This window comes from Streptomyces roseicoloratus, assembly GCF_004117935.1.
Classification (GTDB): Bacteria; Actinomycetota; Actinomycetes; order Streptomycetales; family Streptomycetaceae; genus Streptomyces; species Streptomyces roseicoloratus.
The window spans coordinates 1-49,957 of sequence record NZ_SDOY01000174.1 but is presented as its reverse complement, the minus strand read 5'-3'; the positions used below and the strand labels follow the sequence as shown (position 1 = coordinate 49,957).

Here is a 49,957-nt window from a genome sequence, read left to right as displayed (position 1 = left end):
ACGGCGGCCACATGCCAGCCATACCCAGAGCCCCTGGGCCATCGATCTTACGAATGACCGATCAACCCAAGAAGAAGGTAGGACGCCGCATGCCGCGCGGACGCCGGTTCTCAAGGTGGGTGAACACCCGGCGGACGCTACGGAGGTAACGCAAACTTCCACAACATGCGTTACCGTCGCCGGATGTCCCCCCTCGCGGACGACCGGTCCGCCCGCCACTCCGTGCTCGCCAACGCCCTGCGGGCGGCCGACCTCGTCAACGTGCTCGGCCGCCCGGGGCCGGACTCCGCGGTGCTCGCCGAGACCGCGCGGGTGCTGCGCGCCTACGGCGAGAGCGAGCCGCTCGGGCTGTCCGCCACCGACCTGCCGGGGCTGCGCGAGGCCGCCGCGGAGCTGCGCCCGGTCTTCGCCGCGGCCGGCACCGACGCGGCGGCGCACGCGCTCAACGCGCTGCTCGCCGCGCGGACCGGTCCGCTGCGGCTGACCTCGCACGGCGGCACGAGCCCCTGGCACCCGCACGTGGACGGCGACGACGACGCGCCGTGGGCTGAGTGGTTCCTCGCCTCGTCGTGTCTGGCCCTCGCCGTGCTCCTGTGGGACCGGGGCCGCGCACCGGGTGGCGTGTGCGCGTCGACGGCCTGTAAGGACGTGTTCGTGCCGCAGGGCGCGAAGGAACGCCGCTACTGCTCGCGCCGGTGCGCCACCCGCGAGCGCGTCGCGGCGCACCGGCGCGGTGGGGCGGATGCGGTGGCGCCTGTCAGCCGGCGAGGGTCGCGGCCGGGCCCATGACGACGACGGGTTCCCGGGCGGGGTCGAGGGCGCGGAGGAGTTCGGTCATGTTCTCCCGGGGCAGCGAGACGCAGGCCTGGGTGGGGCCGCCGTGGTCGACGTGGATCCAGACCCCGCCGCCGTGTTCCGGGCCCAGAGGGCGCCGCTTGTCGAGCGGGGTGGTGCCGGGGACGCGGTTGTAGTCGATGGCGACGACGTAGTCGAAGGAGCCTTCGAGCGGCTCGCCGAGGAAGCCGGTGCCGGAGACGGCGAACTCCTGGTCCTGGTCGTACGGGACCTTCGCCCCGGGGTCCGGGAGCCGCCCCCCGGCATCGCCGATCCGGTAGACGCCGGTCGGCGAGCGCAGGTCGCCGGCCTTGTGGTCGCCGGTCCAGCCCCGCAGGGCGTTGTGTCCGCTCCAGGGCCCGGCGGAGCGGTGCCAGCGGCCGGTCGTGTCCCGCTCGTGGAGCACGGCGGTGACGGTGTTGCCGTCGACACCGTCACCGCTCACCACGAGGACCTGGCTGGTGCCGTCGGGGATGCGGGCGTGCGTCCGGGAGCCGATGCCGGGGATGCGCGAGGGGGCCCGGTTGGCTCCGTCGCGCGCCTCCTGACGCGGTGTCCGGTCCGGCCCGGAGTGCGGCAGCGGGGATGACGAGGCGGCGGACGCCGGTGCCGGTGCGGTGGCGGACGGCGGCTGGGTGGTGCAGCCGGTCAGTGCTCCGGCCAGCGCGAGGGCCGAGGACAGGGCGCAGGTCAGCACCGCGGTGGTGCCCTTGCGGACGGGCATGGGAGGAATCCTCCGTGGCTCGGGGCAATGCCCGGATGCGTACCCGGTCGGCGCCCGGCCCTGTCGCGGCGTGCGCGCCCTCACCCGTCCGGCCGACGGTCCTTCGTCGAGACCGAGCGATGCGTCCTGCCGGGCGACACCGTGGCGTTCGTGACGCCGCGCTGGAGGAGGGCGGGACGGCGGGGCCGTGAACCCGCTGGATCCGCCGCCCGCGACGCTCCGCCGGCCGGACGAGCGGATCGGCAGGCCCGAGCTGCGCCCGCTGGTGGGCGCCCTCCTCGCGGGCTCGGCGCCCGGCGTCCGGCGTCCGGCGTCCGGGTGCTTCTGGCCGGCCGGTCGTGGGGCATGCGCGCGGTCGCTCCCGAGCCTGCCCGGCGCATCGTCGAGGCCGTCGGCCTGGACCGGCTGCTGCGCGCCGACCCGGTCGACCCGCGGCTGCTCGCACAGGCGGGGCGGCTTCTCGTACGGGGAACTGACTGGCCGTCAGATACATGCGTCACGCCTCTGGGAACCTCGCGCCCCCGGCGCTACCCTCCGCGCATGATTCCGACCGTGGTATGGGGAACCGGAAATGTCGGGCGCGCGGCCATCCGTGCCGTCGACGCCCATCCGGCGCTCGCGCTCTCGGCCGTCCTCGTCGCGAATCCCGCCAAGGTCGGCCGCGACGCGGGCGAGCTCGCCGGGCTCGGGCGCGCGCTGGGCGTGGCCGCACGGGACGACGTGGCGGCCGTCCTGGACGAAGGGCCCGGCGCCGTGGTGTACGCGGCGTCCGGGGACCTGCGCCCGGACGAGGCGCTGTCCGACGTCGTCCGGGCCGTCCGGGCGGGTGCCGTGGTGGTGACGCCGTCGCTGTACCCGCTCTACGACCACCGGGGCGCACCGCCCGAGTTCCGTGATCCGGTCCTCGCGGCGGTGAAGGAGGGCGGCGGCTCGCTGTTCGCCTCGGGCGTGGACCCGGGCTGGGGCAACGACGTGCTGCCGTTGCTCGTGAGCGGTCTGGGCAGCAGGGTGGAAGCCATCCGCTGTCAGGAGATCTTCGACTACTCGACGTACGAGCAGGAGGAGTCGGTCCGTCTGCTCGTCGGCATGGGGCAGCCCATGGAGTACGAGCCGCCGATGCTGCTGCCGTCGGTGCCGACGATGGTCTGGGGCGGGCAGCTGCGGCTGATGGCCCGGGCGCTCGGGGTCGAGCTCGACGAGATCCGCGAGACCCTGGACCGGCGCCCGCTGGAGGCGACGGTCCGGACCCGGACGATGGGCGAGTTCGCCGCGGGCACGCAGGGCGCGGTGCGCTTCGAGGTGCAGGGGATCGTCGGTGGCGAGCCCGTCCTGGTGATCGAGCACGTGACCCGGATCCACCCGGACTGCGCGCCGGACTGGCCGGTACCGCCGGACGGATCGGGCGCGCACCGGGTGATCGTGGAGGGCAGGCCGCGGATCGAGGTGACGGTGGAGGCCTCGGACGAGGGCGAGAACCGGTCGGCGGGCGGCAACGCGACCGCCGTGGGCCGGCTGGTCGGGGCGATCGACTGGCTCGTGGAGGCGGAGCCGGGGCTCTACGACGCGCTGGACGTGCCGTTGCGCCCGGCGGTGGGGAAGCTGGGAAGGAGAACGCGGTGATCATCGACATTCCGGAGGGGCAGGAGCCCATCGGGTACGTGTGGGGCGACATGGTGCCCGGCATCGGCATGGCGGCGGCGAACTTCTCGCTGTCCGTGTACTCCCACACGACGCTGGGACTGCGCGAGTTCGAGGCGGCGCGGCTGCGGATCGCGCAGATCAACGGGTGCCGGTTCTGTCTGGACTGGCGGACGGACCGGGACGGCGAGAAGGTCGAGGAGTCCTTCGCCGACGCGGTCCTCGCGTGGCGCACGACGGACGCCTTCGACGGGCGGACCCGGCTCGCGGCGGAGTACGCCGAGCGGTACGCGCTCGACCACCACAACCTGGACGAGGAGTTCTGGTCGCGGATGACGGCCGCCTACAGCCAGGTGGAGATCGTGGAGCTGACGATGAGCCTGGGGTCGTGGCTGGCGTTCGGGCGGCTCAACCGGGTGCTCGGTCTCGACACGGTGTGCGTGCTGCCGGCGCACTGAGCGGAGGCCGGGCACGCGCGACAGGGCCGGCCGGGTTCGTCCCGGCCGGCCCTGTCGCGTGGGTGAGCGCCCCGCGGCTCCCTCACAGGTCGGTCGCGATGATCTTCTCGATGTTGCGTTCGGCGAGTGCGGTGATGGTCACGAACGGGTTGACGCTGGTGCTGCCGGGGATGAGGGCGCCGTCGATGACGTACAGGCCGTCGTAGCCGTGCAGGCGACCGTGGTTGTCGGTGGCCTCGCCGAGGACGGCGCCGCCGAGCGGGTGGTACGTCAGGTGGTCGCCCCAGATCTTGTAGGCGCCGAACAGGTCCGTGCGGTAGATCGTGCCTTCCTTGGCGTTGATCTTGTCGAAGATGGTCCTGGCGGCGTCGATGGAGGTCTGCTTCCAGGCCCGGTCCCAGCTGAGGTCCACGCGCCCCGCCGCGGCGTTCCAGCGGAACTCGGCGCGGTGCGGGGTCCTGGTGATGGAGAGGTAGAAGGACGCGTAGGTCTCGATGCCGGTGGGCAGCGGCGCGACCTCGGCGAAGGCGCCGCCCGCGTCCCAGTTGTCGATTCCGGCGGTGGGCATGGCGGACTGGAGCTTCCCGGTGGGGTCCCACATGTGGTTGGCCCGGCCGCACATGACGTTGCCGTTGTCTCCCCAGTTCTTCCCGACGCGGTCGTTGAGCGCGGGCAGCGCGCCGGTGGCCTTGAGCCGGGTGAGCAGCTTGCCGGTGCCGACGCTGCCTGCGGCGAAGAAGACCCGGTCGGCGGTGACCGTCTTGGTCTCGACGGTGGCGCCGGTGGTGTCGATCCGCTCGATGACGACGGTGTATCCGCCGCCGGACGCGGGGGTGACGGTGGTGACCTTGTGGAGCGGGGAGACGGCCACCCGGCCGGTCGCGGCGGCCCGTGCGAGGTAGGTCTTCTGGAGGCTCTTCTTGCCGTGGTTGTTGCCGTAGATGACCTCGCCCTCGAGGGCGGACCTGGGTACGGCGCCCGCGGCCTCCTGCTTCATGTAGTCCCAGTCGTAGACGTTGGGCACGAAGACGAAGGGGAAGCCGGAGCGTTCGGCGTGCTTGCGGCCGACGCGGGCGTACCGGTAGCAGTCGGCGCTCTCCCACCAGGCCCGGTCCACGTCGGTGACGCCGAGTCCGGCGTTGGCGCGCGGGTAGTAGGTCGCGTACATCTCGGCGGGGTCGACCGTCGGCAGGAGCGACGGGAAGACGTCGCGGCGCGGCGTGACGGCCATGCCGCCGTTGACGAGGGAGCCGCCGCCGACGCCGCGGCCCTGGTAGACGGTGATCCCGGCGAAGTCCTCGGCGTCCAGGATGCCGGTGTAGCGGGGCACGTCCTTGTCGAGGGGGAAGCCGAGGAACTGGCTCAGCGGCTGCTTGGTGCGGGTGCGCAGCCAGAAGGAGCGGTAGTCCGGTCTGGTCGTGTTGGCGAAGATCTTCCCGTCGGAGCCGGGGGTGTCCCAGGCCATGCCCATCTCGACCAGGTGGACGTCGACGCCCGCCTCGGCGAGCCGGAGCGCGGCGACGGAGCCGCCGTATCCGGAGCCGATGACGAGGGCAGGGACACGGGCGCCGGAGGGAAGGGGGGCGAGGGCGGACCGGACCTCGGCGGAGGTCGCGGCGTGTGCGGACGTGGCGTGCCCGGCGAGCGCCAGGCCACCCAGAAGAGAACCGGTTCCAGTGACGAACCGACGGCGGGTCAGACCTCGGGAATCCGAGGCCGGAAGGGATCTGTCACTCATGTGATGTTCCTCACTCCGGGAGTGAATGGGAACAAGTTCTACTGGGACGTTCTCGGGAAGTCACGAGAAACCGCCGGGTAACTTCGGCCGAAAACCACCACTCGCGATCACGTTCGAGCAACGAACACACCCCCGCGCACGGGGCGGGAACGCGGGTCTGATACATCTTCACGTCTGGTCGTCGCTCTGCCGCCCGCTGGTGCGCGTGGACGGCACCGGGGGGGGTTCACGCAGGACGGGCTCGGAGCGCTGCGGCGCCGTGCCCGCGTTCGGCTTTCACTGCTCCTTCCGGGCTGCCCGCTGCCCGCGGCCGCGCGCGACGCGGATCGTGAGAGGGAGCGTGTGCATGGGCGGAACCGCCCGTAGCAAGGCATTCAGATGGGGTGCGGCCGCCGTCGCCGCCCTGGCCGTCAGCGCGGCGGCCGTCCCGGCTTCGGCCGCACCCGCCGCCGCGGCGAAGGACCCCGGCCCGCAGCGGGTCGGGGTGGCGCCCAAGGCGCCGAAGGGCGCGGTCCGTACGGCGGACCCGTCCCCGGGTGAGACGCTCGACCTGAGCGTCGTCCTGGAGCCGCGTGATCCGGCCGCGCTGGAGCGGTTCGTCGCGGAGGTCTCCACCCCGGGCTCGCCGCGCTACCGCCAGTACCTGGGGACGGGCGAGTTCGCGAAGGTCTTCGGCGCGGAGCCGGAGACGGTGCGCACGGTGCGCGCGGGTCTGGAGGCCAAGGGCCTCGCCGTCGGCGAGCTGGAGGCCGACGGCCTCACCCTGCCGGTGCGGACCACCGTCGCCGGCGCGGCCAAGGCCTTCGGGACCGAGTTCGACGGCTACAAGCTGAAGGACGGCACGACCGGCCACCTCAACACCGCCGCCCCGGCCTTCGACGGCCGGCTGGCGGGCGAGGTGCGCACCGTCGTCGGTCTGAACACCCTGGACTCGCTCAAGCCGCGCAACACCGGCGTCAAGGGCGGGAACCGCAAGAAGGAGAGCGCCGGCGACACCGGCGTCCTCCGGCCGCGGCTCACCGGCACGACCCCGGCCATGTGTCAGGACGTCAAGGACTACCTGGCCTACGCGGGCGACCCCGAGTTCCCGCCGCTGTACGACACCAAGGACTACTGGAGCGCCCGCTCGCTGGCGGCCCAGTACAACATGGCCAACCAGCCGAACGTGCAGACCGGCGCCACCATCGCCGTCTACGCGCTCGAGAACTACGACCCCAAGGACATCGCGGAGTACCAGCGCTGCCACGGCACCCGGGTGCCCGTGACCGCCGTCCGCGTGAACGGCGGTCCCACCGAGCCGGTGGACCCGTTCGGCAGCGGCGCCGGTCTGGAGACCGCGCTGGACGTCCAGACCATCATCGGCCTGGCCCCGCAGTCCAAGATCCTCGTCTACCAGGGCAAGAACACCTGGAACGACGCGACGGCCACGTACAACCAGATCGTCAACGAGAACCGCGCCAAGGTCGTCTCGGTGAGCTGGGGCCTGTGCGAGGTCCACACGCCGGCCGACGTCCGGTCCGCCCAGAACCTGATCTTCCAGCGGGCCGCGGCCCAGGGCCAGACCGTCGTCGTCGCCTCCGGCGACAGCGGTTCGACGGGCTGCTACCTGCCGGTCGACGCCCAGGGCACCCCGCACCCGCAGGTTCCCGACCAGGACCAGCTCGTCGTCGACTTCCCGTCCGCCTCGCCGTACGTGCTCGCCGTCGGCGGCACCACGATGCAGACCTCCGTCACCGGCCAGACCACCTGGTCCGGCTCCGGCGGCGGCGTCGCGCGCGGCTACACCGTCCCGCAGCAGGGCTTCCAGGCCGGCCGCACCGGCGCGGGCTACAGCGACCTCTGCGCGGCACCCGCCGACACCACCTGCCGTCAGCTGCCCGACGTCGCCGGCGTCGCCGACCCGGCCACCGGCTACCCGATCGCCTTCGGCGGCGGCCAGTACTGGGGCGTCATGGGCGGCACCAGCGGCGCCGCGCCGGTCTGGTCCGCGCTGCTCGGCCAGGCCAATCAGGACCTGGCCTGCCAGGCCAACGGCCCGGTCGGCGACGTCCACCAGGCGCTCTACCAGCTGCCGGCGACGGCCTTCCGCGACGTCACCACCGGCAACAACAACCTGACCGCCTCGGGCAACTCCAGCGGGCTGTACCAGGCGGGCGCGGGCTTCGACCTCGCCACCGGCCTCGGCACCCCCAACGGGCGCGAGATCGTCACCGGCCTGTGCAAGGCCGTCGCTCCCTCCCCCGAGAGCACCTTCGCCGCACTCACCCCGGCCCGCATCCTCGACACCCGCTACGGCATCGGCCGCGCCGGCACCTCCCCGGTCGCCGGCAAGAGCACCGTCAAGCTCAAGGTGACGGGCGTGGGCGGCGTCCCGGCGTTCGGAGTGTCCGCGGTCGTCATGAACGTCACCGCCACCGCGTCCACCGGCCCCGGCTTCCTGATCGCGTACCCGAGCGGCACCACCCGCCCGGACTCGTCGAACCTCAACTGGCTGAAGGGCGAGACCGTCCCGAACCTGGTGACCGTCCCGGTCGGCAAGGACGGATCGGTCGACCTGTACGTCGCGGGCAGCGCCACCTCCCACCTGATCGCGGACATCTCGGGCTACTACACCTCCGAGGCCGGGGGTTCGACCTACGTGCCCACGGGCCCGGCCCGCATCCTCGACACCCGCTCCGCCATCGGCCGCGCCGGTACCTCACCGGTCGCCGGCAAGGGCACCGTCTCGCTGACGGTCGCGGGTGCCGGCGGCGTGCCGGCCACGGGCGCCACCGCGGTGGTCCTCAACGTCACGGCCACCGCTCCGCAGTCGGCGGGCCACCTGATCGCGTACCCGAGCGGCGCCACGCGGCCCGGTTCGTCGAACATCAACTGGCTGGCCGGCCAGACCCGTCCGAACGCGGTGGTCCTGCCGATCGGCCCCGACGGCAAGGTGAACCTGTACAACGCCGGCAACGGCACCGTGCACTTCATCGCCGACGTCTTCGGCTACTACACCGCGGGCGCGGAGGGCAGCACCTTCCACACCGCGGGCCCGGCCCGACTGCTCGACACCCGTTACGCACTCGGCACCTCCGGCACCGCCCCGCTCAAGGGCGGCACGCAGCTGACGCTGAACCTGAACGACGGTCACACCCTGGCCAAGGCCAAGGCGGTCGTCCTCAACGTCACCGTCACCGCGCCGACGACCGGCGGCTTCCTGACGGTGTGGCCCGACGGCACGGCGCTGCCGAACGCGTCCAACCTCAACTGGACGACGGGGCAGACCACGGCCAACCTCGTCACGGTCCCGGTCGTCAACGGAAAGGTCGCCTTCCGGGCGAACTACGGAACGGTCCACGTGATCGCGGACCTGTTCGGCTACTACTCCTGACACGTCACCCGTGAGGCGTCACCACGGACGCGTCACTCCTGGTCTCGGGAGCCCTCGGGCCCCGTCCCCGCCGCGCGAGCGCCGGGGGCGGGGCCCTCGCCGTCGGCGGAGCCGGGCGAGCCGGAGGTCAGGGCCGCGACCAGGACGGCCGCGAGACCCGCCCAGGCGAGCGCGCCGGGGCCGGCCGCCCGCCAGCCGAGACCCGCGAGGAGCAGGCCGGCGAGCAGCCCCGCGGCGACCGCACGCCGGTCGCGGGTGAACGCGAGGGCGCGGCGGGCGGTGCCCGGGGCGGCGCGTTCGCGCAGGGCGAGGCGGCACACCAGCAGCGCGGCGGCGACCGCCGCCGTCAGGGCCAGGATCATGCCGTGCACCGCCTCTTCGCGCCGTGAGCCGCCGGTCGTTCCGTCGCCGTTCCCGGCCCGCTCCGGACCGGTCCCGGGACCAGTGTCCCCGGCGGCGGACGCGGTCGCGCGTCGCGTCAGGCGGCGAGGAAGGCCTCGATGGCGTCGGCGAGCTCCTTGGGCGTCTCCTCAGGTGCGTAGTGACCGGCCTCGGACAGCACCGTGAGCCGTGCGTTGGGGTACCAGCGCAGCCAGGTGGCCTCCATGGCCTCGGCGCCGAGCGCCGGGTCGTGGGCACCGACGACGAGCAGGACGCGCGCCGGGTTGTCGCGGACCCGCTCGTGGAAGTCGGTGCGCGACCAGGAGTCGAGGTAGGCGCGGAAGGCGGTGGCCGAGGAGCGGCGCAGGGAGCGGTCGACGAGGGCCGCGAGCCATGCGTCGTCGTAGCGGCCCCCGGTGGTGTTGTCGATGATGGCCCGGCGGTGGCCGGGGTTCTCGGCGGCTCCGGCGAAGAGAGCCCAGGTGTCCTCGTCGAGCGGGAAGCCACCCGCGGAGACGGGCGAGATCCCGATGAGGGAGCGCACCCGCTCCGGCGCCTCGAGCAGCATCAGCTGGGCGGCCTTGCCGCCCATGGAGTGGCCGACGACGGAGAACGTGTCCCAGCCGAGGTCGTCGGCGACGGCCAGGGCGTCCGCGGCGACCTCCTCCATGGTGTACGCACCGTCGGCGTCGATCGCCTCCCCGTAGCCGCGGCAGTCGAGGAAGGCGTAGGACCCGGTGGTCCCGTCCAGGTGCTCCCGCAGCGGTGCGAAGCTGCTGCGGTCGCCGAACCAGTTGTGCAGCACCAGGGCCCGGTGCGGACCACTGCCCTGGACGTCGTACGGAAGAACCCGGCCGGTCATGATGCCCCCTGGTCACGAGGTGTCGGGGCTGCGCGCCCGCCGCGGCAGCCGACGCCGAGTCTCGCGAGCGGGCAGGGCGGGGTCAATGCCCCTGAGGAGTGGTTCGAAAGGCCGGCGGGTGGCGATCCGGGAGCGTCGGCGGACGGCCGGCGGGCGGGGATCCGGGAGGCCGCCGGGCGGGATGCGGAAGCCGGGCGGGCGGGGCTCCCCACGGCCCGCCGGGGCGGGTCGGTGGGCCCCGAGCGTGGTCGTCCGGCGCGCCGCGGCCGGTCCGGGCGCGCCCGTGACCGCCGGCACTCCGGATGCGGGGCCCTTCCGGGCGGGAGCATGCTGGCTGTGTGACCTCGAACGGCGCGGCAGGCACCGCCCCGTCGGCCGAGACCGGGCCCCCTGGCCCGGAGCCGCGCGCCGCCGGGTGGGCCGCCGACGCCCTGACGGCCGTCCTCGCCGAGTCGGTACTGCGGGCCGTCGATGCGGCCGGCGGTTACGCGGGCGGGATCTACCTGCGATCGGGCACCCCGGGGCTGCTGCGGCTCGCCGTGCTCGCGGGGCTGCCCGGGCCGCTGTTCCGGCCGTGGTGGCGGATGCACGCGAACCGGCCGTTCCCCGTGGCCGAGGCCCACCGGTCGGGCCAGCCGATCCATCTGGGCGACGTCGAGGAGGCGATGCGGCAGTTCCCGCAGCTGGTGGCCAGTCTCCCGTTCCCGTTCGCCTCGCTCTACGCGCCGGTGATCGGCGGCAGGGATCGGTACGGGGTGCTGGTGGTGCTGCGCACACCGACCCCCGGGGTGCCGGTGGAGGCGCGGGACCGGAGCCGGATGGTCCAGGAGGCGCGCCGGCTCGGGGTGACCCTCGGTGCGCTCGCCGCCCGCGGGACGCGGGTCGAGTGGCCGGGCGAGCCGGTGTCCGTGCAGCTGCCGACCAGGACCGGGCCGCGCGTGCGGATCGGCTACTTCGACTGGGACCTGGGCTCCGGCACGCTCACCGCGGACGCGGGACTGCGCGAGATCCTCGGGATGCCGGACCCGCTGCCGTGGACCGTCGAGTCGCTGACCGCCCGGCTGGTTCCCGAGGACGCGTACGCCCTGGGGGCCCTGGCCCGGCAGGCCGCCGACTCCGGCGGCCCCGCGGCGCGGCGGATCCGGCTGAGGGGCCCGGACGGCGGTCTGCACCTGCTGGAAGTGTCCGCCCGGCCCCTGACCGACGGCCGGAACGGGCACGTCCTGACCGGGTCCCTGGTGGACCTGGGGACCGGGCTGGTCGGCTCGGACGCCACCGACCGGCTGCCCCGGGCGATCCTGGCGATCGACCGGCTCGGCAGGATCACGTACGTCAACGAGCGCACCGAGGCCCTGCTGGGCCTCGCCCGCGGCACCCTGGCGGGCCGGCCGCTGTGGGAGGCGGTGCCGTGGTTCGCGCATCCGTACCACGAGGAGCAGCTGCGCGGCTCGCTGCTGTCGGACCAGCCGATCCACTTCCTGGCGCACCCGGGGCGCGGCGAGTGGCTGTCGGTCTCGCTCTACCCGGGGCGCGACGGCGTCACGCTGGTGCTGGTGCCGGAGAGCGACCCGGTCGCGGGCGGGCCGCAGGGCGTACTGGCCGGTGTCGACGGGGACGCGCTGTCCTCGCCCGAAGGGCGGGCGGCGGCCATGTACCGTCCTGTGGCCCTCGCCATCGCGCTGTCCGAGGCGGTGACGGCCCGCCAGGTGTCGGCGGTGGTCACCGAGGAGTTGCTTCCGGCCTTCGGCGGACGGCAGCTGGCGATCTATCTGCTGAGCGAACGGCATCTGTACCTGGCCTGGGAGACCGGCTTCCCGACGGGCTTCCTCGAGCCCTTCGACGGGGTGGGGCTCGACGCGCGGGTGCCGGGCGTGGAGACGCTGACGACGGGCCGGCCGCTGTTCTTCGAGTCGATGGACCAGCTGGGCACGGCCTATCCGGGGATGCCGCTGGACGCGCACACCGGTGCGCGGGCCTTCCTGCCGCTGATCGCCTCGGGCCGGCCGGTGGGCTCGTGCATCCTCGGCTTCGAGAAGCCGCGCGGTTTCACCGCAGAGGAGCGGACGGTGCTCACCGCGCTCGCGGGTCTGATCGCCCAGGCCCTCGAGCGGGCGCAGCGCTACGACTCCGAGTCGGCGCTGGCCCGGGGGCTTCAGGACGCGCTGCTGCCGCACCGGCTGCCGGTGTACGAGGGCGTGGACACGGTCGGCCGCTATCTGCCGGGCACCCAGGGGATGGACGTGGGCGGCGACTGGTACGACGTGGTGGAGACGGGCGGCGGCAGACTGGCGCTGGTGATCGGCGACGTGCAGGGACACGGGGTGGCCGCGGCGGCCACGATGGGTCAGCTGCGCAGTGCCGTACGGGCGTTCGCGCTCAGCGGGCACCGGCCGGAGGACGTGGTGCGGGCCACCAACCGGCTGCTGATCGACCTGGATCCGGGCCAGTTCGCGAGCTGCTGCTACGTCGTCCTCGACCCGCGTACCGGTGAGGCGCAGGCCGCGCGGGCGGGGCATCCGCAGCCGCTGCTGCGCCGGGCGGACGGCGGCACGGAGGTGGTGGAGCTCGCGGGCGGCGTGGTGCTCGGCGTGGACGGTGCGGCGGCCTATCCCGTGACCCGGCTGCGGCTCGAACCCGGCGACGTGCTCGCGCTGTTCACGGACGGGCTGGTGGAGCGGCCCGGCACGGACATCGACGAGGGTGTGGAAGTGCTGCGCCGCACCTTCGCGGCCTCCGGTGCGGCTCCGCTCGCCGACACCGCCGACCGGCTGATCCGCGAGGCGCGGCAGGCGCCCGACCGGCACGACGACATCGCGCTGCTCCTGGCGGCCCGCTGGGGCTCCCACCCGTCCGGGTGACGGCCGGTCGGCCGTGCGGCGCTGGTCGGAGGGGCGTGGCCCGGGGACGCTGGGCGGACCGGGGGACGTGCCGTTCGGGCCCCCTTCACCCCGTCCGAGGAGGACATGTGCAGCAGGACGAGCAGCCGGAGTACAGGCCTGTGGTGTTCCGCGACCGGGCGGCCGGGTTCGCGTTCCTGACCCGGTCGACGGCGGGTAGCGACCAGACCATCGAGTGGGACGACGGCAACACGTATCCGGTGGTCGACGTCGAGATCTCGTCCGAGAGCCACCCGTTCTTCACGGGCAAGGCACGGACCGTGGACACGGAGGGACGGATCGCCAGGTTCGAGCGCCGGTACGGGGACGGTGAAGCCTGATCCGGCGTGCCGGTGAGGGCCTGGTCGTGCGACCGCCCCCGGCCGTGAGCGGCGCGGGGGCGGTGGTCGACGGCCTCGGTGGCCGTGCGGTCGGGGCCGGTCCCGGGGAGACCGGTCCGGGGAGGGGATCAGGCCTCGACGATGCCGGACGCGGCGACGCGGACCTCGGCCTTGGTGCGGCCGGAGGGCGTGCCGAGGGCCTCGATCTGCTTGACGATGTCCTGGCCCTCGACGACCTCGCCGAAGACGACGTGCTTGCCGTTCAGCCAGTCGGTCGGGACGGTGGTGATGAAGAACTGCGAGCCGTTGGTGTTGCGGCCCGCGTTCGCCATCGACAGCAGGAAGGGACGGTCGTGCTTGAGGTCGAAGTTCTCGTCGGCGAACTTTTCGCCGTAGATGCTCTTGCCGCCGGTGCCGTTCTCGTTGGTGAAGTCGCCACCCTGGAGCATGAACTGCGGGATGACGCGGTGGAACGGGGAGCCGGCGTAGCCGAAGCCGTTCTGGCCGGTGGCGAGCTCACGGAAGTTCCGGGCGGTCTTCGGAACGACCTCGTCGAAGAGCTCGAAGACGATGCGGCCGGCGGCCTCGCCGTTGATGGTGATGTCGAAGAAAACGTTGTTGCTCATGGGGACATCCTGTCATTCCCCGGGCACCGCGCGCGCACGGGCCTGCCCCTCCTGGGTGTCGGCGCGGTACGGGGGCGGGAGGGTGTCGCTCACACGGACGTGCCCCGTACCGCCGGGGAGGCGGTACGGGGCACGGAGGCGTCCGGCGGTCCGCGGCGTCAGCGGCGTACGTCGTGGACGCGACGCACGCGATGCCGACGGCCGGCCGCCGCGGACGGGGCGGCGGTGGTCAGAGGAGACCGCCGGGCAGGGGCGCCGCGGGCGCCTGAGGAGCCTGGAGGCCGTCGCCGGCACCGTCGACGGTGTCGCCCAGGAGGGCGCCGACGCCCTGGTCCTCCTGGAGCAGGCCGGTGACACCGGCGGCCGCGTCTCCGGCCCCGGCGGCGGAGGCGTTCGGGGGCGGGCTGACGAGGGCGGTGACGACGCCTGCGGCGAGGGAGGCGATGGCGAGCATGCTGCGCTTCTTCATGCCCTGGTCAACTGCCGAGGCCCGCCGAGGTTACGGGTGCCACGTCCCCCGATTCCGTACGGCCGCTCCCTCCCCCGGTTCCGCACGGCCGGCCCGGCGCTCCCGTACGGCCTCGACCGCCGGACCGGGCGGGTGCCGGACATCCCTGGCCGGGCGCAGCCGGGGTCCGGGTCGGCGCATACTGCAGGACAAGAGGAAATTTCGTCATTCCGGTGGAACCGAACCTTCCCGGCGAATGTCTTCCCCAGTGACACCACAGTCCCCGTCGCATCAGGAGAACCGGGGGACGCCATGCCTCACCGTCAGAGCCTCGCGGCCGCTGCCGCGGGCATCCTCCTCACCGCCGGGATCGGCGCCACGGTCCCCGCGGGTGCCACGGCCGTCCCGACCCGCACCACGGCCCCGCCGGCCACGGCCCAGGTCGTCAACGCCCGCTGGGGCGGCCACCCCACCTTCGACCGGCTGGTCATCGACGTCCGGGGCACGATGCCCCAGGTGACCGTCACACCGGTGAAGGCGCTGCACTACGACGGCTCGGGCGGGAAGGTACCGCTCGCCGGGAAGTACTTCCTGGAGATCAGGCTCTCGCCCGCCGCCGCCCACAACGAGTCGGGACAGTCCGTCTACAAGGGGCCCCGGCTGATCAGGATCGACCTTCCGGCCCTCAAGGGCGTCGCCCTGACCGGCGACTTCGAGGGCGTCGTCACCGTCGGAGCCGCCTTCCACGCCGAACCGTTCCACAAGGCCTTCGTCCTCCACTCCCCCGAGCGCCTCGTCATCGACGTCGCCCACCCCGCCGCCGTGTGCCGCGGGTGAGTCACGACGCCCACGGGTGGTGGCCGGTCCAGGACCGGCCACCACCCCCGTCGGTCCGGCGACCTCGAACCGGGGTCAGAAGTCCTCCGCGGTCTCCAGGTAGACGGTCCCGCCCGTCCCGCGGGCCCGGTCGATCGCGGCGAGCCGCCGGAAGCTCCGCGGGCACATCTCCCGCTCCCATTCGGCGAGCGTCCGGACCCGGTAGGCGCTGTGCTCCTCGGGATCGAGGACGACCGCGTCGATCTGCTCGTCGGTCAGTTCACCGCCGTCGAAGATGAAGCCGATGTGGTTGGCCGGCCAGTCCTCGCCGCGGTCGGTGGTGAAGTGGGCGCCAAGGAGCCGCGGTTCGCCGGTGAACACCAGCCCCGTCTCCTCGCGGCACTCCCTCAGGGCCGTCTCCCAGGGCGTCTCGCCCGGGTCCATGTTCCCGCCGGGCCACTGCCAGTGCTCGGACGCCTGGGTGGCGAGGAGCTGGAACGGGCGCCCGCGCGTGTCCGTGAAGTAGAGGCAGGCGTACGCGGTCGCTCTCGGCAGCGTCGCGATGTACTCGGCGGGCGGCAGCCAGGCGTGGGTCATGGGCGGCTCTCTCTCGTCGAGGGGCTGAACGATCATCACCCATCCAAGCGGCCGGGCCGGCCTCGCCGGGCCCCGCGCACGGGCATCACCGGATCGGGTGATCACGGCACCGGCCCGTCGGCGGTCAGCGCGCGCCCGGGGCCGGGGACTCGCGACGCAGTCGGCGCTCCACGAGACGTTCGTGGACGAGACGCCCGACGAGGGCGCCGCCGTACACGACGAAACCGACCCCGACGAGCCATGACTGCAGGACGAGGACCGTGCCGAACTGGCCGTAGGTGACGGCGTTGGAGGCGATCAGGGGCGAGAAGACCAGCTGGGAGAAGACGCGCAGGCCGAGGAGGCCGAGGGCGGTGAGGACGGCTCCGGGGAGCAGGGCGCGCCAGCGGATGCGGCCGCAGAGGAGGAAGCGCTGTGACCACCAGAAGAAGAGGAAGGCGCCGACGACGTCGCCGAGGGCGACGAGAAGGGTGACGGCGGCCGGGGCGCGTACGGGGACGCGGCCGGCGACGAAGAGGAGCAGCGCGGCGACGAGGACGGCGAGCCAGACGACGTGGCGCCACATGGTGTGCCAACGGGAGGTGGGCAGGTCCCACACCCGTTCGTAGCCGGTCTGGACGGCAGATCCGAAGGTCACGCCGAACGCGGCGAGGGCGGCGAGACCGAAGGCGGTGGTGCGCTGGAGGGCCTGTCCCGGCTGGCCGAAGAGCAGCTCGACCTCCTCCTGCGACACCTCGGAGACGCCGAGGCCCTGGATGAGCCAGCGGGCGAAGCCCTGCCCGCTGGCGAGGTCGGCGGCGGCGACCACGATGAGGAGGGGGACGAGGGTGAGGAGGCTGAGCGCGGCGAACCCCATGGCGCGGTGCATGAGTTCCACCTCGCGGCCGCGGTTCCAGACGAGACCGGCCGGTGACGCGAGGACGCGTACGTGGAGCCGGTGGAACCAATGGCCGCGCTCGGCTGGGGCACCGTCGTGCGGCGCACCGGAAGTGGGGGGCATGCCTCGTCGAGTACCCCGCCGGCCGGCTCGACCCGTCAGACATGCGGCCGAACGGGTGCCGCGGGTCGCGGAGGTCCGGTGTCGCCGAGGTCCGGCCCGGCGGATTCAGTGCCGGACGGGGCGGGCGGCGGGGCCGGGGCGGACGGTGACCTCGAAGGGGGTGAGCGGCGCGTGGTCCTCGCCGGTGCAGACGACCTCGACCCGGACGGGCGCGCCGCAGTCGGCGTGCCGGATGTCCAGCGGGGTGCCCGCCGGGTCGCCGGCGTGGCTGTCGCCCCACTGCTTGAGGGCCAGCAGCACGGGCCACAGGTCGCGGCCCCTGGCGGTGAGGCGGTACTGGGAGCGGGTGCGGGCACCGGGTTCCCGATAGGGCTCGACGCGCAGGATGCCGGCGGCGACGAGCTTGCGGAGGCGGTCGGCGAGGACCGCCTCGGAGAGTCCGAGGTGGCGGCGGAAGTCCTCGTAGCGGCGCACCCCGTTGAAGCCGTCCCGCAGGATGAGCAGGGACCACTTCTCGCCGACCAGGTCCAGCGTGCGGCGGACCGGGCAGTTCTCGGTGTCGATCTCCAGCCACTCCATCGTCCCACTCTAACGGGCTGACTGCGGCGTTGACAGTCAGCCGACCGGGCATCTAGCTTCGATCTTCGAAGTCAGATGACGGGTGGTGCGTGTCCCGCGCGCCCCGGTGGAGGGAAGTGCCATGGAGCGGACACGAACGGTGACCTGGCAGGACGCGGCGGCCACGGCGGCCGCCGCGGGCACGATGGCGGGCCTGGACTTCCTGCGCGCCATCGCCGAGGGCCGTCTCCCGGGCGCGCCGCTCGGCGCACTGATCGGCTTCGCCCTGGAGGAGGTCGAGGACGGCAGGGCGGTGTTCTCGTTCGAGCCGGGCGAGGAGCACTACAACCCGATCGGGGGCGTGCACGGAGGGGTCTACGCGACGCTGCTCGACTCGGCGGCCGGCTGCGCGGTGCACTCCACGCTGCCGCAGAGCATGGCGTACACCTCGCTCGACCTGTCGACCCGCTTCCTGCGGCCGATCACGCGGGACACCGGCAAGGTGCGCGCGATCGGCACGGTGCTGAGCCGCGGCCGTCGAACGGCGCTGGCGGAGGCGGGACTCTACGACGGTCAGGACCGCCTGCTCGGGCACGCGACCAGCACGTGCATGCTGTTCCCCACGGCCTGAGCCCGGTCCGGGCAGGGTCGTGCCGGCAGAAGGAAGAGGGACGGGCGCGGCGGCGGACGCACCGGTTCGGAAGCGGAAGTACCACCGCCCAGGAGCGGGACACACCGCTCGGGAGCGGACGCACCGTTCAGGAGCAGACGAACGGGCGGCCGGTACGGGTGCAGTGGTCGGGAGCGAGGTCGTCGGCGGGATACGGGGCTCCGGTGGCCTGGAGCGCGGCACTGACCAGGGTGGCGAGGAGGTCGATGTCCGAGCTCGCGTCCAGACGGACCGTCACCCAGCCGGAGCCGGCGCGCAGTCGCACCGCGCTGGATCCGAGGAGGGCCGGCCGCAGCCGGGCGATCATGGCGCGGGTGAGGTGGACGTCGGCTTCGTGTTCGCCGTGGAAGTGCACGATCTCCTGCGTCGCGGTGCGCAGTCCGAGCTCGGCGCCGCAGGGCGCGCGGTCGGCGATCAGCGAGGGCCAGCTCATCAGGCGTTCACTGGCGTGCCTGGCTGTGTTCATACGAGGAGCGTGCCGCGCCGGACGGGGCGGCACAAGCATCCTGCGGAAATATTCCGGTGGACGCGGGAAACCCGTCGACTCACGTCACACGCTGGTGCGTTCGCATCACTCATCGGGGTGTTCACCTCACTCATCGGGCACTTCGCGTCACTCCTCGGTGATCTTCGCAGTCACTCCTCGACGAGCCCCGTACACGCCCTCCGGCGATCTTGGCGCCACGGCCGGAGGCGAAGGGAAAACGGGAACGGGACGGGACGGGAACGGGACGGGAACGGGCAGGAGGCGATCGCGGGCGATCGAGGCTGATCAGAGGTGGACACGGTCCACGCGGTAGCGTTGCCCGCATGGAACTCATCGGTGAGATCACCGCCGGCCGTCCCCTGCTCGTCCTCGCGGTCAAGGAGGAGGCGCAGTACCTGGACACCGACCTGCCGGTGCTGCTGACCGGCATGGGCAAGGTCAACGCGGCGACGGCGCTCGCCGCGGTCCTGGCGCGCGGGCCGCTCCCCTCCGAGGTCGTCAACCTCGGTACGGCGGGCGCGCTGCGCCCCGGCTTCACCGGTACCCATGTCGTCGGCACGGTCATCCAGCACGACCTCGACGGCGAACTGCTCGCCACGCTCACCGGCGAGACCTACGGGGCGCCGATCACCCTGCCCGACGGCGGTGAGGTGGTGCTGGCGACCGGGGACGCCTTCGTCTCCGACGAGGCGGCGCGCGAGCGGCTCGCGCTGCGGGCGGCACTGGTGGACATGGAGGGCTACGCGCTGGCGACGGCCGCCGCACATGCCGGGGTGCCGCTGCGGCTGGTGAAGCACGTGAGCGACGAGGCGGGCGAGGGCGCGGCCCGCAGCTGGCGCGAATCGGTCGCCGCGTGCGCGCGGGCCCTGGCCGGCTGGGCCGAGGCCAACACGCCGTACCGCGCGTAGCACACGGGGCGGCGGGGACCGTGGCTCCGGTGACGCCCCCTAGCCTTCGACGCCGGGAGCGTGGGGCGCGGGCGCGACGGCCGGTTCCGGCGGTCGGACGACGAGCAGCGCGGCCACGTCGTCGTCGAGCCCCGCCGCTCCGTAGCCGGTGAGGTCGCGGTGCAGCAGCGGGAGGACCCGGTCGGCGGGTTCCCGCGTCCAGCCGTTCAGGCGTTCCCGCAGCGGGTAGAAGTCGCCGGCCCGGTCGCGGGTCTCGCTCACCCCGTCGGTGAAGAGCAGCAGCCGGTCCCCCGGCCCGAACGGCACCTCCTCGACCCGGTGCCGGGACGCGTACAGACCCGCGAGGTTGACCGGGAGCGACGGGTCGGCGAAGGTGACCGGCCGCACCCGGTCGCCGTGCTGGAGCAGCGGGGCCGGATGCCCGCAGCTGAGAAGGCGCACGACGTCCTCGTCGTCGGGCAGTTCGAGCAGCAGCACGGTGGCGAAGCGTTCCGCGGCGTCGGAGTCGGGATCCCAGGCCCCGTACTGCTGCAGTCCCTCCTCGAGCCGGTCGGCGAGGCCGGTCAGGTCGCGCGCCTCGGTCACGGAGGCGCGGTAGGAGCCCAGCAGCACGGAGGCGGTCTCGACGGCGCCGAGGCCCTTGCCCTGGACGTCGCCGAGCATCACGCGGACGGCACCGGGGACCCGTACGGCCTCGTAGAAGTCTCCGCCGATCCGGGCCTTGGCGGCGGCGGAGACGTACAGCAGGTGCAGGTCGACCCGGCCGAGCCGGGGTGCCAGCGGGCGCAGCAGGACCCGCTGGACGACCTCGGCGACGGCGGTCACCTCGCTCAGGTCGCGCTCGTAGCGGGTGCGGACCTGACTCACCCAGACGGCGGCGGCGATGACGGCGCCGAGGACCAGTTCGGCGGCGACGATGTCGGTGACGGCGTCGTGCTGGACGTAGCCGAGGAACAGCCGCAGCGCCATGGCGAGCACGCCGATGACGAGGGTGCCGCGCACGCCCCAGGTGATGGCGGCGAGCGCGGGTCCGATGACGAGCAGACGGTCGAAGTGCTGCCCCTGCGAGGTGATGAGGTCGGCGAGGACGACCAGGGCGAGGGCCAGCAGGGGCAGCGCGAGACCGAGGTTGAACTGGGTGCGCGCTCCCGTCGTGGCGGGAAGGCGGTGACCACCGGAGGGCATTGCAGGATCGTACGTTCGGGGTCCGGGCGGAGCCTGGCGTTACGGCCCGACGGGCGTGTCCGACCTCCTTACGGACGTGTCGGCCGACCCGTACGGACGTCCTGGGCCCGTGGGGACGTCCGCGCCCGCACGGAGGTCCTGGCCCGTCCCGTCCGGGCCGTCCTCCGGATCCTTCCCGTGCTTCCGGTCCGCGGGGGGCAGGGCCAGTGTGGCCGGGACAGCGAGGGCCGCGACGGCGGCGAGGGCGGGCAGGGCGGAGCCGGACGCGAGGAGCAGGCTCGCGAGGGCCACGCCGAGGACGGGGCCGGTGTTCATCGCGGTCTGCTGGAGGCCGCCCGCGACTCCCGCGTGCTCCTCGGGAGCGCGGTGGACGACGACGGAGGTCGCCGTGACCATGACGGCCCCGAACCCGGCGCCGATGAGCGCCGCGGCGGAGCCGGTCGCGATCCCGGACCCGGTCACCTCCGGCCGGGCGAGCAGCAGCACGCCGAGGCTCAGCAGCAGGGCTCCGCCGGTGGCGGTGGCCCGGGCGCCGACACGTTTGGCGAGGACGGCGCTGAGGGGCGCGCCGACGATCATGAGGAGCGCGAGCGGCACCATCCGCAGGGCCGTCGGCAGCGGGCCGAGCCCGAGGGAGTCCTGGAGGAGGTACGTGGCCGTGAAGAGCGTGCCGGACAGGGCGGCGGAGACGGCGAGCAGGGCGCCGAGGCCGGCGGCCACCGGCCCGGGGCGCAGCATCCCCGGCGGCAGCAGCGGCTGAGGGGCGCGCCGCTCGTGCCGTACGAAGGCGGTGACGGCGACCGCGGCGACGGCGAGGGCGGGCACGCTTCCGGCGGCAGGACCGTGAGCGAGGTCCTGGACGAGGGCGGCGAGCGCGAGGGCGAGGAGGGCGGCACCGGGCAGGTCGAGCGCGCGCAGTGCGGCGCGTGCGGACCGGGCGGACGCGGACGGCGGGACGGGCGGGACACGCAGGGACGGAACACCCGGGGACAGGGCACTCGGGGACGGGGCACTCGGGGACGGGGCACTCGGGGACGGGGCACTCGGGGACGGGGCACTCGGGGACGGGGCACTCGGGGACGGGGCTCCCGCGGGCCGGTCACGCGTGGTTTCCTCACGCGCCGGACGCGCGCCGGCGCGCTGCTCCGCCGCCCGGCCGCTCCGCGGGTTCCCCGCCCCCGGTGGCCCCGCCGTGCGGCGCGGTTCCGGTACGGCGAGGCAGAGCACGGCGACGGCGAGGGTGGGCACGATGCCGATGAGGAAGACCGCGCGCCAGCCGTACGCGTCGACCAGCGCGCCGCCCGCCAGCGGTCCGGCCGCGGCGGCGAGCCCGATGGCGCTCGTGCGTACGGCGACGGGCATGCCGAGCCGCTCCGGCGGATAGGCGGCGCGCAGCATCCCCAGCGTGGCGGGCTGGAGCAGCGCGCCGGTCACGCCCTGGAGCACGCGCAGGGCGACGACCCAGCCGATGCCGGGCGCGGCGGCGATCCCGGCGGACGCGAGCGCGAAGCCGGCACAGCCCACGGCGAAGATCCGCCGGTGGCCGTAGCGGTCGCCGAGCCGTCCGGCGAAGACCAGCAGGCTCGCGACGGCCACCAGGTATCCCGTGCTGGTCCACTGCACCTGGGCGGTGTCGGCGCCGAGATCGCGCTGGAGCACGGGCTGGGCGATGGTCAGGACCGTGCCGTCGAGGGCGACGACGGAGGCGCCGACGACGCTGCACGTGAGGGCCGCCCGACGGCGGAGGCGGCCGGTCATCGGCGGCCCTCCCCGGGCCCGAGGTGGGCGTCGAGCGCCGCGGCGAGGAGCGGCGTCACGTCGTCCGTTCCGGTGGCGAGCCGGAGGCTGCCCCAGCGCCGCAGCTGGGCGATGCCGTGGAGGTTGGCCCAGAGGGCTCCGGCGGCGACGGCGGGTTCGGCGGTGCCGGGCCGGACCCGGGCGACCAGTCCGGCGAGGAGCCCGAAGAGCGGGAGGCTCGTGTCGCGCAGGCCGAGCCGGCCGCTTTCCAGCAGGTCGTGGCGGAACATCAGCTCGTACATCCCGCCGCGGCCGTGCGCGAAGTCGAGGTAGACGCGGGCCAGGGCCTCGATCCGGGCCCGGGGGTCGTCCTCGGTGACCGTGGCGACCCGCGCGCCGAGTTCGCGGAAGCCCTCGCGGGCGATGGCGGAGAGCAGGTCGAGGTGGGTCGGGAAGTGGCGGCGGGGCGCGCCGTGGGACACCCCGGCGCGGCGGGCGATCTCGCGGAGGGAGAGGGCCTGGACGCCTTCGGCGTCGACGAGTTCGACGCCGGTGCGGACGAGCCGGTCGCGCAGGCCTTCCTCGGGTGCGGACCCGGGTGCCGCGGAGCCGTCCTCGGGGGGCCGGTGCTCGCCGGAGACGTCCGTCCCGTCCCGGGGTTCACGGCCCGCGGTGTCTGCGGAGCGGGGTGCCCGGGGGCTCCGGGGTTGCTGGGAACTCCCGGGTTTCCGGGGTTCCTCGGAGTGTCGTTCTGCTGGCATGGACCCTGTCTATCCGATCTTCGTAGACAGTGTCTACTACCTGCGACCAGCTCGGTAGACACCGTCTACAAGGATCGCCCGCACCGTCCGCTACACTGGTCGGCAGCGAAGGGGAGTAGCCCCGCGAACCGGTCGTCGACACACTGGAGCCCTCGGGTTCCCGGTGACCGGGTCCGCGCGACGCGCGGACGGGCGAGACCTTCGGCCAGGCAGTACGCCACGTCCGCGTTCCGTGGGCGTGGTCCGTCATGCCGGGCCGAGTGGTCCTCCCGTCGCCCACCGAGGCGCCGTGTCGGTCCCGGGCCCGGTACCGAGCAGAGAGCCTCCCGGTTATGCATCTCGACCCCTTGGCGATCGTCACCGCCTTCGGGCTGATCTTCCTCGCCGAGCTTCCCGACAAGACGATGTTCGCGTCGCTGGCCATGGGCACGCGCATGCGTCCGCTGTACGTGTGGTTCGGCACCGCGACGGCCTTCGCCGTGCACGTGGCCATCGCCGTCGGTGCCGGCAGCCTCCTCGGCCTGCTGCCCGGCTGGACCGTCAAGCTGGTCTCGGCCCTGATGTTCGGCTTCGGCGCCTTCATGCTGCTGCGCGGCGGCGGGGACGACGAGAACGGCGAGGACGCCGGCGGCAGGACGGTGACCGGCTTCTGGCCCGTCTACTCCACCGCGTTCATGGCCGTGTTCATCAGCGAGTGGGGCGACCTGACCCAGATCACCACCGCCAACCTGGCCGCCACCAACGGCACCTGGTCGACCGCGATCGGCTCCGCCGCCGCCCTGATGACCGTCTCGGCGCTCGCCCTGGTCGCGGGCCGGTTCATCGCGAAGAAGGTGCCGTTGAAGACGGTGCAGCGGATCGGCGGCGTGTGCATGGCCGCGCTCGCCGTGTGGTCGCTCGTCGAGGTCTTCACCGGCTGACCCGCGGCCGGCCACCCGCGGCCGGCCACCCGCGTCCGGCCCCCGCGGTCGTCGCCTCCTCGCCTCCTCGCCTCCTCGACATCGCGCCGTGCTTCGTGATCCTCGAAGCACGGCGCGGGGCCGTCTCCGTCGGCCGGGCGGCGCCGGGGCTCTTGCTGAAGGTGTGAATCACTGCTTCACTCCTTCCATGCCCTACCGACGCACGCCCGCCGTCCAGGCGCGGCTCGACGCGCAGCGCACCGCCGTCGTCGAGGCGGGCCTCGGTCTGCTGGCCGAGCACGGCTACGCCGGCTGCACCATGGCCGCCGTCGCCGCGCGGGCGGGAATCGCCACCGGAAGCGTCTACCGCCACTTCCCCAGCAAGGCCGAGCTCTCGGTCGAGCTGTTCCGGACGGTCGTACGCCGCGAGGTGGCGGCCGTCTCCGACGCCGCCGCGCTCGGCTCGCACCGGACGGCCGCCGACCGGGTCGTGGCGGTCATCGAGACCTTCGCCGGCCGCGCCCTCAAGTCGCCTCGCCTCGCCTACGCCCTGCTCGCCGAACCGGTCGACCCGGCCGTCGACGCCGAACGGCTGGTCTTCCGCCGCGCGTTCCGCGACGTCTTCGCCGAACGGATCGCGGCCGGCGTACGGGACGGCGAACTGCCGCCCCAGGACGCCGTCCTGACCGCATCCGCCCTCGTCGGCGCGGGCGCGGAGGCGCTGATCGGCCCGCTGACGAACGGGCCCCCCGGGCCCGGCACCGTCCCCGCACTGGTCACCTTCACCCTGCGAGCTCTGGGAGTTCCCGATGCCGACCACGCATGAGGTCACCAACCAGGTACCACCGCTCACCGGCCACGACGTCTCGGCCGACCCCGCGCTCATGGAGGCGCTGCGCCGCGAGGGCGCGGGCTGGGCGGAGGACGAGGTCCGCGCGCTCGGGCTGAGGGCCGGTGGCGCCGAGGCCCAGGAGTGGGGGCGGCTCGCCGAGCGCCACTCCCCCGTGCTGCACACCCACGACCGGTACGGCCACCGGATCGACGAGGTCGAGTTCCACCCGTACTGGCACGAGCTGATGACCGTGGCGGTGCGGCACGGCCTGCACGCGGCACCGTGGGCGGGCGGGCGGCCGGGCGCCCATGTGGCGCGCGCCGCGAAGGTGTTCGTGTGGGGGCAGGCCGACGCCGGTCACCTGTGCCCGGTCTCGATGACGTACGCCGCCGTGCCGGCGCTGCGGGCCGAGCCGGAACTGGCCGCCGTGTACGAGCCGCTGCTCACCTCGTCCACGTACGACTTCGGTCTTCGCGTCCCGACGGAGAAGCGCGGGATCATCGCCGGGATGTCCATGACCGAGAAGCAGGGCGGCTCGGACGTCCGGGCCAACACGACCCGCGCCGTGCTCACGGGCGAACCCGGCACGTACGCCCTGACCGGGCACAAGTGGTTCACCTCGGCGCCGATGTCGGACGTCTTCCTGACCCTCGCCCAGGCGCCGGGCGGTCTGTCCTGCTTCCTGGTGCCGCGCGTCCTGCCCGACGGCTCACGCAACGCCGTCCGGCTCCAGCGGCTGAAGGACAAGCTGGGCAACAAGTCCAACGCCTCCAGCGAGATCGAGTACGAGGGCGCCCTCGGCCGGCTCGTGGGCGAGGAGGGCCGGGGCGTCGCCACCATCATCCGCATGGTGAACATGACCCGCCTGGACTGCGCGATCAGCTCGGCGTCCGGGATGCGGCTCGGCCTGGTGCAGGCGGTGCACCACGCGACCCACCGCAGCGCCTTCGGCGCCCGGCTCGTCGAGCAGCCTCTGATGGCCAACGTCCTCGCCGACCTGGCCGTCGAGGCGGAGGCCGCGACGGTCGCCGCGATGCGCCTGGCGGGCGCGGTGGACCGGGCCGCGGCCGGTGACGCCGAGGAGGACCAGCTGCGCCGCCTGGGCCTCGCCGTCACCAAGTACTGGGTGTGCAAGCGGGCTCCCGCCCACGCGGCCGAGGCCCTGGAGTGCCTGGGCGGCAACGGCTACGTCGAGGACTCGGGAATGCCCCGGCTCTACCGGGAGTCGCCGCTCCCGTCCATCTGGGAGGGCTCGGGCAACGTGGCCGCGCTGGACGTGCTGCGCGCGATGGCGAAGCAGCCCGCCGCCGTGGAGGCCTTCTTCGCCGAGGTGGACCGTGCGGCGGGTGCGGACCGCCGACTGGACGCGGCGGTGACACGGCTGCGCAAGGACCTCGCCGGCCTGGACGACCCGACGGCCCTCCAGTACCGGGCCCGCCGGCTCGTCGAGCACCTCGCCCTGGTCCTGCAGGGATCCCTGCTCGTGCGTCACGGACACCCGGCGGTGGCCGACGCCTTCTGCGCCTCCCGTCTGGACGGCGACTGGGGCATCGCGTTCGGCACCCTGCCCGCGGGCGTGGACACGGCGTCGATCATCGAGCGCGGCGCGCCGGTGACGGCCGGGGCGTCATCGCCGTCGCCGTCGTCGTAGCCGAAGAGAAGTCGTCAGCGACGCAGCCGCCGTCCCCGTGCTGAGACCGTTCGCCCGGCGTGGGCGGCCCCGTCGTGCCACCAGCCGGTGCCGCCGGTGCACAACTCCGCGGCGTGGGTGGAGGCGGGGCTGCCGACACTGCGGCGGGTGGCCGGCGCGGACCGGGTCGTCGAGACCGGCGGGTCGCACGGGTACGACGACGTGTCGGAGTTCCTGAACCGCTTCGGCGGTCTGTACGTGATGCTCGGCGTCCAGGACGCGACCCTCGACGAGACCGGGCGACGGATCCCGCCGCCCCGTCACTCGTCCAAGGGACCGGACTTCTCGCTGGTCCGTCCCGGCCGGTGCCGGAGGGCGCCCACGTACACGCCCGCGAGGATCAGCGGTGTGCCGAGGAGCAGGGAGGCCGTGAGGGGTTCGTCGTCGAGCCAGGCCGACACGACGATGGTGACCACGGGGATGACCACGAAGACGTACGCGGCACGGGACGCGTCCCAGCGCTGCACGACGAACAGGAAGAGCACGAAGGTGAGGACGGAACCGGCGATCACCATGTAGGCCAGGGCCCACCAGGTGGCGGCGCGGTCGGGGAGGCGCCAGGTGTCGCCGACCGCGGCGGAGCCGGCGAAGAGCAGGACGGACGCGGCGGTCATGCCGACGGCGTTCATGGTGACGGGGTGGACCCTCGGGAGCCGGCGGACGAGGACCGTGGCCTCCGCGAAGGAGAGCATGGCGCCGAGGACCGCGAGGAAGGAGAGCACCGGCACCGACTCGCTGAGCGGCGTGCGGGAGACGACCGCCACGCCCGCGGTGGCCAGGACGGTGCCGACCGCGGCGGCGAGCCGGAAGCGTTCGAGGCCCTGGGCGATGGCGAGCAGGAGGGTGGCGAGTGGGGTCAGGGAGAGGATCGTCTGGCCGAATCCGGCGTGGATGCGGACGAGCGCGTAGTAGGCGAGGGCGAAGGGGACCCCGAAGTTGAGGATGCCGAAGAGGACGGCACCCGCGAGGGCCCGGCCGCGCGGGAAGGACATCCGGCACGCGGCCATGACGGCGAGCAGGACGAGGGAGGCGGCACCGAAGCGGAGGGCGGCGCCCCAGAGGGGGTCGAGTTCGCGGTTGCTGAAGCGGACACCGACCGCGTTGCCGCCCGCGAACAGCGCTGCGGAGACGAAGGCGGCGAGCGTCAGCCGGTCTTCGGCGCGCTGCACCGCCTCACCGTAGCCGCGCCGCCTCCGCGGACCTGCCGGGACACGCGTCGCCGTCGCGGCGAACGCCCTGGTGGCGGGCGCACCGGGCCGGTGCTCCTGGGTTCGGACTCCCACCGGACGGCGGGAGCGGGCGCGTCTCCCGGGACCGGGACCCGGGCGGTCCCGAGTTGCGTGACGCCCGGCGCGCGCAAGGCTGGGGGTATCCGTCCGCGCACCCGCAGGGAGACACGATGCAGGAGCCCGCACCCCACGACCTCGGCGCCCTCGTCGACGAGCACCTGGCGAAGGCCCGCACCGACGCCCACGGGCGCAGCGCCCATATCGTGGTGCACGACGGGGTGCTGCGGCAGAGCGTGATCGCCCTGATCGCGGGCATGTCGCTCGACGAGCACAACGCTCCGCCGGCGGCCAGCCTCCAGGTCCTGCGCGGCCGGGTGGAGCTGACGGCCTCGGGGCGGGCGCAGGAACTGTCGACCGGCCAGCTCCAGATGATCCCGAAGGAGCGTCACGGTCTCACGGCCCTCGAGGACGCCGTCGTGCTGCTGACGGCCGTCAACGACTGACGGCGGTCGTCCGGCGAGGGCTCGGTCGGGTCTTCGGTGCGTGGGGCCGTGCGGTGCTCCGGCGCGGCGTCGTCAAGACCATCGGCAGCGTGCCGTGGCGTGGCCTCAGGCGCCGCGCGCCCGGTCCCACTCCAGGGTGACGCGGAGGCAGGCGCTCGCGGAGCCCTGGACGACGAGTGCGGTGAGCTTGCCGCTGTCCAGGCCGAGCTGGCAGCCGAACTCGACGGTGGCCCGGTCGGGCGCGGCCCGGTGGAGGGCGTCGCCGAGCTGTCCCGCGAAGGAGGACAGGGCGGTGGTGACGCCGGACAGGTCGGGCAGCCGGCCGCCGATGCCCTCCAGTCCTTCCTCCTCCGGTCCGCCGGCGGATCCGGCGGAGAGGCGTTCCGCCTCCACGTAGAGCACGCCGTCTGCGAGTTCGACCCTGGTGATCTCGGTCATCGTGACTCCTCGGTCATCGTGGTTCCCCGGTGTGCGCGGTTGCTCGGTGTGTGACTCCTGGTGTGTGACTCCTCGGCACGCGGTCAGAGGGCGGGCCGGAGCGTGCTGCCGTCGGGTGCGGCCCCGGCGGCGCCCGCGGCCCGGGACGTGGGTGCGCCGGGGCCGAAGGCGCTGCCGCGGAGCCATGCGGGCCAGCTCAGGTTCCAGTCGCCGTAGCCGTTGTCGAAGGGCGTCATGCGCTCGCCGTACCCGTTGACGACACGGACGACGTCGCCTTCGCGGAGGGTGCGGAACAGCCAGGCGGCGTCCTCGGTGCTCATGCCGGTGCAGCCGTGGCTGACGTTCTCGCTGCCCTGGGCGTCCAGCGACCAGGGCGCGGCGTGCAGGTACTCGCCGCTCCAGGTGACCCGGGTGGCCCAGCGGACCTTCAGGTCGAAGAAGTCCTTGCTGCCGCGGGCGATGCCGATGGAGTCGCCGCGCATGCGGACCGTGGCCTCCTTGCCGAGGACGACCTTGACGCCGCTTCGGGTGCGGTAGCCGGCCTTGCCGGTGGTGACGGGGAGGGTGCGGACGACCTCGCCGTCGCGGAGCACGGTCATGGTGTGCGCGGCGACGTCGGTGACGGCTTCGATCCGGTCGCCGGTGGTGAGGGTGAGGGAGGGGGACGGCCCGCCGTAGAGGCGGTCGGTGATCCGGACGCCGTCGAGCGCGCTGCGGACGCGGACGGTGGCGCGGGCGGGCCAGTAGTCGCGCGGCCGGTAGTGGAGGGTGGTGGGTCCGACCCAGTGCCAGGACCCTTCGACGTACGGCTCGGAGCCGACGTGCAGGGCGCGTTCGACGGCACGGCGGGCCCCGGGGTCGGTGGCGGGCACGGGATGGCTGAGTTCGGCGGTGAGCGGCTGGCCGACGCCGTACGTGCCGGCTCCGGGTCCGAACGCGGCGGTGAGCCGCTCGCCCTCGGGCGCGGCCGGAGTGCTCAGGGCGAGCCGGGCGTGCCGGAGCCGGCGCCGTCCGCCGTCGGCGCGTTCGACGAGCAGGCGGACGGTGTAGCGGCCGTCGGCGGGGAGCGGTGCGGCGCCGGTCCAGCGGCGGCCGTCGGGACTCACCCGGCCGGCGACGCGACGGCCCTCGTGGTCGGTGACGTGGACGTCGGCGAACCGGCCGGGCGTGCGCAGGGCGAGGTCGAGGGGGCCGGCGGCCCGGTCGTCGACGGCGAGGCTCCGGCCGTCGAGGTCGACGTTGCGCCGGGGCGTGGTGCACAGCGCGCCGGTGGTGGGGCAGCTGGTGACGGCGAGCTGCACGGGTCCGTCGGGAGGGCCGTCGGTAAGGCCGTCGGCGGACGCGCCCACGGCCGCCGGCTGGACCGCCTGGAGCGCGAGCACGGCTCCGACGGCGGTGGCCAGCGCGATCCGCCCCTTGCCGCTCCTGATGCTGCTTCCGCGTGACGACACGTCGGACGTCCACCCCTTCCCGCGCCGGCGCCGGCCTGGTCTGTCCGGTGCATCAAAGCGGATCAGGGCGCGAAAATATGATCAACCGACGGAGTGTGGCGTGCGAGAGGGGCGCGAGACGACTCGAATGCATCAACGCCCGGGTTCAGCGCGGCACCTCGGGCAGCTCCTCGCCCGTCTCCAGGAGCGACTTGAGGCTGGCGACGATCGCCGGCCAGCCCTCGCCCACCAGGCTCCTGATCGTGCCGCCGGGCTTCAGGTCGTCATGGACGACCGACAGTCTCACCATGTCACCGGCGGGTTCGATGGTGTACGTGACCTTGGATCGCCCTTCGTCCACGAGCCGGGCGAGGACCTCGTCGTCGATGCCGACGGCCTGCGCCCATTCGGGTGTGAAGGTGTGCCAGGTGTACGAGAGCACCCGGCCGGGCTCGGCGGCGAGCACCACCTGCTCGGGGTCGGAGGTGGTGCGGCCGCCCTCCTCCCAGACCATGGGCGAGCCGGCGGCCCAGTCGGTCTCGAAGGCCACGCCCCAGTAGCGGCAGGTGAGGCCGGGGTCGGTCAGGGCCTTCCACAGCTCGTCGGGCGTGGTGCGGATGTACGTGGTGTACACGAACGCCGTGCTGTCGCTCCCGCGACGGCCGCCGCCGGTGCCACTGCTGTCACTGGTGTCCATCGGAGCTGCTCCATTGCTGACGTCGGATCGACGGGCCGTGCGGGCTGCCGCGGTCATGCTCAGGACCGCAGGGCCGCCGCCACGAGCCCCTCGATCGCCTCGGTCCCCCCGCTCACGCCTCCTCTCCGGCGACCACGCGGTCCAGGACCAGTCCGTCCACGCAGGCGAGCAGGCTCAGCGTCCGGGCCTCGGGGTCCGCGGCGCCCCGCGCGGCGAGGAAGGCCCGTACCGCTTCACGCCCCGGGTTCTCCCTCGGCACCAGGATGTCGCGCGGTCCGGGGTCTCGCACGCTCTCCAGGGCACAGGCGCAGCGGGCGGGCGAGCGTCGCCGCCCGTCCCCCCGGGTCCGGGCGGCGACGAGCGCGGCGAGCCCCTCGACGAGGTCGTCGGCCGTCCGGAGTACGGGGGCACGTTCGGCGGCCGCCGTCGGTTCGGCCCGGTCGAGCTCGACGAGCCGTCGCACCAGTGCGCCGAGCAGGGCGGACCGGGTGCGAACGTACGCGGAGGTGGTGCCCGCCGGCAGCCCGGCGGCGACCGCCCGGTGGGTGAGGCCGCGCATCCCGGCGTCGGCGAGGACGCCGAGCGCGGCCTCGGTGAGCAGGGTGCGGCGCGCCCGGTTGCTGCGCGCGGCCCTGGCACCCGCCACGCCGCGCACCGGCACGCGGCGACGGGCGCGGAACCCGGGGACGGCGGGCGGGCCCCGGTGCGCGCGATCCTGCGGCACGCCGCCTGGAACCGCCCCTCACCAGGTCTTTCCCCGGTGAATAGGTGTGGAGGACCCTATTCAACGGACTGCTAGTTTGTCCGGATGTCTCTCAAGCACGCGGTCCTGGCGGCTCTCCTGGAGGGTGAGGCGTCGGGGTACGACCTGGCCAAGCTCTTCGACGTGTCCGTGGCCAACTTCTGGGCGGCCACGCCGCAGCAGCTCTACCGGGAACTCGAACGGCTCTCCGAGGCCGGACTCATCGCGGCCCGGGTGGTCCAGCAGGAACGCCGTCCCAACAAGCGCATGTTCACCCTGACCGAGACCGGTCTCGCGGACCTCGTCGCGTACACCGCGCACCCGCCCAAGCCGACCGCGGTCCGCGACGAACTGCTGGTCCAGGTCCAGGCCTGCGACGCGGGAGACACGGCTGCGGTACGCGCGCACGTACGGGAGCGGATGGAGGCGGCGCGCGGGAAGCTGGCGCGCTACGAGCGGCTCCGCGAGCGGATGCTCGACGGGCGGGACGAGGAGACGTACCTCCGCGAGGCGGACCGGGTCGGGCCGTTCCTGACCCTGCTGCGCGGGATGGCCTTCGAGCAGGAGAACGTCCGGTGGGGTGAGCGGGCGCTCGCGGTCCTCGCCGGACGCGAGGCCCGGCGGACGGCCGGCCGGACGGCGTGACGCCCCGCCGGCCTGCCTATGCTGACGTCCGTGAGCGACAGGAAGCGGCATGGATCGGGTGAGGTGGCCGTGCCGGGGCGGGGGCGCGGCGGCCCCGGCGGCCCGGCCGCGGGTTCGCCCTCGGATCCGCGTCGGTACCCGTCCTCGGATCCGCCCTCGGGCCCGCGCTCGCGCCCGTCCCCCGATCCGTCCCCGGACAGTCCGGCACCGCGGCCGGACGCCGATCCGGTGGCACAGCCGCGCGGTCCGCTCGATCTCTCCCTGCTCCGCACTTTCCTGGCCGTGCACCGCACGGGTTCGTTCACGGCCGGGGCGCGGCTCCTGAGTCTGTCGCAGCCGACGGTCACCACCCAGATCCGGTCGCTCGAACGGCGCCTCGACCGCGAGCTGTTCGAGCGCGGGCCGCGCGGTGTGGTGCCGACGCCGTACGCGGACGATCTCGCCGCCCAGGTGGCGGACCCGATCGACGCTCTCGCCGCCGTCGCGGACCGCGGACCCGACGGCGCCCCGCCGGCGCCGCGGCCGGTCCACCTCGCGGGGCCCGCCGAGTTCCTGTCGGTCTGCGCCCTTCCCGCGCTGGCCCCGCTGGCGGGCGAGGGGGTCCGGCTGCAGGTCACGCCCGGGCTCACCGACGAGCTGCTCGACGGGCTCCGTTCCGGGCATCACGACCTGGTGGTGGCGACGCGTCGGCCGCGCGGCCGGGCGCTGGCCTCGGCGCCTCTCGTCGACGAGGAGTTCGTCCTGGTCGCCTCGCCCGCCTGGGCACGGCGGATCGGTCCCGGCGCGGTCGCGGCGGACGGCCCGACCGCCCTGCACGGGGTCCCGATGGTGATGTACGCGGCGGACCTGCCCATCGCCCGGCGCTACTGGCGGCATGTCTTCGGGCGCCGCCTCACCGGCGAGGCGGCCGTGACGGTGCCGGATCTGCGGGGTGTGCTCGCGGCCGTGACGGCGGGAGCCGGTTTCGGGGTGCTGCCGCGCTATCTGTGCCGTGCGGAACTCGCCGCGGGGCGGCTGACCGCCCTGCTCGATCCCGAGGACCCGCCGATCAACACGTCGTTTCTGGTCCAGCGGCCGGGCACGCCGGACAACCCCCATGTGGCGCTCGTGCGGGACCGGCTCCTGAGGGCCGCGCGGGACTGGTGACGGGCACCCCTACCGTGGGGTAACGTCCGGTCGCATGAACGTCGGTGACATCGTCGAGGACTTCACCCTTCCGGATGAAACGGGGCAGCCCCGTTCCCTCTCCGGGCTGCTGGAGGACGGTCCCGTCGTCCTCTTCTTCTACCCGGCGGCGCTCACCCCCGGCTGTACCGCCGAGGCCTGCCATTTCCGGGACCTCGCGGGCGAGTTCCGGGCGGCCGGCGCGCTGCCGGTCGGCATCAGCACGGACGGGGTCGCGCGCCAGCAGGAGTTCGCCGACCGCCACTCGCTCGGCTATCCGCTGCTGTCCGACGCATCGGGCGAGATACGGGACCGATTCGGCGTGAAGCGCGGCTTCTCGCTGGCGCCGACCAAGCGGGTCACCTACGTCATCGACCAGGACCGCCGGGTCCTGGAGGTGGTGCGCAGCGAGCTGCGGATGAGCGCGCACGCGGACAAGGCACTCGCGGCGCTCCGTACGCGCGGGGCCTGAAGATTCCCGTACGCCCGCGCACGCCGGCGGGCATGGGGAGGCGTGTGCGCCGTCGCGCGCCGGTTCCGGCACGGACCTCGTTCCCATCCGAGCACGGCGGTCGCCGTACCGCACGCGGAGCGGTGCACGACATGCGGGTTCCCGGGCGTTCGGTGAGACTCGCTGTTACCCGAGGCCGACCAGGCCCCGTCGGGAACGGAGTTTCGGCATGGACGACTATCCCTTGCTCAACCTCTTCTGGACCATGTTCTGGTTCTTCCTCTGGATCATGTGGCTGTTCCTGCTCTTCAAGATCATCACGGACATCTTCCGTGACGACGAGCTGAGCGGCTGGGGCAAGGCGGGCTGGCTGATCTTCTGCATCGTGCTGCCGTACCTCGGCGTCCTCGTGTACGTCATCGCCCGGGGCAAGGGCATGACCCGGCGGGACGCCAAGCAGGCCAAGGACGCCGAAGCGGCGTTCCAGGACTACATCCGCAAGACGGCGGGCACCGCCGGGACGGCCGGCGGCACCGGAGCGGCGGGCGGCGCCGGGCACGGCGGCGTGGACGAGCTGACCCGGCTCGCCGACCTGAAGGACCGGGGTGCCCTCACGCACGAGGAGTTCGAGAAGGCGAAGGCCAGGGTCCTCTCCTGATCCACTCCCCGCACGACGAGGAGGAACCGTCCCGGCTGTCCAGGTCGCTGGTGCGCGACGTGATGGCGGCGCCGGGACGGCTTCCCGAGTCACTCGCCGTGTTCGCGCAGCGCCGCTTCGGTCCGAAGGCGGACCGGGCGGTGCGACGGCTGCGCGCCTCCCGACCTGACGCGGACGCCGACGAACTGCGCACGCGCGTGGTGGCGCACGGCGTCCGCCGGGCTTCCGCCGAAGGCGCGTTCGTCGGCGGGCCCTTCATCCTGCTCGTGCCCTTCGCGTTCTGCGCGGCCCTGCTCTCGCAGGCGCAGAGCATGCTCGAACTGGCGGCACTGGAAGGCAAGGACCCCACGGATCCCGAGCGGACCGCCGAACTCCTCGTGCTCCAGGGGGTGTACGAGGACACGGACACCGCCCGCGTCGCACTGGCCGCGCCCGCCGCCCAGAGCGCCGAGGAGGGCGGGACCGGCAAGCGGCGCGGCCGGTTCGCCGCGTTGTGGGAACTGATCATGCGGATGGCCCGGCTGCTGGGGCTGATCACACCCACCACGGAGACGAGGCTGCTGACGCGGATCGGCCTCTGGGCGCTGGTGGGGGCGGTGTTCCTGGTCGGTCTCGTCGCTCCGCTGGTGTGGCTGCCGTACCTGGCCTTCAGTTACCGGCGTTCCACCCTGGCACTGCTCGACCGCGCGGCCGTCTTCTACGCGGGCGCCCCCGCTCCGCGTCGCGGCAACCGGTTCGACCCGGCGATGATCGGTGCGACGGTGCGTGCGGCGTTCTCGCTGCTGGTGTCCCTCGCCGGGGTGGCCGTCGTGGTGGGCGCGGACCTGCACATCGCGGGCGGCCGGTGGCCGGTGCTGGGCATCGTGCTGGTCAGCAGCTCGTTCCTGGTCGGCGGCTGGTGGGTCTGGCGCCGGCACCGGCGCAGGAACGACTGACCGCGGGAAGCGTCCGAGGCGCGGGGACCGCTCGGCACGGGCGCACCGGAACCCGGGCGCACCTCACCTACCCCCTAATACGAATACGAAATTCGCCTTTGATACGGTCACGTCGTGCGGTTGACGAAATTCACCGATCTGGCACTGCGGGCCGTGATGCGCCTCGCCGTGGCCGGACAGGACACCTCGCCCACCACCCGCGAGGTGGCGGAGTCCATGGAGGTCCCCTACGCCCACATGGCGAAGGTGGTCACCAGGCTTCAGCACCTCGGGGTCGTCGAGGCGCGGCGCGGCCGGGGTGGCGGCCTGACCCTCACCGAGCTGGGCCGCCGGTCCTCGGTGGGCTGGCTGACGCGGACCCTGGAGGGCGACGACGAGGTCGTGGCCTGCGAGGGCGATCCGCCGTGCCCGCTGCGCACGGCCTGCCGGCTGCGGGGCGCGCTGCGCGAGGCCCAGGAGGCGTTCTACCGCACGCTCGATCCGCTGACCGTCGCCGATCTGGTCGAGTCCCCGACCGGCCCGGTGCTCGTCAGCCTGTCCGGCCGCCGCCCCGGCGACTGAGCCCCGCCCCCACAGACGTCCGCCCGCGCCGGGCGGTTTCGTCATCGCGTTAAATACGTAGATCATCTACCAGTTAAGGAGTCCACATGCTGTCCGAGCAGGCCACCCCGGTCGTCCGTGCCACCCTTCCCGCCGTCGGCGGCGCCCTCGACGAGATCACCGAGCGCTTCTACGCGGGCATGTTCGCCGCTCGTCCCGAGCTGCTGCGGGACCTGTTCAACCGCGGCAACCAGGCCACCGGCGACCAGCGCAAGGCACTGGCCGGCTCCATAGCCGCCTTCGCCGGAGCACTGCTCGACGATCCCGACACCCGGCCCGACGTGATGCTGTCGCGGATCGCCCACAAGCACGCCTCGCTCGGCGTCACGTCGGAGCAGTACAAGGTGGTCCACGAGCACCTCTTCGCCGCGATCGTCGACGTCCTCGGCGAGGCGGTGACGCCCGAGGTCGCCCAGGCCTGGGACGAGGTGTACTGGCTGATGGCCAACGCGCTCATCGCCCTGGAGGCCCGGCTGTACCAGGAGCGCGGTGTCGCCGAGGGCCAGGTCTGGGAGCCGATGGAGATCACCGGACGGCACGAGGAGACCCCCGACACCGTGTCCTTCACGCTGCGCCGGCCCGACGGGCGTCCGGCGGCGGCGTTCCGTCCGGGCCAGTACGTCGGCGTCCAGGTCACGCTGCCCGACGGCGCCCGCCAGATCCGCCAGTACAGCCTGTCCGCCGCGCCGGGCCGCCCGGACCGGCGGATCACCGTCAAGCGCGTCGACGGCGACCCGGCCGGCGAGGTCTCCTCGTGGCTGCACGCGAACGGACGGCCCGGTGACCAGGTCATGGTGTCGGCGCCGTTCGGCGACCTGGTGCTGCCCGAGGGCGACGGGCCGCTGCTGCTCGCCTCCGCGGGCATCGGCTCGACGCCCATGCTGGCGATGCTGGACCACCTCGTCGTGACCGGTTCGACCCGCCCGGTGACCGTCGTCCACGCCGACCGCTCCCCGGCCGGCCACGCCCACCGCGAGGAGCTGCGCCGGCTGGTCGACGCGCTGCCGCACGGTTCGCTGCACCTCTGGTACGAGGAGCCGGGCGCGGCGGACGCCCGCAGCGGCCGGGCGGACGTCACGGCACTCGACCTGCCCGAGGGCGTGACCGCGTACCTCTGCGGGCCGCTGCCCTTCATGCGCGCGGTGCGCGGCGACCTGCTGGGCCGGGGAGTCGCCGCTGCGGACATCCACTACGAGGTCTTCGGCCCCGACCTGTGGCTGGGCACCGCGGCCTGACCTCGCTCGACCCCTTCCGGGGTGTGGGCTGCGGCCGCTCGCCTGCGGGCCGGTCCGGCGCGGGCCGCCTCACCCCTGCGGTGGGGCGGCCCGCGCCGGTTCCGTTCAGCAGCCGGTGGCCCAGATGTGGGAGTCGCCCCGGTCGTTGGCGGCGCCGTTGTAGCCGGCCTCCTGGCCGGGGGCCAGGCAGATCGTCATGGAGCCGCCCTGCCAGGCGGACTCGTAGACGCGGACGTAGTCCTTGACGCCCGGGCCGGAGATGCCGTGGTTGGCCCAGGAGGAGTCGTTGTCGGCGATCCAGCCCTCCCACCAGCCGTCGTCCCCGCTCCAGTTCGCTCGCTGCCCGCCGAAGTCGGCGTGCTCCCAGGCGCAGAAGTGCCCGGAGGGGCACTCCGCCGCCGCGGCGGGAGCGGTGAGGGTCAGGCCGCCGGCGAGGGCGAGGAGGGCCGCGGTGGCGGGGCCGAGGAGTCGCTTCATGAAGCGTCGGTGCCTTTCTTCCGGGTGGGGTTCGCGGACAGCTCGGCTGCCCGCCGCAGTGCGCGGGCGCGCAGCTGCTCGTAGGTGGCGACCTGGTCGCGGTGGAGCGTGTGTACGGTGGCCAGCTCGGCGGGTTCGAGCCGGGCGCGCACGTCGGCGAGTCCGCTCTCGCGGGTGCACCGTTCGGCGACGGCCGGTTCGGGGCGGCCGGTTCGGGGGCCTCCGGAGGGCGCGGCGCAGCGGGTCCAGCGGTCGAGGGCGGCCCGGTGCGCGGGGTCCTGCTTCATCCGGGCCTGGGCGAGGGCGCGCAGGTTGTCGACGGTGACCTGGGCGCGGAACCAGCGGGTCTGGTCGCCGTACAGCTCGGCACGGGCGGAGGCCACGCAGCCGTCGCTGTTGGCGGTGACGGTGAGACCGGTGGCGAGGGTGAGGGAGAGCTCGCGCGGGTCCTCGCCGAAGAGCGCGGTCCGCAGTCGGGCGTCGGCCGCAGCGGCGGGCCCCGGCGCGGGGGCCGGGGCGCGCGCCTGGGAGGCCGGGGGCAGGGCGAGTCCCTGGGCCTCGAGGCACTCGGCGACGAGCCGCTGCTCGGCGGCCTTCAGGATCCCGTCCTGTTCCTGCCGGGCGGCGGGCGTCCCGGCCGACGCGGAGGGAGCGGCCGGTCCGGCGGGGCCGGGCCGCACGGTGGCGCAGCCGGCGAGGACGAGGGCGGCGGAGGCCGTGGCGATCACCCGACGGGTCGCGTGGCGCATGGTTCCCCCTGGTGGCGGGCCTGGGCGGCGGTGACAGGCGGTGTGATCACCGCTGGTTCGTGGCGATCAATGCCCGGTGCCGGACCGGCCATGCGGAGGGCCGTGGCGACTCACTCGAAGGGGTCGAACGCGCCGGAGTGCGCGCCGCCAACGAGGTGCCCGGGAGCTCCCGGCGCGCGGCCGGAGGCCCGGCCCGGGAGCCGTGTCCGGCGGCACGACAAAGCCCCGGTTGGACGGGGGGTTCCAACCGGGGCCGACTGCCGTGACGGATGAAGGGCGGTCACCTCTGGGGGGCCTGGGGACCGGACCCCTTCGACGTCACATAAGGATGAACGGTAAACCTTCGCCCCTTGTTCCGCCTTGCACCCGGTGCCGGATGTGAGTCACCTCACCCCTTTTGGTCCGTTCAGTCGTCCTTCTCCGGGCGGTAGACGGACCCGGGCTCCGCCGTGCCCGGCGCGAGCAGCTGCGGCACCGTGACGAAGGTGTAGCCGCGGCGCTTGAGCTCGTCGATGATTCCGGGCACGGCGGGGACCGTTCCGTCGTATATGTCGTGGAGAAGGATGATGCCGTCGCCGTGGGCCTGGTCCAGCACCCGCTGACGTATGAGGGCCGTGTCCTCGGTGGAGTAGTCCTTGGCGGTGATGCTCCAGAGGATCTGGGCGAGTCCGAGCTCACGGCTCACGTCGGAGACGGCGTCGTCGGTGCGGCCCTGCGGCGGGCGCATGAGGGTGGGCTTGCGGCCGGTGATCCGGGCGATCGCGTCCTGGGTGCGCGAGAGCTCGTCACGGATCTCGGCGGCGTCGAGGTCCGTGAGGATGCGGTGGGTCCAGGTGTGGTTGGCGACCTCGTGGCCCTCGTCCGCGATGCGCTTGACGACCTGCGGGTATCGCTCGACGTGCTTCTTGCCGAGCAGGAAGAAGGTCGCGGGGACCTCCTTCTCCTTGAGTATGTCGAGCAGGCGGGGGGTGTCCTTGCCCGGTCCCGCGTCGAAGGTGAGGGCGATGCACTTGACCTTGGCGCAGTCCACGGCGCCCGCCGCCGTCCCGGCCTTGCCGTCCGTTCCCGCCTTGCCCCGCGCCTCCTCCGGGGTCACCGTGTCGACCGAGCACCCGGTGAGGGAGACGAGGAGTGACGCCGCGGCGAGCAGAGCGAGGGCCGGCGCCCTGCGCCGGCCCGGCTTGGTTCGGAACATGTGCGACCCGCTTTCCCCGGAAGTGTGGTTCGAAGAGCTCGTACGACGACAAGGACCCACGCCTGGTCAGGGCGGGGCCTTGCGACTCGTCGAGAACTCTACACACGGTGTATAGCCGGGGTGTGACGAGGGGGTCGGGGTCGGGGAAGCCGGGTGCGGAACGCCGCTCAGAGGACACTGGCAGGCGGGGGCGCGCACGGGAGCATCGGCTCACCACGGCACGCGCGAGCCGGGGCGGGATGGCTCACCAGGGCACGCGCGGGCCGGGGCGGGATGCGCGACGGCGGCGGGCATGGCGGACCCGGGCGGCGCCCGTCCGCTCCGCCCGGGGGTCTCGGCCGTCAGCGGGAGGCGAGGAGGAGGCGCGCCTCGGTCTCCTGGTCGCCGGAGACGGACTGCAGGGACTGGATGTCGAAGGAGCGGGCCAGCACCTTCTCGACCTTGTCGACGGCGTGGTAGCCGCCCGTGAGCAGCGCGCCGACCATGCCGGTGAGCAGGACGGGCGGGGACTCCTCGTGCCGGCCGCCGGCCGTGTCGAAGGTGGCCATCCAGACGGTCGCCGCGGGTGCGGTCGCCGCCTGCGGACCCGGCGTCGACATGTCCTCCAGTTCGTAGGCGCGGTCGAGGACGTCGAAGACGGCCTGGGCGTCCTCCCGGCAGCAGTCGCTCAGCTGCACGGTGACGTCGGTGTCGATGTGCAAGTCGTACACGGCGCTCGCCTCCTCGTGTGGCCGCTTCCAGCATCCCTCGCAACGCGGCGGCGCGCGAGGTCCGGCCATGCCGGGGCCCGGAACCGGCCGCAGGTGGCGGATCCGCGGCACGGGCAGCACGGTGGAGGGTGAGGATGCGACACGGGAGGCGGCGTGGCGAAGTCGGGGCATGAAGGAGCGGGATCCGAGGCGCCGGACGGCGACGGCATGATCCGGGGCCGCCGCGAGACGGCGGACGAACGGGCGGACCGGCGCTGGACCGAGCTGATGCAGGAGATCCGGGTCGCCCAGACGGGCGTGCAGATCCTCTTCGGTTTCCTCCTCACCGTCGTCTTCAGCCAGCGCTACCCGGAACTGCCGGACACGGACCGGACGATCTACATCATCACGATCTCGCTGGGCTCCGCCGCGACCGGCGCCCTCATCGGCCCGGTGTCGTTCCACCGGCTGGTCGCCGGCCGCCGGATCAAGCCCCGGACCGTGGTCTGGGCCTCCCGCCTGACGTTCGTGGGCCTCGTGCTGCTCCTGGCGACGCTGGCCTGTGCGCTCCTGCTCGTCCTGCGCGTGGCCACCGGAGCGACATTTGTGCCCTGGCTCGTCGCCGGACTCGTCGCCTGGTACCTGCTGTGCTGGTTCGTCCTCCCCCTCTGGGTCCGCGGCCGCCACACCTCCGGCCGCCCGAACGGCGATCCACCCCGCTGAAGCCCCCTCCCGACCGACGCCGCCCGCGACCGCCGGACGTCCTCGGCCGGCCTTCCTCCCTGGCTGTCAGAGCTCCTCGGCCGACGACGACCGGCCGCGTCACGCGGTCGCCAGGACCGTCTCCACGGTGTCCGCCTCCGTGGCGGACTTGTCCGGACGGTGCCGGACGACCCGGGCGAAGCGAAGGGTGACCCCCGCCGGATACCGAGTGGAGCGCTGGAGGCCGTCGAAGGCGACCTCCACGACGAGTTCGGGGCGGACATGGACGGTGTGGCCGTCGTCCGAGACGGCGAGCCCGGTGAGGCGCTCCGTCTGCCAGCGGAGCATCTCGTCGGTCAGGCCCTTGAAGGTCTTCCCCAGCATCACGAAGGTGCCGTCGGCCGCCCGGGCGCCGAGGTGGAGGTTCGACAGGAAGCCGGTGCGGCGGCCGTGTCCGCGCTCGGCGGCGAGAACGACCAGGTCCAGGGTGTGGACGGGTTTCACCTTCAGCCAGGTGCGCCCCCTGCGGCCGGCGACGTACGGCGCGTCGACGGCCTTCACGAGGACGCCTTCGTGGCCACGGGCGAGGGTGTCGCGGAAGAAGCGCTCGGCCGCGTCGACCGCCGCCGGGTCCTCCGGGTCCTCGATCACCGTCCGGCGCACCCGCAGCGGCTCGGGCAGCAGCCGGGCCAGGACCGCGTGGCGTTCACGGCCCGGGTGATCGACCAGGACCTCGCCGTCCGCCGCGAGCACGTCGAAGAAGACGGGCGACAGCGGCAGCGCGGCCCGAGCCGTGGACACGTCGACCCGGGAGCCGACGCGGGAGGCGATGTCCTGGAAGGCCTGCGGCCGCCCCGTCGCGGGATCGAGCGCGATGACCTCACCGTCCAGGACCAGACGGTCGCCCGCCGCCTCCAGGGCGGTGGCCACCACCTCGGGCAGCCGGTCGGTGATGTCGTCGAGGGACCGGGTGTAGACCCGGACCTCGTCGCCCCGGCGGTGCACCTGGATGCGGATGCCGTCGAGTTTCTCCTCCACCGCGCAGGGACCGAGCGCCGCCACGGCCTCGCTCACGCTGCCCGCGGTGTGGGCGAGCATGGGCTGGACCGGGCTGCCGACCCGGAGCGTGAAGGCTTCCAGCGCGCTCGGGCCCTCGGCGAGCACGGCACGCGCCACCCGGGGCAGCGACCCCTCGAGCATGACGGCCCTGCGCAGGTCCTCGGACGGCACATCGGCCGCCGTGGCCACGCCTTCGAGCGCGACCGCGTCGAGCGCGCCCTGCCGCACCTCGCCGGACAGCAGCCGCAGCAGGAACTCCTGTTCCGGCAGTGTGGCCGCGGCCAGCAGATCCCGGACCAGCCCGAGCCGGCGGGCCTGGGCGCCGCTCCCGGCGACGGCGGCCAGTTCCGTCATCGTCGCGTCCGTGCCGGACAGCGTGAGCGCCGGCTGCCCCGCGGGCGGCACCGCCGGCGGCAGCACGTTCTTGAGCACGCTCCAGCCGACGCCGATCCGCCCCTGAGGCAGGCGTCCGGAGAGATAGGCGATGACGAGCGGGCTCTCCTCGGGCTCGGCCTCCGCGAACAGTCCGGCGAGCAGTCCGATCTTCCGCGACCGCGCCGAGGTGGCGGCGACCTGCCCCGACACCTCCGCGACTCGGGCAAGGAGCATGCGCCCATCGTGCCCGCGCACGAGCGGCCCCGCACCCCGGCCCGGACCCTCACCCTCCCGGCCGCGGTGTGACCTCCCTTCGCCTGCGCCTGCGCAGCCGGTCGAGCAGGCTCCGCCGGATCCGCCTCCCCGGCGGCCGCGTGACTCCCGCAGCGCGGCGGCCGGCAGGGAACGAAGGGCCGGCCGCGAACAGCACAGGAGCGGAGGCACCCTCAGGACCGAGAGAGGGCGGTGAAACTCGCGTCGCGGGAGAAGCTGGGGTCGCCCGAGAATCCGGCGGCCCAGGCCGGACCCGACGCGTCGGAAGCGCCGAAGACCGCGGCGGAGCCGGTGATGCCGGCGGCGCCGAGGAACTCGACGGAGCCCCAGGCGCCGGTGGCGGCGCCGGCGAACCCGGCGGAGCCGCCGGCAGCGGAGAACCGGACGGATCCGGTGGCGCCGGTGGCGCAGGTGGTACCGGTGACGCAGGTGGGGCGGGAGTGCTCGGCCAGGCCTGGGGCGCCGGAGGGGCGGGAGTGCTCGGCCAGGCCGCGGGCGACACTACCGGGCGCCAGCGCCATCGAGCGGCGAGGGTTCCCGCCGGTCCGCACTCGCCGGGCGGCAAAACGCCAGGCCTGGTCATCGTGGGCGGTGCTCCCCCGGGCGACGTGGCCGTGGAGGCCGTGAACGCCGGCGTCAGGGGACGGAGGGCCGTCGGTGACGCGGCGGCCGACGGCATGCCCGGTCGTGGGGCCTCGCGCTCGGCCCGGGCCTCGTCCAGGGCGAGGGCGAGGCTCATCCGGTGCCAGAGGATCTCGTCGGGATCGTCGGCCAGTATCAGCCGGTCGGCGATCTCCCGGGCCGCCGGGCCGTTCGGCCTCCACACCGGCGGCGCCGGCCTGAGCCGGTCCAGGTAGACCCGTTCATAGGGGTCGTCGACGACCTCGGCCACATGGGCCGGGTCGAGCAGCGAGGCGATGGCTGCCGTGCGGACCCAGGGGTCGCCGGTGGCTCTCAGCAGTGCGCCGAGGCGCCGGGCCCGCCAGTTCCTGGGACGCCAGTCCTGACGGCTGTCATCGGCCCGGGTCCGGACGTCCAGCGGCAGCCGTCCGGTGAGGAGTCGCGGGTGGTTCAGCGCGAACTCCGCCAGTTCGGCCGCGGGATAGAGCCAGACCACCGCCCGGTAGCGGTTGACGTAGAACCGCACCGGACTGAAGTGGCCCGTCCTCGCGAGCCGCGCGAACCTGTCCCGGGTGACCGCGAGCAGCTCGGCGCCCTCCGCCGTGCCGACCGCCCTCACGCGCTCGCGCAGCCCTTCGGGAAAGTCCGGTGCCGCCCGGAGCCGCTCGATCTCCGCCCGTGGCACGCGGCGGCGACGGGCCGGACCCCCGTCGACCTCCACCGTGCCGGGCGGCGGCCACGGCACCGTACGGACGATGCCCAGGTCGACCGCGAGCCGGAACTCGTCCCGGCGCAGCTCCAGTTCCCGCGCTGCCCGCGCCTGCGGCACCAGCAGATCCGGCACGCCGGACGCGTCGGACGCGTCGGACGCGAAGGGCACCTCCGGCGCGACCGGTCCCTCGGACACGTCGAGCCACTCGGCCCGGTCCGTCGCGTCGGGCGGCCCCGCCAGGGCCGGCGGCGGCATCGGTGTCGGCGGCATCCGTGTCGGCGGCTTCGGTGTCGTCGTCCACACCGGCTGCGTCGTCGGCACCGGCCGCGTCGTCGGCACCGGCTGCGTCGTCGTGGCTCGTGTCGTCTCCGTCGTGGTCATGCGTCGGTCCTCCCCCGTGCGTGGCCGGGCGCCTGCCGCCCGACTCGAACACCGTCAGTGATGACCGTAACGCACAGTGACGACCCTCCGCTCGCCCTGTGGATAACCTTCCCGAGAGGCTGTCAGAACTCCTCCGTGCCGCCGGGCTTCCTCGCCGCCACGCCCAGGTGCTCGCCCACCCGGTTCACCAGCAGCGTCATCTCGTAGGCGACCTGGCCGACGTCCGCCTCCGCCGCGCTCAGCACGCACAGGCAGCTTCCCTCGCCCGCCGCCGTCACGAACATCAGCGCCTCGTCGAACTCCACCATCGTCTGCCGTGCCCGGCCCGCCTTGAAGTGCCGGCCCGAGCCGCGTGCCAGGCTGTGGAGCCCCGAGGAGACCGCGGCCAGGTGCTCGGCGTCCTCGCGCTCCAGGCCGCTGCTCGCGCCCGTCACCAGACCGTCGTTCGACAGCACGAGGGCGTGCCGTATCGAGTCGACCCGTCGCGTCAGGTCGTCCAGGAGCCAGTCGAGTTCCTTGTCCAGCGCCATGCGTGGTCCTCCCCCTGTGTGGTGCGTCCCCGTCGCCCCGTGGTCCCCGCGGTCCGGGGGGCGCCTGCTTGCGGTCTGCCGTCCGTGCCGTACCGGTCGACCGTCCTCCGGTCAGCCTTACGCACTGTCGTGAGCAGGGCAAGCACCCGTCACCATCCGCGTGGCGATCGGACGTGCCGTCGGACACCGGACCAGGGACGGTCGCTCAGCCCACCGTGTCCAGAAGTCGTGCCGTGTGCATGCGTCCCGCGTACTCGACGAGCCGGATCAGCACCTCCTTCCCGGAGTCGCGGTCGCGCGCGTCGCACAGCACGACCGGCGTGCCGCGGTCCAGGTCGAGGGCGCGCGACACATCGTGCGCGCCGTAGGCACGGGCGCCCGCGAAGCAGTTGACGGCCACGACGAACGGGATCTTGCGGTGCTCGAAGTAGTCCACGGCGGGGAAGCAGTCCTCCAGGCGGCGAGTGTCGGCGAGGACGACCGCGCCCAGCGCGCCCTGCGACAGGTCGTCCCAGAGGAACCAGAAGCGGTCCTGTCCCGGAGTCCCGAAAAGGTAGAGGGAGAGTCCGGCGCGGATGGTGATGCGGCCGAAGTCCATGGCCACGGTCGTGGTCGACTTCTGGTCCACTCCCCCGGTGTCGTCCACGGACTCTCCGGCACGGCTGAGCCGTTCCTCGGTGCGCAGCGGCCGGATCTCGCTGACCGCGCCGACCAGAGTGGTCTTGCCGACCCCGAAGCCGCCGGCGACCAGGATCTTCAGGGCGAGTGCCGTGCTGTCCGGGTCGCCCGCCGGGGTGCTCTCAAAGCGCTCGTAGGCCATCGATGACTTCCCTCAGGATCCGTTCGTCGGGGAGCTGTGCGGGCGGGACGGGTGTGCTGACCTTCACGAAGCCCGCTTCGAGGAGGTCGCCGAGGAGGACGCGGACCACGCCGACGGGCAGGTCCGCGTCGGCGGCCAGTTCGGCCACCGACTGGGTCTCGGCGCGACACTGTGCGAGGAGGGTGCGGTGTTCGGGGCCGAGAAGGGATTCCTCGGCCGGGCCCGGCGGGTCGTCGTCGACGACGACGAGAGCGATGAGGTCGAACCGTACGTTGCCGGGCCCGGGTTTGGTCCGTCCGCCGGTCATGGCGTACGGCCGGACGAGCGGCCCGGCCTCGGCGTCGTACCACCGGCCGCCCGCCGGGGACGGGTCCTCGCCGGTGCTGTCCTTGTCCATGTGTTCTCCGGGATCTCCGGGTCTCCGGGTCTCCGGTCAGCCCGCGGCCGGTGGGGTCACCGTGAGGCGCGGCGGGGTGTGCAGGTGCTCGCCGACGCGCTTCACCAGACGGGCCATCTCGTACGCGATCAGGCCGATGTCGGCGTGGACTCCGCTGAGGACGGCGAGGCAGGAGCCGTCCCCGGCCGCCGCGACGAAGAGGAAGCCGTCGTCCATCTCGACCATCGTCTGGCGCACGCCGCCGGTGTGGAACTGCCGGCCGGCGCCCTTGGCCAGGCTGTGGAAGCCGGAGGCGATGGCGGCCAGGTGCTCCGCGTCCTCACGGCTGAGCCCGCTGGAAGCACCGACGGCGAGGCCGTCGCCGGAGAGGACGACCGTGTGGCGGACCTCCCGAACGCGCGTGACGAGGTCGTCGAGGAGCCAGTCGAGTTCACCGGAGCGGTGGTGGGAGATCCTCTCGCGGTCGATCATTCGTCGTCTCCTTCGGGGGCGGGGGCGGGGGCGGGGGCGGGGGCCGGAGCGGGGGCGCTGGATGCGTGGCGGGGGCGGCCCGAGTCGTTCTCGTGGTGCGGGGCCGAGACGGGGCCGGGGGCAGGGCCGGGACCGGGGACGGAGCCGGAACCGGGGACAGGGCCGACGCCGGGACCGGGGACGGAGCCCGAACCGGGACCGGAACCGGGGAGAGGGGCGTGGGCAGGGTGGTCGTGTTCGGGTTCGGGGCGGTGGCCGTAGCCGGTGCCGAGCGGTCGTCCCGTGCCCACGGGGCCGCCGGGAGGCGGAACCGGAGTGCCGGGGGCGGGGCCGCCGCCGCGCTGCCAGCCGTCGCGGTAGGAGGCCATACGGTCCCTGACCTGTTCCGGGCTCCGATCCTCCGTGGCGTCCCGGCCCGCGGCGCCCGCCGCACCCTCGGCGGCACCATGGTCCGAGCCGGTGCGTGCCGCGCGCAGCTGCGGCACGAGGCTCGCCTGCCGTACCCGCCTCGGCAGGTCGGCCACCGGCTCCTCACGCGCCTCGTCAGTGCCGACGGGCGGTACGGGCGAGGAGGGTCGTGCGGACGTGAGGGGCGAGGTCGTACGGCCCCGCCTGCGCAGGTCGGTGACGGCGGCCGGTGGCCGGCCGGGTTCCGTGGGCGAGGCAGGGGCGGGAACGCGCGGCGGGCGCCCCGGGTCCGGGGTGGCCCCGTCCCCGGGGTGGTCGTGCGCCGCGGCGGGTGTGGACGCCGAGCCCGGCACGGAGGAGCGAGGGCCGGGCACCGCGCGCCCAGCGCCCTGCCCGACCGCCCCGGCGCCCCGCCCCACTCCCGTACCAGCACGAGCACCAGCACCAACACCAAGGCCAGGAACGGCGCCCGGCCGCGGACGAGGACCCACATCGTGCGGGTCCGCGGCCGCTGCCCCGGCCCCTGTCCCCGTCCCGGCCACCGACCGAGCCGCCGTTCCAGGCGTCGCACCTGGCGACACCTGGGACGCGGAGGCGGTGCTCGCGGCCGAGGCCGGAGGGGAGGCCGATGCGCCGCCCGTCCGTCCCGCTTCTCCGACGGTCCTCAGCATGGCCGTGTCGCGGCCGAACGGCGGCGTGTTCTGCAGCAGGTCGGTCGGCAGCAGCACGACCGCCGTGGTGCCCCCGTATGGCGAGGTCCGCAGATGGACCTTGATCTCGTGGCGCGAGGAGAGACGGCTCACGACGAACAGACCGAGCCGGTCGCTGTCGAAGAGGTCCAGGGCCTCGGACTGGGCGATGCGCGCGTTCGCCTCCGCGAGGGTGTCCTTGCCCATGCCGAGCCCGCGGTCCTCGATCTCCAGCGCGTAGCCGTTGCCGACCGGCTCACCGCTGATCCGCACCTTGGTGTGCGGTGGGGAGAACTGGGCCGCGTTCTCGATGAGTTCGGCCAGGAGGTGGGTGAGGTCGGCGACGGCGCCGCCGACGACCGACGTCTCGGGCAGCGGTCGTACCTCCACGCGCGCGTAGTCCTCGATCTCGGAGACCGCGGCGCGGACGACGTTGGTGAGCGGAACGGGCATGCGCCAGGCGCGTCCGGGCGCGGCGCCGGACAGGATGATGAGGCTCTCGGCGTGGCGGCGCATGCGGGTGGTGAGGTGGTCGAGCCGGAACAGGTCGCCGAGTTCGTTCGGGTCGTCCGCGCGCCGCTCCATGCTGTCGAGCAGGTTGAGCTGCCGGTGCACGAGGACCTGGCTGCGGCGGGCGAGGTTGACGAAGACGCCGGAGATGCCGTCGGCGAGCTCGGCTCGTTCCACGGCCGCGGAGAGCGCCGCGCGGTGCACGATGGTGAGCGACTCGCCGACCTGACCGATCTCGTCCTGCGGTGCCGGGCCCGGCGGCGCCTCGGCGTGCACGTCGATCTCCTCGCCCGCGCGCAGTCGGCGCATGGCGGCGGGCAGTTTGTGACGGGCGATCTCCAGGGCGGTGTTGCGGAGGCTGACGAGCTCGACGACGAGGCCGCGGCCGATGCGTACGGAGATGACGAGCGAGGCACCGACGGCGGCGAGGCCGAGCAGGACGGCGGCTCCGCCCGCGCTCAACGCGCCGCCGCCGAACGGGTCCCGGCGGTCCGCCTCCGCCGCGTGACCCGCCTTCTCGACGGCGGTGATCCCTTCGCGGACGAAGGCGTGGACCGGTTCCCATTCCCCGGAGGTGACGGCCTGGGCGGCGCGGCGGCCGGGGGCGGCGGCGCGCACCCGGTCCTCGGCGGCGAGGAGCCCGCGGTACGCGGGCTGTGCGGTGAGGTTCCCCCACGCGCCCCGCTGGGGCGCGGGCAGGTCGGCGGTCGCCTCGACGAGGGTACGGCGGGCCTCGACGGTGCCGGCGAAGTCACGAAGCCGGGCGCCGTCGAAAGTGCCGGTGAGGTGGGCGACGCCGAGCAGGGCGTCCTCGCGGGCCAGCAGCTCGCCCGCGCGGCCGAGTTCGAGCAGGACACGGGCCTCGGCGCCCGCTTCGGTGCCGTCGAGGCCCGCCAGGGCGCCGCCGACCGCGAAGCCCGCCGAGACGGCGGTGGTGTACGCGTCGTGGAGCCGGTCCGCGTCGCCGCGTCCCTCGACGGTCGCGGCGCGCAGCCCGCTCAGCCCCTCGGCCTGCGCCACGAAGTCGGCGACGCGGTCGGAGACGTCTCCGGGCAGGCTGCCGTTGTCGCCGACGGTGTGCCGGTCGCCGAGGCGGAGCCTCGCGACGGCGGCGTCGGTGGCCCGGGCGCGGTCCTTGAGCTCGGCGGCGCGCGCGGCACCGGGAGCGGCTGCCTGTCGTACGGCGGCGCGGCGCTCCTCCTGGAGGGCGGCGACGGCGAGGGCGACGGGCTGTCGGACGTCGGCGTCCACGGACTGGAGGTGGCGGAGCCGCGCGATGTCCTGGGCGGTGGTGACGGTGGCGAAGCCCCACAGGGCGAGGAGCGAGACGACCGGGACCATGAGCAGCGAGACGATCTTCGCCCGGACGGTACGGGGCCGGAGTCCGCGGCCTCGGCCGTCGCCGGGTACGGGGCCGGGCGCGAGCGCGGATTCCGGGGTCGGGGCGGGGGCGCCCGTTCGCGAGGCGGCCGCTGCCGCCGCGACCGCGGGAGCCGCCGGCGCGGGGGGCTGCGCCGTCACCGGCGACCGTCCCCGTGTCCCTGCCTGCACAGGTGTCCGCGCCGGGCCCGGGTCCTGCGTGGAGCCGGCTCCGGTCGGGTGGAGGTGCTCGGCCGCGTGGCCGGATCCGGCCACGCGGCCGGGCGCGGTCCGGTCACGGTCGGCGCGACCGGCTTCGGTTCGGCCGCCCTCGTCCCGGCGGGCTCCGGTTCGGCCGCCCTCGTCCCGGCCGG

51 protein-coding genes and 1 pseudogene are annotated in these 49,957 nt (G+C 74.0%); 22 read left to right on the top strand and 30 right to left on the bottom strand.

The features are described from left to right. Nucleotides 1-183: 183 nt before the first annotated feature. Complete coding sequence (locus ESG85_RS32420) at nt 184-789, top strand: CGNR zinc finger domain-containing protein (RefSeq protein WP_246095490.1); 606 nt, start codon at nt 184-186, stop codon at nt 787-789. On the opposite strand, the gene ESG85_RS32415 is transcribed toward ESG85_RS32420, so the two are convergent. Continuing rightward, the gene (locus ESG85_RS32415; RefSeq protein ID WP_128984749.1) at nt 758-1,558 is read right to left on the bottom strand and encodes a L,D-transpeptidase family protein; all 801 of its coding nucleotides are present in this window, start codon (nt 1,556-1,558) and stop codon (nt 758-760) included. The two genes, ESG85_RS32420 and ESG85_RS32415, sit on opposite strands and share 32 nt — an antisense overlap. 540 nt (nt 1,559-2,098) lie before the next feature. On the opposite strand from ESG85_RS32415, the gene ESG85_RS32410 reads away from it, so the two are divergent. Together ESG85_RS32410 and ESG85_RS32405 are read left to right on the top strand one after the other, a co-directional pair. After that, nucleotides 2,099-3,178, top strand: coding sequence for an NAD(P)H-dependent amine dehydrogenase family protein (locus ESG85_RS32410; RefSeq protein ID WP_128984748.1), 1,080 nt, complete (start codon nt 2,099-2,101; stop codon nt 3,176-3,178). Beyond that, nucleotides 3,175-3,654 (top strand): carboxymuconolactone decarboxylase family protein, encoded by a 480-nt coding sequence (locus ESG85_RS32405; RefSeq protein WP_128984747.1) that lies wholly within the window; start codon nt 3,175-3,177, stop codon nt 3,652-3,654. The genes ESG85_RS32410 and ESG85_RS32405 overlap by 4 nt, the downstream gene beginning before the upstream one ends. 82 nt (nt 3,655-3,736) lie before the next feature. Here the strand turns inward: ESG85_RS32405 and ESG85_RS32400 are convergent, their stop codons facing one another. Then, a complete protein-coding gene (locus ESG85_RS32400; RefSeq protein ID WP_128984746.1) occupies nt 3,737-5,392 on the bottom strand; it encodes a GMC oxidoreductase in 1,656 nt (551 codons plus the stop codon). A gap of 346 nt (nt 5,393-5,738) precedes the next feature. Between ESG85_RS32400 and ESG85_RS32395 the strand changes: the two genes are divergently transcribed. Further along, nucleotides 5,739-8,765: a S53 family peptidase gene (locus tag ESG85_RS32395; protein ID WP_164986368.1), complete on the top strand. Its 3,027-nt coding sequence runs from the start codon at nt 5,739-5,741 to the stop codon at nt 8,763-8,765. A gap of 32 nt (nt 8,766-8,797) precedes the next feature. Here ESG85_RS32395 and ESG85_RS32390 read toward each other — a convergent pair whose 3' ends face one another. Next, entirely contained in the window at nt 8,798-9,127 is a 330-nt protein-coding gene (locus ESG85_RS32390; RefSeq protein ID WP_128984744.1) for a hypothetical protein, read from the bottom strand. Between the two features lie 116 nt (nt 9,128-9,243). Beyond that, nucleotides 9,244-10,008 carry an alpha/beta fold hydrolase gene (locus tag ESG85_RS32385; RefSeq protein ID WP_128984743.1) on the bottom strand — a complete coding sequence of 255 codons (765 nt, stop codon included), beginning with the start codon at nt 10,006-10,008 and terminating at the stop codon, nt 9,244-9,246. A 302-nt stretch (nt 10,009-10,310) separates the two neighbouring features. On the opposite strand from ESG85_RS32385, the gene ESG85_RS32380 reads away from it, so the two are divergent. Then, complete coding sequence (locus ESG85_RS32380) at nt 10,311-12,866, top strand: SpoIIE family protein phosphatase (protein WP_128984742.1); 2,556 nt, start codon at nt 10,311-10,313, stop codon at nt 12,864-12,866. A gap of 107 nt (nt 12,867-12,973) precedes the next feature. After that, nucleotides 12,974-13,225, top strand: coding sequence for a type B 50S ribosomal protein L31 (locus tag ESG85_RS32375; RefSeq protein WP_128984741.1), 252 nt, complete (start codon nt 12,974-12,976; stop codon nt 13,223-13,225). A 128-nt stretch (nt 13,226-13,353) separates the two neighbouring features. On the opposite strand, the gene ESG85_RS32370 is transcribed toward ESG85_RS32375, so the two are convergent. Both ESG85_RS32370 and ESG85_RS32365 read right to left on the bottom strand, forming a co-directional pair. Then, the gene (locus ESG85_RS32370; protein WP_128984740.1) at nt 13,354-13,851 is read right to left on the bottom strand and encodes a peptidylprolyl isomerase; all 498 of its coding nucleotides are present in this window, start codon (nt 13,849-13,851) and stop codon (nt 13,354-13,356) included. Between the two features lie 229 nt (nt 13,852-14,080). Next, nucleotides 14,081-14,320, bottom strand: coding sequence for a hypothetical protein (locus ESG85_RS32365; protein ID WP_128984739.1), 240 nt, complete (start codon nt 14,318-14,320; stop codon nt 14,081-14,083). Nucleotides 14,321-14,611: 291 nt separating this feature from the next. On the opposite strand from ESG85_RS32365, the gene ESG85_RS32360 reads away from it, so the two are divergent. Beyond that, nucleotides 14,612-15,136 (top strand): AMIN-like domain-containing (lipo)protein, encoded by a 525-nt coding sequence (locus ESG85_RS32360; RefSeq protein WP_128984738.1) that lies wholly within the window; start codon nt 14,612-14,614, stop codon nt 15,134-15,136. 75 nt (nt 15,137-15,211) lie between these two features. Here ESG85_RS32360 and ESG85_RS32355 read toward each other — a convergent pair whose 3' ends face one another. From ESG85_RS32355 to ESG85_RS32345, 3 genes are all read right to left on the bottom strand, one after another. Next, nucleotides 15,212-15,712: an NUDIX domain-containing protein gene (locus tag ESG85_RS32355; protein ID WP_128984760.1), complete on the bottom strand. Its 501-nt coding sequence runs from the start codon at nt 15,710-15,712 to the stop codon at nt 15,212-15,214. Nucleotides 15,713-15,836: 124 nt separating this feature from the next. Further along, a complete protein-coding gene (locus tag ESG85_RS32350) occupies nt 15,837-16,712 on the bottom strand; it encodes a YhjD/YihY/BrkB family envelope integrity protein (RefSeq protein ID WP_128984737.1) in 876 nt (291 codons plus the stop codon). Nucleotides 16,713-16,817: 105 nt separating this feature from the next. Then, complete coding sequence (locus ESG85_RS32345; RefSeq protein ID WP_128984736.1) at nt 16,818-17,291, bottom strand: winged helix-turn-helix transcriptional regulator; 474 nt, start codon at nt 17,289-17,291, stop codon at nt 16,818-16,820. A gap of 121 nt (nt 17,292-17,412) precedes the next feature. On the opposite strand from ESG85_RS32345, the gene ESG85_RS32340 reads away from it, so the two are divergent. Beyond that, complete coding sequence (locus tag ESG85_RS32340) at nt 17,413-17,901, top strand: PaaI family thioesterase (protein WP_128984735.1); 489 nt, start codon at nt 17,413-17,415, stop codon at nt 17,899-17,901. 127 nt (nt 17,902-18,028) lie between these two features. Here the strand turns inward: ESG85_RS32340 and ESG85_RS32335 are convergent, their stop codons facing one another. Beyond that, nucleotides 18,029-18,406, bottom strand: a complete 378-nt coding sequence (locus ESG85_RS32335) for a luciferase domain-containing protein (protein WP_219825236.1) — start codon at nt 18,404-18,406, stop codon at nt 18,029-18,031. Between the two features lie 344 nt (nt 18,407-18,750). On the opposite strand from ESG85_RS32335, the gene ESG85_RS32330 reads away from it, so the two are divergent. Further along, nucleotides 18,751-19,335: a nucleosidase gene (locus ESG85_RS32330; protein ID WP_128984734.1), complete on the top strand. Its 585-nt coding sequence runs from the start codon at nt 18,751-18,753 to the stop codon at nt 19,333-19,335. Nucleotides 19,336-19,374: 39 nt separating this feature from the next. Here ESG85_RS32330 and ESG85_RS32325 read toward each other — a convergent pair whose 3' ends face one another. The 3 genes from ESG85_RS32325 to ESG85_RS32315 are packed head-to-tail and all read right to left on the bottom strand — an operon-like array spanning nt 19,375 to nt 22,832. Further along, nucleotides 19,375-20,520: a PP2C family protein-serine/threonine phosphatase gene (locus ESG85_RS32325; RefSeq protein ID WP_128984733.1), complete on the bottom strand. Its 1,146-nt coding sequence runs from the start codon at nt 20,518-20,520 to the stop codon at nt 19,375-19,377. Between the two features lie 39 nt (nt 20,521-20,559). After that, nucleotides 20,560-22,278 (bottom strand): MFS transporter, encoded by a 1,719-nt coding sequence (locus tag ESG85_RS32320; RefSeq protein WP_128984732.1) that lies wholly within the window; start codon nt 22,276-22,278, stop codon nt 20,560-20,562. Then, nucleotides 22,275-22,832 carry a TetR/AcrR family transcriptional regulator gene (locus ESG85_RS32315; protein WP_181019179.1) on the bottom strand — a complete coding sequence of 186 codons (558 nt, stop codon included), beginning with the start codon at nt 22,830-22,832 and terminating at the stop codon, nt 22,275-22,277. The genes ESG85_RS32320 and ESG85_RS32315 overlap by 4 nt, the downstream gene beginning before the upstream one ends. Nucleotides 22,833-23,350: 518 nt before the next feature. On the opposite strand from ESG85_RS32315, the gene ESG85_RS32310 reads away from it, so the two are divergent. The 3 genes from ESG85_RS32310 to ESG85_RS32300 all read left to right on the top strand — a co-directional run bounded on the left by ESG85_RS32310 (nt 23,351) and on the right by ESG85_RS32300 (nt 26,400). After that, nucleotides 23,351-23,938 carry a TMEM165/GDT1 family protein gene (locus tag ESG85_RS32310; RefSeq protein ID WP_128984730.1) on the top strand — a complete coding sequence of 196 codons (588 nt, stop codon included), beginning with the start codon at nt 23,351-23,353 and terminating at the stop codon, nt 23,936-23,938. Between the two features lie 187 nt (nt 23,939-24,125). Further along, the gene (locus tag ESG85_RS32305) at nt 24,126-24,743 is read left to right on the top strand and encodes a TetR/AcrR family transcriptional regulator (RefSeq protein ID WP_128984729.1); all 618 of its coding nucleotides are present in this window, start codon (nt 24,126-24,128) and stop codon (nt 24,741-24,743) included. Further along, nucleotides 24,727-26,400, top strand: a complete 1,674-nt coding sequence (locus ESG85_RS32300) for an acyl-CoA dehydrogenase family protein (RefSeq protein WP_128984728.1) — start codon at nt 24,727-24,729, stop codon at nt 26,398-26,400. Before ESG85_RS32305 ends, ESG85_RS32300 begins: the two co-directional genes overlap by 17 nt. A 299-nt stretch (nt 26,401-26,699) precedes the next feature. Here the strand turns inward: ESG85_RS32300 and ESG85_RS32290 are convergent, their stop codons facing one another. After that, nucleotides 26,700-27,608, bottom strand: a complete 909-nt coding sequence (locus ESG85_RS32290; RefSeq protein WP_128984727.1) for a DMT family transporter — start codon at nt 27,606-27,608, stop codon at nt 26,700-26,702. A 230-nt stretch (nt 27,609-27,838) separates the two neighbouring features. Between ESG85_RS32290 and ESG85_RS32285 the strand changes: the two genes are divergently transcribed. Continuing rightward, entirely contained in the window at nt 27,839-28,171 is a 333-nt protein-coding gene (locus tag ESG85_RS32285; RefSeq protein ID WP_128984726.1) for a cupin domain-containing protein, read from the top strand. Nucleotides 28,172-28,276: 105 nt separating this feature from the next. On the opposite strand, the gene ESG85_RS32280 is transcribed toward ESG85_RS32285, so the two are convergent. The 4 genes from ESG85_RS32280 to ESG85_RS32265 form a co-directional block, all read right to left on the bottom strand. Then, nucleotides 28,277-28,609, bottom strand: coding sequence for a CU044_2847 family protein (locus tag ESG85_RS32280; RefSeq protein ID WP_128984725.1), 333 nt, complete (start codon nt 28,607-28,609; stop codon nt 28,277-28,279). Nucleotides 28,610-28,692: 83 nt separating this feature from the next. Continuing rightward, nucleotides 28,693-30,060, bottom strand: coding sequence for a L,D-transpeptidase (locus ESG85_RS32275; RefSeq protein WP_246095488.1), 1,368 nt, complete (start codon nt 30,058-30,060; stop codon nt 28,693-28,695). A gap of 145 nt (nt 30,061-30,205) precedes the next feature. Beyond that, a complete protein-coding gene (locus tag ESG85_RS32270; RefSeq protein ID WP_219825235.1) occupies nt 30,206-30,736 on the bottom strand; it encodes an SRPBCC family protein in 531 nt (176 codons plus the stop codon). 112 nt (nt 30,737-30,848) lie between these two features. Then, complete coding sequence (locus tag ESG85_RS32265; RefSeq protein ID WP_246095486.1) at nt 30,849-31,460, bottom strand: TetR/AcrR family transcriptional regulator; 612 nt, start codon at nt 31,458-31,460, stop codon at nt 30,849-30,851. Nucleotides 31,461-31,544: 84 nt separating this feature from the next. Between ESG85_RS32265 and ESG85_RS32260 the strand changes: the two genes are divergently transcribed. The 7 genes from ESG85_RS32260 to ESG85_RS32230 all read left to right on the top strand — a co-directional run bounded on the left by ESG85_RS32260 (nt 31,545) and on the right by ESG85_RS32230 (nt 37,166). Then, nucleotides 31,545-32,123, top strand: a complete 579-nt coding sequence (locus ESG85_RS32260) for a PadR family transcriptional regulator (protein ID WP_128984723.1) — start codon at nt 31,545-31,547, stop codon at nt 32,121-32,123. A 228-nt stretch (nt 32,124-32,351) separates the two neighbouring features. Then, entirely contained in the window at nt 32,352-33,269 is a 918-nt protein-coding gene (locus ESG85_RS32255) for a LysR family transcriptional regulator (protein WP_246095485.1), read from the top strand. 34 nt (nt 33,270-33,303) lie between these two features. Next, the gene (locus ESG85_RS32250) at nt 33,304-33,759 is read left to right on the top strand and encodes a peroxiredoxin (RefSeq protein WP_128984721.1); all 456 of its coding nucleotides are present in this window, start codon (nt 33,304-33,306) and stop codon (nt 33,757-33,759) included. 208 nt (nt 33,760-33,967) lie between these two features. Further along, nucleotides 33,968-34,396: an SHOCT domain-containing protein gene (locus ESG85_RS32245; RefSeq protein ID WP_128984720.1), complete on the top strand. Its 429-nt coding sequence runs from the start codon at nt 33,968-33,970 to the stop codon at nt 34,394-34,396. A gap of 50 nt (nt 34,397-34,446) precedes the next feature. Next, nucleotides 34,447-35,331, top strand: a complete 885-nt coding sequence (locus ESG85_RS32240; RefSeq protein WP_128984719.1) for a hypothetical protein — start codon at nt 34,447-34,449, stop codon at nt 35,329-35,331. A 114-nt stretch (nt 35,332-35,445) separates the two neighbouring features. Further along, nucleotides 35,446-35,892, top strand: a complete 447-nt coding sequence (locus tag ESG85_RS32235) for an RrF2 family transcriptional regulator (protein WP_128984718.1) — start codon at nt 35,446-35,448, stop codon at nt 35,890-35,892. Nucleotides 35,893-35,978: 86 nt separating this feature from the next. Beyond that, a complete protein-coding gene (locus ESG85_RS32230) occupies nt 35,979-37,166 on the top strand; it encodes a globin domain-containing protein (protein ID WP_128984717.1) in 1,188 nt (395 codons plus the stop codon). Nucleotides 37,167-37,271: 105 nt separating this feature from the next. Here ESG85_RS32230 and ESG85_RS32225 read toward each other — a convergent pair whose 3' ends face one another. The 4 genes from ESG85_RS32225 to ESG85_RS32210 form a co-directional block, all read right to left on the bottom strand. Further along, a complete protein-coding gene (locus tag ESG85_RS32225) occupies nt 37,272-37,643 on the bottom strand; it encodes a peptidase inhibitor family I36 protein (protein WP_128984716.1) in 372 nt (123 codons plus the stop codon). Further along, entirely contained in the window at nt 37,640-38,392 is a 753-nt protein-coding gene (locus ESG85_RS32220; protein WP_128984715.1) for a hypothetical protein, read from the bottom strand. The genes ESG85_RS32225 and ESG85_RS32220 overlap by 4 nt, the downstream gene beginning before the upstream one ends. Before the next feature lie 406 nt (nt 38,393-38,798). Then, nucleotides 38,799-39,587 carry a polysaccharide deacetylase family protein gene (locus ESG85_RS32215; RefSeq protein ID WP_128984714.1) on the bottom strand — a complete coding sequence of 263 codons (789 nt, stop codon included), beginning with the start codon at nt 39,585-39,587 and terminating at the stop codon, nt 38,799-38,801. Nucleotides 39,588-39,928: 341 nt separating this feature from the next. After that, entirely contained in the window at nt 39,929-40,297 is a 369-nt protein-coding gene (locus tag ESG85_RS32210; protein WP_128984713.1) for a hypothetical protein, read from the bottom strand. A gap of 207 nt (nt 40,298-40,504) precedes the next feature. On the opposite strand from ESG85_RS32210, the gene ESG85_RS32205 reads away from it, so the two are divergent. Next, on the top strand, nt 40,505-40,999 hold the full coding sequence (locus tag ESG85_RS32205; RefSeq protein ID WP_128984757.1) for a DUF6328 family protein: 495 nt from the start codon (nt 40,505-40,507) through the stop codon (nt 40,997-40,999). Nucleotides 41,000-41,098: 99 nt separating this feature from the next. Here the strand turns inward: ESG85_RS32205 and ESG85_RS32200 are convergent, their stop codons facing one another. From ESG85_RS32200 to ESG85_RS36430, 3 genes and pseudogenes are all read right to left on the bottom strand, one after another. Further along, the gene (locus ESG85_RS32200; protein ID WP_128984712.1) at nt 41,099-42,646 is read right to left on the bottom strand and encodes an ATP-dependent DNA ligase; all 1,548 of its coding nucleotides are present in this window, start codon (nt 42,644-42,646) and stop codon (nt 41,099-41,101) included. 212 nt (nt 42,647-42,858) lie between these two features. After that, entirely contained in the window at nt 42,859-43,206 is a 348-nt protein-coding gene (locus ESG85_RS36435) for a hypothetical protein (protein WP_128984711.1), read from the bottom strand. 221 nt (nt 43,207-43,427) lie between these two features. Beyond that, nucleotides 43,428-44,135 (bottom strand): annotated as a pseudogene (locus ESG85_RS36430) (DUF6397 family protein); the annotation flags it as partial. Between ESG85_RS36430 and ESG85_RS36425 the strand changes: the two are divergent. After that, nucleotides 44,062-44,460, top strand: a complete 399-nt coding sequence (locus ESG85_RS36425; protein ID WP_128984710.1) for a hypothetical protein — start codon at nt 44,062-44,064, stop codon at nt 44,458-44,460. The pseudogene ESG85_RS36430 and the gene ESG85_RS36425 overlap by 74 nt on opposite strands. 61 nt (nt 44,461-44,521) lie before the next feature. On the opposite strand, the gene ESG85_RS32180 is transcribed toward ESG85_RS36425, so the two are convergent. The 5 genes from ESG85_RS32180 to ESG85_RS35385 all read right to left on the bottom strand — a co-directional run bounded on the left by ESG85_RS32180 (nt 44,522) and on the right by ESG85_RS35385 (nt 49,565). After that, entirely contained in the window at nt 44,522-44,929 is a 408-nt protein-coding gene (locus ESG85_RS32180) for a roadblock/LC7 domain-containing protein (RefSeq protein ID WP_128984709.1), read from the bottom strand. A gap of 205 nt (nt 44,930-45,134) precedes the next feature. Further along, the gene (locus ESG85_RS32175) at nt 45,135-45,749 is read right to left on the bottom strand and encodes a GTP-binding protein (protein WP_128984708.1); all 615 of its coding nucleotides are present in this window, start codon (nt 45,747-45,749) and stop codon (nt 45,135-45,137) included. Continuing rightward, nucleotides 45,730-46,146 carry a DUF742 domain-containing protein gene (locus ESG85_RS32170; protein ID WP_128984707.1) on the bottom strand — a complete coding sequence of 139 codons (417 nt, stop codon included), beginning with the start codon at nt 46,144-46,146 and terminating at the stop codon, nt 45,730-45,732. Before ESG85_RS32170 ends, ESG85_RS32175 begins: the two co-directional genes overlap by 20 nt. A gap of 36 nt (nt 46,147-46,182) precedes the next feature. Further along, the gene (locus ESG85_RS32165) at nt 46,183-46,617 is read right to left on the bottom strand and encodes a roadblock/LC7 domain-containing protein (RefSeq protein WP_128984706.1); all 435 of its coding nucleotides are present in this window, start codon (nt 46,615-46,617) and stop codon (nt 46,183-46,185) included. After that, nucleotides 46,614-49,565 carry a sensor histidine kinase gene (locus tag ESG85_RS35385; RefSeq protein WP_128984756.1) on the bottom strand — a complete coding sequence of 984 codons (2,952 nt, stop codon included), beginning with the start codon at nt 49,563-49,565 and terminating at the stop codon, nt 46,614-46,616. The genes ESG85_RS32165 and ESG85_RS35385 overlap by 4 nt, the downstream gene beginning before the upstream one ends. Nucleotides 49,566-49,957 lie beyond the last annotated feature (392 nt).

Bases quoted from the DNA above. Each gene is read 5' to 3' on its own strand.
- ESG85_RS32360 (WP_128984738.1), top strand. From the start codon at position 14,612: ATGCCTCACCGTCAGAGCCTCGCGGCCGCTGCCGCGGGCATCCTCCTC.
- ESG85_RS32380 (WP_128984742.1), top strand. From the start codon at position 10,311: ATGCGGGGCCCTTCCGGGCGGGAGCATGCTGGCTGTGTGACCTCGAAC.
- ESG85_RS32225 (WP_128984716.1), bottom strand. From the start codon at position 37,643: ATGAAGCGACTCCTCGGCCCCGCCACCGCGGCCCTCCTCGCCCTCGCC.
- ESG85_RS32390 (WP_128984744.1), bottom strand. From the start codon at position 9,127: ATGATCCTGGCCCTGACGGCGGCGGTCGCCGCCGCGCTGCTGGTGTGC.
- ESG85_RS32415 (WP_128984749.1), bottom strand. From the start codon at position 1,558: ATGCCCGTCCGCAAGGGCACCACCGCGGTGCTGACCTGCGCCCTGTCC.
- ESG85_RS32365 (WP_128984739.1), bottom strand. From the start codon at position 14,320: ATGAAGAAGCGCAGCATGCTCGCCATCGCCTCCCTCGCCGCAGGCGTC.
- ESG85_RS32170 (WP_128984707.1), bottom strand. From the start codon at position 46,146: ATGGACAAGGACAGCACCGGCGAGGACCCGTCCCCGGCGGGCGGCCGG.
- ESG85_RS36425 (WP_128984710.1), top strand. From the start codon at position 44,062: ATGCCCAGGTCGACCGCGAGCCGGAACTCGTCCCGGCGCAGCTCCAGT.
- ESG85_RS32250 (WP_128984721.1), top strand. From the start codon at position 33,304: ATGAACGTCGGTGACATCGTCGAGGACTTCACCCTTCCGGATGAAACG.
- ESG85_RS35385 (WP_128984756.1), bottom strand. From the start codon at position 49,565: ATGGTCCCGGTCGTCTCGCTCCTCGCCCTGTGGGGCTTCGCCACCGTC.
- ESG85_RS32200 (WP_128984712.1), bottom strand. From the start codon at position 42,646: ATGCTCCTTGCCCGAGTCGCGGAGGTGTCGGGGCAGGTCGCCGCCACC.
- ESG85_RS32340 (WP_128984735.1), top strand. From the start codon at position 17,413: ATGGAGCGGACACGAACGGTGACCTGGCAGGACGCGGCGGCCACGGCG.
- ESG85_RS36435 (WP_128984711.1), bottom strand. From the start codon at position 43,206: ATGGCGCTGGCGCCCGGTAGTGTCGCCCGCGGCCTGGCCGAGCACTCC.
- ESG85_RS32180 (WP_128984709.1), bottom strand. From the start codon at position 44,929: ATGGCGCTGGACAAGGAACTCGACTGGCTCCTGGACGACCTGACGCGA.
- ESG85_RS32370 (WP_128984740.1), bottom strand. From the start codon at position 13,851: ATGAGCAACAACGTTTTCTTCGACATCACCATCAACGGCGAGGCCGCC.
- ESG85_RS32260 (WP_128984723.1), top strand. From the start codon at position 31,545: ATGTCTCTCAAGCACGCGGTCCTGGCGGCTCTCCTGGAGGGTGAGGCG.
- ESG85_RS32300 (WP_128984728.1), top strand. From the start codon at position 24,727: ATGCCGACCACGCATGAGGTCACCAACCAGGTACCACCGCTCACCGGC.
- ESG85_RS32280 (WP_128984725.1), bottom strand. From the start codon at position 28,609: ATGACCGAGATCACCAGGGTCGAACTCGCAGACGGCGTGCTCTACGTG.
- ESG85_RS32305 (WP_128984729.1), top strand. From the start codon at position 24,126: ATGCCCTACCGACGCACGCCCGCCGTCCAGGCGCGGCTCGACGCGCAG.
- ESG85_RS32320 (WP_128984732.1), bottom strand. From the start codon at position 22,278: ATGACCGGCCGCCTCCGCCGTCGGGCGGCCCTCACGTGCAGCGTCGTC.
- ESG85_RS32310 (WP_128984730.1), top strand. From the start codon at position 23,351: ATGCATCTCGACCCCTTGGCGATCGTCACCGCCTTCGGGCTGATCTTC.
- ESG85_RS32325 (WP_128984733.1), bottom strand. From the start codon at position 20,520: ATGCCCTCCGGTGGTCACCGCCTTCCCGCCACGACGGGAGCGCGCACC.
- ESG85_RS32395 (WP_164986368.1), top strand. From the start codon at position 5,739: ATGGGCGGAACCGCCCGTAGCAAGGCATTCAGATGGGGTGCGGCCGCC.
- ESG85_RS32285 (WP_128984726.1), top strand. From the start codon at position 27,839: ATGCAGGAGCCCGCACCCCACGACCTCGGCGCCCTCGTCGACGAGCAC.
- ESG85_RS32175 (WP_128984708.1), bottom strand. From the start codon at position 45,749: ATGGCCTACGAGCGCTTTGAGAGCACCCCGGCGGGCGACCCGGACAGC.
- ESG85_RS32220 (WP_128984715.1), bottom strand. From the start codon at position 38,392: ATGCGCCACGCGACCCGTCGGGTGATCGCCACGGCCTCCGCCGCCCTC.
- ESG85_RS32420 (WP_246095490.1), top strand. From the start codon at position 184: ATGTCCCCCCTCGCGGACGACCGGTCCGCCCGCCACTCCGTGCTCGCC.
- ESG85_RS32400 (WP_128984746.1), bottom strand. From the start codon at position 5,392: ATGAGTGACAGATCCCTTCCGGCCTCGGATTCCCGAGGTCTGACCCGC.
- ESG85_RS32350 (WP_128984737.1), bottom strand. From the start codon at position 16,712: ATGCCCCCCACTTCCGGTGCGCCGCACGACGGTGCCCCAGCCGAGCGC.
- ESG85_RS32215 (WP_128984714.1), bottom strand. From the start codon at position 39,587: ATGTTCCGAACCAAGCCGGGCCGGCGCAGGGCGCCGGCCCTCGCTCTG.
- ESG85_RS32330 (WP_128984734.1), top strand. From the start codon at position 18,751: ATGGAACTCATCGGTGAGATCACCGCCGGCCGTCCCCTGCTCGTCCTC.
- ESG85_RS32245 (WP_128984720.1), top strand. From the start codon at position 33,968: ATGGACGACTATCCCTTGCTCAACCTCTTCTGGACCATGTTCTGGTTC.
- ESG85_RS32270 (WP_219825235.1), bottom strand. From the start codon at position 30,736: ATGGACACCAGTGACAGCAGTGGCACCGGCGGCGGCCGTCGCGGGAGC.
- ESG85_RS32165 (WP_128984706.1), bottom strand. From the start codon at position 46,617: ATGATCGACCGCGAGAGGATCTCCCACCACCGCTCCGGTGAACTCGAC.
- ESG85_RS32205 (WP_128984757.1), top strand. From the start codon at position 40,505: ATGATCCGGGGCCGCCGCGAGACGGCGGACGAACGGGCGGACCGGCGC.
- ESG85_RS32410 (WP_128984748.1), top strand. From the start codon at position 2,099: ATGATTCCGACCGTGGTATGGGGAACCGGAAATGTCGGGCGCGCGGCC.
- ESG85_RS32355 (WP_128984760.1), bottom strand. From the start codon at position 15,712: ATGACCCACGCCTGGCTGCCGCCCGCCGAGTACATCGCGACGCTGCCG.
- ESG85_RS32385 (WP_128984743.1), bottom strand. From the start codon at position 10,008: ATGACCGGCCGGGTTCTTCCGTACGACGTCCAGGGCAGTGGTCCGCAC.
- ESG85_RS32230 (WP_128984717.1), top strand. From the start codon at position 35,979: ATGCTGTCCGAGCAGGCCACCCCGGTCGTCCGTGCCACCCTTCCCGCC.
- ESG85_RS32345 (WP_128984736.1), bottom strand. From the start codon at position 17,291: ATGGAGTGGCTGGAGATCGACACCGAGAACTGCCCGGTCCGCCGCACG.
- ESG85_RS32335 (WP_219825236.1), bottom strand. From the start codon at position 18,406: ATGAACACAGCCAGGCACGCCAGTGAACGCCTGATGAGCTGGCCCTCG.